Annotated in this window: 49 protein-coding genes, 1 tRNA gene, 1 pseudogene and 1 riboswitch (2 of these 52 only partly in view); of the genes and pseudogenes, 20 read left to right on the forward strand and 31 right to left on the reverse strand. The window is 72.5% G+C overall.

Features of this window, described 5'->3' with window-relative positions; translation table 11 throughout:
• On the reverse strand, positions 1–2,023 hold the 5' portion of the coding sequence (locus ACQXVK_RS00805; protein WP_430852364.1) for an ArnT family glycosyltransferase. The gene continues 410 nt to the left of window position 1, outside the view; 2,023 of the gene's 2,433 nt are visible here — the first part of the coding sequence; the start codon lies at positions 2,021–2,023; the stop codon falls past the left edge of the window.
• A 159-nt stretch (positions 2,024–2,182) separates the two neighbouring features.
• Here ACQXVK_RS00805 and ACQXVK_RS00810 point away from each other — a divergent pair, with 159 nt between their 5' ends.
• From ACQXVK_RS00810 to ACQXVK_RS00820, 3 genes are read left to right on the forward strand one after another with little or no spacing between them, the layout of a single operon-like run.
• A complete protein-coding gene (locus ACQXVK_RS00810) occupies positions 2,183–2,962 on the forward strand; it encodes a cytidylyltransferase domain-containing protein (RefSeq protein WP_430852365.1) in 780 nt (259 codons plus the stop codon).
• Positions 2,959–3,831, forward strand: coding sequence for an N-acetylneuraminate synthase family protein (locus ACQXVK_RS00815; protein ID WP_022907440.1), 873 nt, complete (start codon positions 2,959–2,961; stop codon positions 3,829–3,831). The genes ACQXVK_RS00810 and ACQXVK_RS00815 overlap by 4 nt, the downstream gene beginning before the upstream one ends.
• Positions 3,828–5,327 (forward strand): DUF6716 putative glycosyltransferase, encoded by a 1,500-nt coding sequence (locus tag ACQXVK_RS00820; RefSeq protein WP_430852366.1) that lies wholly within the window; start codon positions 3,828–3,830, stop codon positions 5,325–5,327. The genes ACQXVK_RS00815 and ACQXVK_RS00820 overlap by 4 nt, the downstream gene beginning before the upstream one ends.
• Here the strand turns inward: ACQXVK_RS00820 and ACQXVK_RS00825 are convergent.
• A complete protein-coding gene (locus ACQXVK_RS00825; protein WP_022907438.1) occupies positions 5,271–5,531 on the reverse strand; it encodes a thioredoxin family protein in 261 nt (86 codons plus the stop codon). The two genes, ACQXVK_RS00820 and ACQXVK_RS00825, sit on opposite strands and share 57 nt — an antisense overlap.
• A gap of 96 nt (positions 5,532–5,627) precedes the next feature.
• The gene (locus ACQXVK_RS00830; protein WP_071295918.1) at positions 5,628–5,918 is read right to left on the reverse strand and encodes a hypothetical protein; all 291 of its coding nucleotides are present in this window, start codon (positions 5,916–5,918) and stop codon (positions 5,628–5,630) included.
• Positions 5,919–5,979: 61 nt separating this feature from the next.
• On the opposite strand from ACQXVK_RS00830, the gene ACQXVK_RS00835 reads away from it, so the two are divergent.
• The 5 genes from ACQXVK_RS00835 (at position 5,980) to ACQXVK_RS00855 (ending at position 9,833) form a co-directional block, all read left to right on the forward strand.
• On the forward strand, positions 5,980–6,426 hold the full coding sequence (locus ACQXVK_RS00835) for a MarR family winged helix-turn-helix transcriptional regulator (RefSeq protein ID WP_022907436.1): 447 nt from the start codon (positions 5,980–5,982) through the stop codon (positions 6,424–6,426).
• Entirely contained in the window at positions 6,423–7,664 is a 1,242-nt protein-coding gene (locus ACQXVK_RS00840; protein ID WP_430852367.1) for an MFS transporter, read from the forward strand. Before ACQXVK_RS00835 ends, ACQXVK_RS00840 begins: the two co-directional genes overlap by 4 nt.
• 768 nt (positions 7,665–8,432) lie before the next feature.
• On the forward strand, positions 8,433–9,059 hold the full coding sequence (gene orn, locus ACQXVK_RS00845) for an oligoribonuclease (RefSeq protein ID WP_430852368.1): 627 nt from the start codon (positions 8,433–8,435) through the stop codon (positions 9,057–9,059).
• A 111-nt stretch (positions 9,060–9,170) separates the two neighbouring features.
• Positions 9,171–9,246: transfer RNA gene (locus ACQXVK_RS00850), tRNA-His, on the forward strand.
• A 242-nt stretch (positions 9,247–9,488) separates the two neighbouring features.
• The gene (locus ACQXVK_RS00855) at positions 9,489–9,833 is read left to right on the forward strand and encodes a metallopeptidase family protein (protein WP_416396075.1); all 345 of its coding nucleotides are present in this window, start codon (positions 9,489–9,491) and stop codon (positions 9,831–9,833) included.
• A gap of 275 nt (positions 9,834–10,108) precedes the next feature.
• On the opposite strand, the gene ACQXVK_RS00860 is transcribed toward ACQXVK_RS00855, so the two are convergent.
• Positions 10,109–11,629, reverse strand: coding sequence for a SulP family inorganic anion transporter (locus tag ACQXVK_RS00860; protein ID WP_430852369.1), 1,521 nt, complete (start codon positions 11,627–11,629; stop codon positions 10,109–10,111).
• Between the two features lie 236 nt (positions 11,630–11,865).
• On the opposite strand from ACQXVK_RS00860, the gene ACQXVK_RS00865 reads away from it, so the two are divergent.
• Together ACQXVK_RS00865 and ACQXVK_RS00870 are read left to right on the forward strand one after the other, a co-directional pair.
• Positions 11,866–12,255: a MerR family transcriptional regulator gene (locus ACQXVK_RS00865; protein WP_430852370.1), complete on the forward strand. Its 390-nt coding sequence runs from the start codon at positions 11,866–11,868 to the stop codon at positions 12,253–12,255.
• Positions 12,256–12,431: 176 nt separating this feature from the next.
• Positions 12,432–13,415, forward strand: a complete 984-nt coding sequence (locus tag ACQXVK_RS00870) for a carboxypeptidase-like regulatory domain-containing protein (protein WP_430852371.1) — start codon at positions 12,432–12,434, stop codon at positions 13,413–13,415.
• Positions 13,416–13,731: 316 nt separating this feature from the next.
• Here ACQXVK_RS00870 and ACQXVK_RS00875 read toward each other — a convergent pair whose 3' ends face one another.
• From ACQXVK_RS00875 to ACQXVK_RS00895, 5 genes are all read right to left on the reverse strand, one after another.
• The gene (locus ACQXVK_RS00875) at positions 13,732–14,400 is read right to left on the reverse strand and encodes an ATP-binding protein (protein ID WP_430852372.1); all 669 of its coding nucleotides are present in this window, start codon (positions 14,398–14,400) and stop codon (positions 13,732–13,734) included.
• Positions 14,393–15,214, reverse strand: a complete 822-nt coding sequence (locus tag ACQXVK_RS00880; protein WP_430852373.1) for an energy-coupling factor transporter transmembrane component T family protein — start codon at positions 15,212–15,214, stop codon at positions 14,393–14,395. The genes ACQXVK_RS00875 and ACQXVK_RS00880 overlap by 8 nt, the downstream gene beginning before the upstream one ends.
• Entirely contained in the window at positions 15,211–16,854 is a 1,644-nt protein-coding gene (locus tag ACQXVK_RS00885; RefSeq protein ID WP_430852374.1) for an ABC transporter ATP-binding protein, read from the reverse strand. The genes ACQXVK_RS00880 and ACQXVK_RS00885 overlap by 4 nt, the downstream gene beginning before the upstream one ends.
• Complete coding sequence (locus tag ACQXVK_RS00890; RefSeq protein ID WP_148286967.1) at positions 16,851–17,489, reverse strand: ECF transporter S component; 639 nt, start codon at positions 17,487–17,489, stop codon at positions 16,851–16,853. Before ACQXVK_RS00890 ends, ACQXVK_RS00885 begins: the two co-directional genes overlap by 4 nt.
• A riboswitch (TPP riboswitch) is annotated at positions 17,487–17,596 on the reverse strand. (Overlaps the previous gene by 3 nt.)
• Positions 17,597–17,696: 100 nt before the next feature.
• Positions 17,697–18,020 carry a hypothetical protein gene (locus ACQXVK_RS00895; RefSeq protein ID WP_022907375.1) on the reverse strand — a complete coding sequence of 108 codons (324 nt, stop codon included), beginning with the start codon at positions 18,018–18,020 and terminating at the stop codon, positions 17,697–17,699.
• Between the two features lie 129 nt (positions 18,021–18,149).
• Here ACQXVK_RS00895 and glgX point away from each other — a divergent pair, with 129 nt between their 5' ends.
• From glgX to treZ, 3 genes are read left to right on the forward strand one after another with little or no spacing between them, the layout of a single operon-like run.
• Positions 18,150–20,387 (forward strand): glycogen debranching protein GlgX, encoded by a 2,238-nt coding sequence (gene glgX, locus ACQXVK_RS00900; protein WP_430852375.1) that lies wholly within the window; start codon positions 18,150–18,152, stop codon positions 20,385–20,387.
• Entirely contained in the window at positions 20,384–22,921 is a 2,538-nt protein-coding gene (gene treY / locus ACQXVK_RS00905) for a malto-oligosyltrehalose synthase (protein ID WP_430852376.1), read from the forward strand. Before glgX ends, treY begins: the two co-directional genes overlap by 4 nt.
• The gene (treZ, locus tag ACQXVK_RS00910; RefSeq protein WP_430852377.1) at positions 22,918–24,672 is read left to right on the forward strand and encodes a malto-oligosyltrehalose trehalohydrolase; all 1,755 of its coding nucleotides are present in this window, start codon (positions 22,918–22,920) and stop codon (positions 24,670–24,672) included. Before treY ends, treZ begins: the two co-directional genes overlap by 4 nt.
• A gap of 265 nt (positions 24,673–24,937) precedes the next feature.
• Here the strand turns inward: treZ and ACQXVK_RS00915 are convergent, their stop codons facing one another.
• The 8 genes from ACQXVK_RS00915 to ACQXVK_RS00950 all read right to left on the reverse strand — a co-directional run bounded on the left by ACQXVK_RS00915 (position 24,938) and on the right by ACQXVK_RS00950 (position 33,838).
• Positions 24,938–25,732, reverse strand: a complete 795-nt coding sequence (locus ACQXVK_RS00915; protein ID WP_416396233.1) for a polyprenol monophosphomannose synthase — start codon at positions 25,730–25,732, stop codon at positions 24,938–24,940.
• Positions 25,733–25,777: 45 nt separating this feature from the next.
• Positions 25,778–26,512, reverse strand: a complete 735-nt coding sequence (locus ACQXVK_RS00920; protein ID WP_430852378.1) for a class F sortase — start codon at positions 26,510–26,512, stop codon at positions 25,778–25,780.
• Entirely contained in the window at positions 26,509–27,660 is a 1,152-nt protein-coding gene (locus ACQXVK_RS00925; RefSeq protein WP_430852379.1) for a glycosyl hydrolase family 8, read from the reverse strand. The genes ACQXVK_RS00920 and ACQXVK_RS00925 overlap by 4 nt, the downstream gene beginning before the upstream one ends.
• 94 nt (positions 27,661–27,754) lie before the next feature.
• Positions 27,755–28,585 carry a DUF4397 domain-containing protein gene (locus ACQXVK_RS00930; RefSeq protein WP_402264281.1) on the reverse strand — a complete coding sequence of 277 codons (831 nt, stop codon included), beginning with the start codon at positions 28,583–28,585 and terminating at the stop codon, positions 27,755–27,757.
• Positions 28,586–28,644: 59 nt separating this feature from the next.
• Positions 28,645–30,633, reverse strand: coding sequence for an ArnT family glycosyltransferase (locus ACQXVK_RS00935; RefSeq protein WP_430852380.1), 1,989 nt, complete (start codon positions 30,631–30,633; stop codon positions 28,645–28,647).
• Entirely contained in the window at positions 30,630–32,138 is a 1,509-nt protein-coding gene (locus ACQXVK_RS00940) for a glycosyltransferase (protein WP_402264287.1), read from the reverse strand. The genes ACQXVK_RS00935 and ACQXVK_RS00940 overlap by 4 nt, the downstream gene beginning before the upstream one ends.
• Positions 32,135–32,659: a GtrA family protein gene (locus tag ACQXVK_RS00945; RefSeq protein ID WP_416396222.1), complete on the reverse strand. Its 525-nt coding sequence runs from the start codon at positions 32,657–32,659 to the stop codon at positions 32,135–32,137. The genes ACQXVK_RS00940 and ACQXVK_RS00945 overlap by 4 nt, the downstream gene beginning before the upstream one ends.
• Before the next feature lie 174 nt (positions 32,660–32,833).
• Positions 32,834–33,838, reverse strand: a complete 1,005-nt coding sequence (locus ACQXVK_RS00950) for an aldo/keto reductase family protein (RefSeq protein WP_430852381.1) — start codon at positions 33,836–33,838, stop codon at positions 32,834–32,836.
• A gap of 400 nt (positions 33,839–34,238) precedes the next feature.
• On the opposite strand from ACQXVK_RS00950, the gene ACQXVK_RS00955 reads away from it, so the two are divergent.
• From ACQXVK_RS00955 to ACQXVK_RS00965, 3 genes are all read left to right on the forward strand, one after another.
• Positions 34,239–34,709: a hypothetical protein gene (locus ACQXVK_RS00955; protein ID WP_430852382.1), complete on the forward strand. Its 471-nt coding sequence runs from the start codon at positions 34,239–34,241 to the stop codon at positions 34,707–34,709.
• A gap of 603 nt (positions 34,710–35,312) precedes the next feature.
• Positions 35,313–35,873: a YceI family protein gene (locus ACQXVK_RS00960; protein WP_022908461.1), complete on the forward strand. Its 561-nt coding sequence runs from the start codon at positions 35,313–35,315 to the stop codon at positions 35,871–35,873.
• A gap of 951 nt (positions 35,874–36,824) precedes the next feature.
• Entirely contained in the window at positions 36,825–37,391 is a 567-nt protein-coding gene (locus ACQXVK_RS00965) for a TIGR03086 family metal-binding protein (RefSeq protein WP_430852383.1), read from the forward strand.
• On the opposite strand, the gene ACQXVK_RS00970 is transcribed toward ACQXVK_RS00965, so the two are convergent.
• Positions 37,360–37,719, reverse strand: a complete 360-nt coding sequence (locus ACQXVK_RS00970) for a hypothetical protein (protein ID WP_430852384.1) — start codon at positions 37,717–37,719, stop codon at positions 37,360–37,362. The genes ACQXVK_RS00965 and ACQXVK_RS00970 overlap by 32 nt on opposite strands.
• On the opposite strand from ACQXVK_RS00970, the gene ACQXVK_RS00975 reads away from it, so the two are divergent.
• Positions 37,718–38,644 carry an aldo/keto reductase gene (locus ACQXVK_RS00975; RefSeq protein ID WP_430852745.1) on the forward strand — a complete coding sequence of 309 codons (927 nt, stop codon included), beginning with the start codon at positions 37,718–37,720 and terminating at the stop codon, positions 38,642–38,644. The two genes, ACQXVK_RS00970 and ACQXVK_RS00975, sit on opposite strands and share 2 nt — an antisense overlap.
• A 57-nt stretch (positions 38,645–38,701) precedes the next feature.
• Here the strand turns inward: ACQXVK_RS00975 and ACQXVK_RS00980 are convergent, their stop codons facing one another.
• Complete coding sequence (locus tag ACQXVK_RS00980; RefSeq protein WP_430852385.1) at positions 38,702–39,634, reverse strand: oxygenase MpaB family protein; 933 nt, start codon at positions 39,632–39,634, stop codon at positions 38,702–38,704.
• A 169-nt stretch (positions 39,635–39,803) separates the two neighbouring features.
• Between ACQXVK_RS00980 and ACQXVK_RS00985 the strand changes: the two are divergent.
• Positions 39,804–41,491: pseudogene (locus ACQXVK_RS00985) on the forward strand (long-chain-fatty-acid--CoA ligase).
• Between the two features lie 183 nt (positions 41,492–41,674).
• On the opposite strand, the gene ACQXVK_RS00990 reads toward ACQXVK_RS00985, so the two are convergent.
• The 11 genes from ACQXVK_RS00990 to ACQXVK_RS01040 form a co-directional block, all read right to left on the reverse strand.
• Positions 41,675–42,661: a DMT family transporter gene (locus ACQXVK_RS00990; protein ID WP_430852386.1), complete on the reverse strand. Its 987-nt coding sequence runs from the start codon at positions 42,659–42,661 to the stop codon at positions 41,675–41,677.
• Positions 42,658–44,559: an amino acid transporter gene (locus tag ACQXVK_RS00995; protein WP_430852746.1), complete on the reverse strand. Its 1,902-nt coding sequence runs from the start codon at positions 44,557–44,559 to the stop codon at positions 42,658–42,660. The genes ACQXVK_RS00990 and ACQXVK_RS00995 overlap by 4 nt, the downstream gene beginning before the upstream one ends.
• 156 nt (positions 44,560–44,715) lie before the next feature.
• Positions 44,716–45,570 (reverse strand): ABC transporter permease, encoded by an 855-nt coding sequence (locus ACQXVK_RS01000; protein WP_402264309.1) that lies wholly within the window; start codon positions 45,568–45,570, stop codon positions 44,716–44,718.
• Positions 45,567–46,568 carry an ATP-binding cassette domain-containing protein gene (locus tag ACQXVK_RS01005; RefSeq protein WP_430852387.1) on the reverse strand — a complete coding sequence of 334 codons (1,002 nt, stop codon included), beginning with the start codon at positions 46,566–46,568 and terminating at the stop codon, positions 45,567–45,569. Before ACQXVK_RS01005 ends, ACQXVK_RS01000 begins: the two co-directional genes overlap by 4 nt.
• 56 nt (positions 46,569–46,624) lie before the next feature.
• Complete coding sequence (locus ACQXVK_RS01010; RefSeq protein ID WP_402264315.1) at positions 46,625–47,422, reverse strand: hypothetical protein; 798 nt, start codon at positions 47,420–47,422, stop codon at positions 46,625–46,627.
• Between the two features lie 238 nt (positions 47,423–47,660).
• The gene (locus ACQXVK_RS01015) at positions 47,661–49,244 is read right to left on the reverse strand and encodes an inositol monophosphatase family protein (RefSeq protein WP_416395899.1); all 1,584 of its coding nucleotides are present in this window, start codon (positions 49,242–49,244) and stop codon (positions 47,661–47,663) included.
• On the reverse strand, positions 49,241–50,326 hold the full coding sequence (locus tag ACQXVK_RS01020) for an ABC transporter ATP-binding protein (RefSeq protein WP_430852388.1): 1,086 nt from the start codon (positions 50,324–50,326) through the stop codon (positions 49,241–49,243). Before ACQXVK_RS01020 ends, ACQXVK_RS01015 begins: the two co-directional genes overlap by 4 nt.
• 26 nt (positions 50,327–50,352) lie before the next feature.
• On the reverse strand, positions 50,353–51,165 hold the full coding sequence (locus ACQXVK_RS01025; RefSeq protein WP_022905612.1) for an ABC transporter permease: 813 nt from the start codon (positions 51,163–51,165) through the stop codon (positions 50,353–50,355).
• On the reverse strand, positions 51,162–52,181 hold the full coding sequence (locus tag ACQXVK_RS01030) for an ABC transporter permease (RefSeq protein ID WP_430852389.1): 1,020 nt from the start codon (positions 52,179–52,181) through the stop codon (positions 51,162–51,164). Before ACQXVK_RS01030 ends, ACQXVK_RS01025 begins: the two co-directional genes overlap by 4 nt.
• On the reverse strand, positions 52,178–53,335 hold the full coding sequence (locus tag ACQXVK_RS01035; RefSeq protein WP_430852390.1) for an extracellular solute-binding protein: 1,158 nt from the start codon (positions 53,333–53,335) through the stop codon (positions 52,178–52,180). The genes ACQXVK_RS01030 and ACQXVK_RS01035 overlap by 4 nt, the downstream gene beginning before the upstream one ends.
• Before the next feature lie 557 nt (positions 53,336–53,892).
• Entirely contained in the window at positions 53,893–54,843 is a 951-nt protein-coding gene (locus ACQXVK_RS01040; RefSeq protein WP_430852391.1) for a hypothetical protein, read from the reverse strand.
• A 124-nt stretch (positions 54,844–54,967) separates the two neighbouring features.
• Between ACQXVK_RS01040 and ACQXVK_RS01045 the strand changes: the two genes are divergently transcribed.
• Both ACQXVK_RS01045 and ACQXVK_RS01050 read left to right on the forward strand, forming a co-directional pair.
• Complete coding sequence (locus ACQXVK_RS01045) at positions 54,968–55,390, forward strand: DUF3054 domain-containing protein (protein WP_430852392.1); 423 nt, start codon at positions 54,968–54,970, stop codon at positions 55,388–55,390.
• On the forward strand, positions 55,387–56,400 hold the full coding sequence (locus tag ACQXVK_RS01050; protein WP_022905607.1) for a LacI family DNA-binding transcriptional regulator: 1,014 nt from the start codon (positions 55,387–55,389) through the stop codon (positions 56,398–56,400). Before ACQXVK_RS01045 ends, ACQXVK_RS01050 begins: the two co-directional genes overlap by 4 nt.
• A 314-nt stretch (positions 56,401–56,714) precedes the next feature.
• On the opposite strand, the gene ACQXVK_RS01055 is transcribed toward ACQXVK_RS01050, so the two are convergent.
• Positions 56,715–57,207, reverse strand: partial view of a spermidine/putrescine ABC transporter substrate-binding protein gene (locus tag ACQXVK_RS01055; RefSeq protein ID WP_430852393.1) — the 3' portion only. It continues 161 nt past the right edge of the window; the window shows 493 of its 654 coding nt (coding positions 162–654); its start codon lies beyond the right edge, outside the window — the gene reads right to left on this strand; its stop codon occupies positions 56,715–56,717.

Raw genomic sequence — 57,207 nt, forward strand, 5'->3', positions numbered from 1 at the left:
TCCCGGTGCCGCCACCCGGCGCGGTGCCGGTCCCGGTGCCGCCACCCGTCCCGGTGCCGGTCCCGCCGGGCGCACCCGCCCCACCGGGTCCACCGGTGCCGCCAGCGCCACCCGCGCCTCCCGGAACACCACCGTTGGTCCCGGTCCCACCACCGGCGGTCCCGCCACCGGCGGTCCCGCCACCGGCGGTCCCGCCACCGGCGGTCCCGCCACCACCGAACGCGCCACGTCCGCCACCGAACGCGCCGCGTCCGCCACCGCCGAAGCCGGCGCCCGCGACCGTCGGCCCGGCCGACGGCAGCGAACCGGTGTGCGCGGTCGTCACCGTGTCGATCGAGTACGCCGTCGGTCCGAGGAGCGCCGTGACGACCGCACCGACCACCACGATGCTGCCGACCGGTCGGGACCACCTCGCGGACAGCCCACGACCCGCGGGGGCAGGGGTGACGTCGGACCCGGGCTCGCCGATCACCCGCGGCACACGCTCCCACCCGTCGACAGCAGCCGAGGCCCCGGCACCAGCCACGGCCGGCCCCGCCGCCGGGCCCGCGCCTGCCGCCGGCCCCGCACCGGCCGCCGGCCCCACACCGGCCGCCAGCCCCACACCGGAAGCCACCGCACCCGCACCCGCCGCCGGCCCCGCGCCGTCCGCGGCAGCACCCGCACCGGCCGCCTCCGCACCCGCGCCGTGAGCCGAGGCGGCGGCGCCCGACCGCACCGGCACGAGCACCGCCACCGCCGTCACCACCCCGGCCACGAGCACCACCCACCGGATCCACGGCTGCCACCCCGCCGCCGCCGTCAGCAGGTGCCACTGCCACACCACGGTCACCACCACGGCGAGCGCAGCCGTCCCGCGCCACCACCACGACGAGCGCCGCTCCCACAGCACCCCGGCGCCGATGCCCACGAGTCCGGCGATGTACGGGGCGAGCGCCACCGTGTAGTACGGGTGGAAGATCCCGCCCATGAAGCTGAAGACCAGCCCGGTCAGGAGCAGCGCACCGCCGAGCGCGAGGACGGTCGCCAGCCGCGCCGAGGTCCGCTGCCGGAAGCCGATCGCGACGAGGGCGGCGACGAGCAGGACGAGCGCGGTGGGCAGCAGCCAGGTGATCTGTCCCGCGAACTCCGAGCCGAACAGCCGGAGGATCCCGGTGGCACCCCAGGAGCCGGCGCCGGCGGTCCCGCCACCGCCGGTCACGCTGCCGGTCTCGTCGCCGGTGACCCGACCGAGGCCGTTGTAGCCGAAGGTGAGCTCGAGGAACGAGTTCGTCTGCGATCCCCCGACGTACGGGCGGGACGAGGAGGGCACGAGTTCCACGACGGCGACCCACCAGCCGCCGGCGACGACCACGGCGAGGGCGGCCCAGAGCAGGTGCACGACCCGCTTCACGAACGGCAGCGACGAGCAGTACAGGTACACGCCGACGAGGACGGGCAGGATCAGGAAGCCCTGCAGCTGCTTCGTGAGGAAGGCGAACCCGACGGCGACGCCCGCCCAGACCACGTACCGCAGCTTCCCGGTGTCGACACCGCGCAGGACGAGCCAGAGCGACAGCACCATGAGCAGGGTGAGGAGCGCGTCCGGGTTGTTGAAGCGGAACATCAGGGTGGCGACGGGGGTCGTGGCGAGTGCGGCTCCGGCGGTGAGCGCCGCCCCGGCGGAGAAGCGTCGCCGGACGATCGCGTACAGCAGCGCGACGGTGGCGACCCCCATCAGCGCCTCGGGGACGAGGATCGCCCACGAGTTCAGGCCGAACAGCCGGACCGACAGCTCCATCACCCAGAGGAACGCCGGCGGCTTGTCGACGGTGATCGAGTTGCCGGCGTCCGAGGACCCGTAGAAGAAGGCCTCCCAGCTCTGGCTCCCGGCCTGGACGGCGGCCGAGTAGAACGCGTTCGCGTACCCGTTGACGCCGAGGTTCACCAGGTACAGCACGCCCGTGGCGAGGAGCAGCCCGAAGAAGGCGGGACGTTCCCAGCGTGCTCGCTGGACGGCGGGTGTGCGGGAGGTGCGACTCATGGGTCCAGGGTCACCGGACCGGCTTTCGGCATCCGTTGCTGCCGCTGTGGAAGAGCCGGGAGGCGCGACTGGCGTCCGCCGGTCGGGTTCCGGAACCCTTCGGCGCGCGTCTGCCTGCCGTTCGCCTGTGCGACACCGCAGCTTCGTAGCGTCCCGGGCATGCGCTCCACCGGTTCCGTCGTCGCGGTCGTCCCGGCCCGTGCGGGTTCGAAGGGCATCCCGGGCAAGAACCTCCGCCAGGTCGGCGGGCGGTCGCTGGTGCGCCGCGCCGTCGAGGCCGCGCTCGCGAGTCCGACGATCGACGCAGTCGTGATCTCGACCGACGGTGACGCCATCGCGGCCGAGGCCGTGTCCGCCGGCGCCCGGGTGGTCCGCCGCCCGCCGGAGCTGGCCGGTGACGAGGCCTCGTCGGAGTCGGCGGTGCTGCACGTCCTCGACGTACTCGCGGCCGCGGGCGAGGAGCCCGAGGTCGTCGTGTTCGTGCAGGCGACCTCGCCGTTCATCGACCCGGCCGACCTCGACGCTGCCGTCACCCGGGTCCGGGACGGGCACGCCGACGCGGTGTTCGCCGCCGCGCCCTCGCACGCCTTCCTCTGGCGCGTCGACGACGACGGCACCGCCCGCGCCGTGAACCACGAGCAGGCGGTCCGGCCCCGCCGGCAGGACCGCGCCCCGGAGTTCCGTGAGACGGGCGCCTTCTACGTCTTCCGCGCGACCGGCTTCCGCGAGCACCGGCACCGGTTCCACGGCCGGGTCGAACTCGTCGTCGTGGACGGCGCGGGCGCGATCGACGTCGACGAGCCGGCGGACCTCGCCCTCGCGTCCGCCCTCGCGGCCCGGCTGGACCGTCCGACGATCGCGAGTCGCTCCACCGAGCACGCACCCGACCCCCGTCCGGCGACCGCGCCGCACGTTCCCGCACCGAACGGAGCACCATGACCGTCACCATCGGCACGTCCACGATCGGCGCGGGCCACCCCGCGTACCTCATCGGCGAGATCGGCCTGAACCACAACGGCGACGTCGACATCGCCAAGCGGCTCATCGACGTCGCGGCCGACGCCGGGCTGCAGGCGGTGAAGTTCCAGAAGCGCACGCCGGAGATCGCGACGCCGGAGCACATGAAGCAGACGCCCCGCAGCACGCCGTGGGGCGAGATGACGTACCTCGAGTACCGGTACCGCGTCGAGTTCGACCGCGACCAGTACATCGAGATCGGGGACCACGCGACGCTCCGGGGGCTCGACTGGTTCGCCTCGCCGTGGGACGAGCCGTCGGTCGCGTTCCTCGAGGACCTCAACGTGGTCGCGTACAAGATCGCCTCGGCGTCGGTGACGGACCTCGGTCTCCTCGCCGAGGTCGCCGCGACCGGCAAGCCCGTGATCCTGTCGACCGGCATGTCGACGCTCGAGCAGATCGACCGCGCCGTCGACGCCCTCGGCACCGAGCGCCTCGTGCTCATGCACGCGACGTCGACGTACCCGCTCCCCGCCGAGGAGGCGAACCTGCGGATGATCGACACCCTCGCGACCCGGTACGCGGGGGTCCCGGTCGGGTACTCCGGGCACGAGCCGGGCCTGCAGATCTCCATCGCCGCCGTCGCCCTCGGCGCCACGGCCCTCGAGCGCCACATCACGCTCGACCGGACGATGTGGGGCTCGGACCACGCTGCCTCGCTCGAGCCGCACGGGCTGCAGACCCTGGCGCGCGACGTCCGCATCATCGAGACCGCACTCGGCGACGGGGTCAAGCGGGTCATGCCGGGCGAGCGGGCACCGCTCGCGAAGCTGCGCCGCGTCGGAGCGTGACCGGCAACGCCCTGGACGCGACCGGCGACGGACGCGGGGCGACGGGCGGACGGGAGGCGCGCCTCCCGTCCGCCGGATCGCCGCGCGTCCGTCGGGTGGTCGGCCTGGTCGACACCGACTCGTTCGCGAAGTGGGGCGCCCACCTGCTCGCCGCCGCACCCGCGCACTGGGTGCTGGAACTCGTCACGGTGGCGACGCCGCGATCCGCGAGTCCGGCGCAGCTGCGGTCCGCGTTCCGGGGGCTCGACGGCCGGCTGGCGCACCTGGCGGCGACACCGCCGGAGCCGCTCGACGTCGACGCGATCGTCGAGCGACTCCGCACCGACCCGCCGGACGCGGTCCTGGTGTCCCTGATCGGACCGGTCGCCGAACTCGTCATCGAGGAGGTCCACCGTCGGGTGCCGCGGCGGCCCGTCCTCGTGACGGGGCTGCCGGGCATCTCGTACCCGGCGAAGTGGAAGGGCGTGTTCTTCCGAGCGCGCGCCGACCTGTTCGTGCTGCACAGCCACCGCGAGGTCCGGGCGTACGAGGAGCTCGCGGCCGAGGGCGGCGTCGAGCCGCACTTCGCGCTCGCGACGCTGCCGTTCGCGCGGCCGGCGGCGCCGGACGCGGGATCGACCGTCGGGTCGCCGACCCGCGACGCCGTCGTCTTCGCTGCGCAGCCGAGCGTCCCCGCCGAGCGTGCCGACCGCGAGCGAGTCGTCGGGTGGCTCGCCGAGACCGCGCGCCGGCATCCGGAGTGGCGGGTGGTGATCAAGGTCCGGGCCGGCGCCGGCGAACACCAGACGCACCGTGAGCAGGACCCGTACCCGGACCTCGTGCCCGCGGACGCCCCGGCGAACCTCGTGGTCGAGAGCGGGCCGATGTCGGTCCACCTCGACCGCGCGGTGGCCCTCGTGACGATCAGCTCGACGGCCGTGCTCGAGGCGGCGGCCCGGGGCATCCCCGCCCTCACCCTGACCGACTTCGGCATCGGCCGGCACCTCATCAACGAGGTGTTCGTGGGCAGCGGCCTCGAGGGCGACGCGATCGACCTCGTGGACGGCCGGTTCGGGACGGTCCGGCCCGCGTGGATGCACGACAACCACTTCCACCCGGAGTCCGAGAACGACTGGGCGGAGCGGGCCGAGCGGCTCATGGCGTCACGCGACGCCGGGGTGCTGCGCGATCGGCCGGCCGCGCGCCGGAGCCGGGGCGGTGTGCTCCGCCGGGCCTGGGAGCGCAAGAACGCCCTCGGGCCGGACGACCGCAGTGTGCTCGGAGCCGTCGCCCTGGCGATCGGGGCGCCGGTGCGTGCGCTGAAGCGGGTGCTGCGGCAGGGACGCCGACTGCTGCGTCCGGCGGAGCCGCCGGTGCTGCTGGCGCCGACGAGCCAGCGCGGGGAGGTGCCGGATCGACTCGGAGACCGGCCGCCCGGAGCTGCGTCGCGCGTGGGCGGGTCAGATCGCCTTGGCGATCGCGAGGAGCAGCTGGTCCCGGGTCGGGACGCCGGGTGAACGGAAGACCTCGGCTCCGTCGTCCCGCCGCACGATGATCGTGGGGGTCGACCGGATGCCGAGGTCCTCTGCCTGGTCGGGGTGGTTCGCCACGTCCCGCTCCGTGACGTGCAGCCCGGGGACGAGCTCGGACGCCTCGGCCGACACCCGGCGGGCGGCGGCGCACGGGGCGCAGAACGAGGAGGTCCAGAGGTCGAGCTGCATGGAGTCCTGCAACGCGGGCGGGCGGGGTTCTACTCCCGCCGCGTGGAGCGGGGTGCCGCGGTGCGCGATGTCCGCCGCGCGCCGCGGCGCCGTCGGTTACTCGCGGTCGAACTCGCCGCTGCGGTCCCCGCGGTCGGCGAGGTCGTCGACCGGGTCGGACTCGCCCGGCACGTACTCGAACTCGGCCGAGGTCTGGTCGAGCACCTGGCGCGACTTCGTCATGCGGTAGGTGAACGCGGTCTGGAGGCCCTCGACGTCGGCGAACACCGTGACCTCGTCGTCCAGCGCGTCGCTCGTGGCCGTGCGGGTGTCGGTCGTGCCGTCGAAGGGTCCGCCGTGGAAGATCGCGGTGTACTCGTCGCCTTCGTGGATGGTGATGTCGCTCATGCATCCCTTCTACCAGGGGCCGCCTGTTGACGACTTCATAGCTTCGCTATATAGTTTTGCTATGGAATCACCGCGCGAGCAGACGATCGAGACGCTCCTCGTCTCCGTCAACCGCCTGATCCGCACCGCAGCGCAGGCGACGGGGAACACCACCTCCTCCGCCGTCTGGCGCACGCTCGGCATCCTCGAGACCGACCAGCCGCTCCGCCTCGGCGAGCTCGCTGCCGCCTCCCGCGTCGCGCAGCCGACGATGACGAGGCTCGTCGCCGGCATGCTCGCCGACGGCCTCGTGACCCGCACCGTCGACCCGGACGACTCCCGCGGGCAGCTCATCGAGCTCACCGAGGCCGGCCACGAACGGCTGGTGTCCTGGCGGGTCACCCTCACCCGGACGGTCGGTCCGCTCTTCGCCGACCTGACCGAGGACGAGTGGGACACCCTGCACGACGCCGTCGAGATCATCGCCTCCCGCACCTCCACCGCCACCAGAACGGAGACCCACGCGTGAACGCCCACGCACCCGCCGGACAGTCCGGCAGCATCCTCAAGCAGTCGTCAGCGGTCTGGGCGATCGCCTTCGCCTGCGTCGTCGCCTTCATGGGCATCGGGCTCGTCGACCCGATCCTCCCCGCGATCGCCTCGTCGCTGCGGGCCACCGCCGCCCAGACCGAGCTGCTCTTCACGAGCTACCTCGCCGTCACCGGTGTCGCGATGTTCTTCACCAGCTGGGTCTCCAGCCGCATCGGTGCGAAGAACACCCTGCTCATCGGCCTCGCGCTCATCGTGCTGTTCTCGGTGCTCGCGGCGACGTCGAACAGCGTGTGGACGATCATCGACTTCCGCGCCGGATGGGGCCTCGGGAACGCGCTCTTCATCTCCACGGCCCTCGCGACGATCGTCGGTGCGGCCTCGGGCGGCACCGCGTCCGCGATCATCCTGTACGAGGCGGCGCTCGGCCTCGGCATCGCGGTCGGCCCGCTCGTCGGCGGCCTGCTCGGCTCGGTGAGCTGGCGCGGCCCGTTCTTCGGTGTCACTACCCTCATGGCCATCGCGTTCATCGCCATCGTCACGCTCCTGAAGTCCTCGGGCCTCGAGAAGCCCACCCCGACGAAGCTCTCCGCACCGTTCCGCGCGCTCGGTCGTCCGGCACTCGCCGCCCTCGCCGTCACCGCGCTCTTCTACAACATCGGCTTCTTCGTCCTGCTGGCGTACACGCCCTTCCCGCTCGGCTTCGGCGCGCTCGGCATCGGCTTCACGTTCTTCGGCTGGGGCGTGGGCCTCGCGATCACCTCGGTCTGGGTCGCCCCGATGCTCACCGCCCGACTCCGCCGCACCACCGTGCTGAAGATCGCGCTCCCGCTGCTCGCGCTCGACCTGTTCGCCGCCGCCGTGGTCGTGCACTCGCAGGTCGACCTGGTCATCTCGGTCATCGTCGGCGGTCTGGTGCTCGGTGTCCTCAACACCGTCCTCACCGAGTGCGTCATGGAGGCCACCGACCTCCCCCGCTCCGTCGCGTCGAGCGCCTACTCGGCCGTGCGCTTCATCGGCGGCGCGATCGCCCCGCCCGTGGCCACGCTGCTCGCCGACCGCTTCGCCCCGTCCGCCGCGTACGTCTTCGCGGGGCTGTCCGTCGCCGTCGCGTTCGTCGTGGTCGTGTGCACCACGCGCGTGCTGCGCCGGGTGGACGACGGCGCCGAGCCGGAGCGCGTCGAGGCCGAGGCCATCGGCGCCGGCGAGATGGCCTAGCCCGGGGCGCGCTCGTCCCCTTCCGCCCGCTCGCGCTTCCCCCGCGCGAGCGGGCGAAACACGTCCCGCTCACGCCCCGCACCCACCACATCCCGCCCGCTCGCGCTTCCCCCGCGCGAGCGGGCGAAACACGTCCCGCTCACGCCCCGCACCCGCCACATCCCGCCCGCGCGCGCCACCGCCGCGCGAGCGGGCGAAACACGTCCCGCTCACGCCCCGCACACACCACATCCCGCCCGCTCGCGCCACCGCCGCGCGAGCGGGCGGAAGTCGTCGTGGCGACCGCGGGCACGCGACCGGATTCGCCCGTTGGCCAGCTGCGCCCGTCCGCAGGGTGACCGCCTGGAGGCGCGACACGGTCCCGAGGGGCCGGCCCGCGCCTCCAGGCAGTCGCCCTCAACCCACCGGAGGGCGCGATCGGGCGGAACACGTTCGGCGTGCGCCCCTCGCGCTGCACCAATCGCCCGCTCGCGCGGAGCGCGCGACGAGCGGGCGGAACACGTTGCGCGCCCGCCGAGAGCGCCGCACAATCCGCCCGCTCAGCGCTCCTCGCCCGCCCGCCCGGGCAGCCCACCCGGCGAGCGGGCGAAACACGTCCCGGTCGCGCCGCGAGCGTTGCAGACATCGCCCGCTCGCGAGCGCGCCACCCAGCATGCGATCGCCCGAGCGGGCACCCGAGCACCCGAGCGAGCACCCCAGCACCCGAGCGCCAGCCCCTACTCCCACCCGGCACCGGGCCCCGCGCCACCGCGGAATAGGATCGACACCATGGCAACTGCGAACGACCGCCTCGTCTGGATCGACTGCGAGATGACGGGCCTCGACCTCGAGGTCGACGAACTCGTCGAGGTGGCCGTCGTCGTCACCGACTTCGACCTCGTCCCCGTGCACCCCGGCTTCGACATCGTGATCAAGCCCGACCAGTCGGCGCTCGACAACATGAACGAGTTCGTCACGAACATGCACACCACCTCGGGGCTGCTCGAGGAGATCCCGAACGGTGTGAGCCTCGCGGACGCCGAGTACCAGGTGCTCGAGTACATCCTCGAGCACGTCCCCGCCGAGGGTTCCGCTCCCCTCGCGGGCAACACGATCGGCACCGACCGCTCGTTCCTGTCGAAGTACATGCCCCGCGTCGACGGCCACCTGCACTACCGCAGCGTCGACGTCTCGAGCATCAAGGAGCTCTGCCGCCGCTGGTTCCCGCGCGTGTACTTCAACGCCCCCGAGAAGCACGGCGGGCACCGAGCGCTCGCGGACATCCTCGAGTCCATCCGCGAGCTCGAGTACTACCGCCGCGCCGGCTTCGTCGCCGAGCCCGGCCCCTCCTCGGAGGACGTCAAGGCGGTCGCGAACGAGGTCGTCGCCAAGTGGGAGCCACGGCTCGCGCAGTAGGACACGCCGCCTCCGGCGCGTCCAGGAGGCGCGGCTCGCCCCACGTGGTCCGACCCGCCTCCGGCATGTACTACTATTGAGTGGTCGCGCCGGTCGCCCGGTGTGCACATGGTGGATATAGCTCAGTTGGTAGAGCGCCTGGTTGTGGTCTAGGAGGTCGCGGGTTCGAGACCCGTTATTCACCCCAGTCGAGGGAGAGTCCTGTTGCGTCTGACGCAACCGGGGCTCTCCCTCAGTGTTTGTCTGGGCGCCTCCGGCGCCGTACGGCTTCACCGCGGGTGGTCAGCGCGCCGATCGGCTTCGCCGCGGGCGGGCAGCACGGCCCGGGTGCGGACGGGCACGTCGCCACCCGGCCTGGCCGCGGGCGGTCAGCGCGCTGGACGGCTTCGCCGCGGACGGCCAGCACGCCGTGAGACGATCGGCAGCGTGATGGAGATGTCCGCCGATGCCTTCGAGCAGCTCGTGACCGACGAGCTCGACCTGCTCCCCGACGAGATGGTCGACGGCCTCGACAACGTGGTGTTCGTCGTCGAGGACGAACCGGAGGACGGCGAAGAGCTCTTCGGCGTGTACGACGGCGTCGCGGCGACCGAGCGCGGGCAGTACGGCTTCGGCGAGCTGCCCGACCGGATCGTGGTGTTCCGGAAGCAGCACCTCGCCGAGTGCGACACGCTCGAGGAACTCAAGGACGAGGTGCACACCACGCTCGTGCACGAGATCGGGCACTTCTACGGCATCGACGACGAGCGCCTGCACGAGCTCGGCTGGGCGTAGCCGCCGCTCCCGCGCCCGAGTCTCGGCCCCGCGGACACGTTCGCGGCGCGGCGGCCGCGAAACCGTCCGCCGAGCCGAGTCTCGGGGCTGCGGGGCCCGCCCCGCGCGGCACGACGGGCGCAGCCCGCCCCGCGCGACACGACGGGCGGGTGCGGGCACCGTCGCGGTTCGATGCGACGGTGCCCGCTGCGAGGTCGGGGAATCAGGTCCCGGCCTCACGGCTCCGCCCGTTCACTCGGTGCCCCGTCGGGGCCGGGCGGAGGTCGAGGTGGTCGTCAGTGACCGGATCCGAGGGTGCCGGCGAGGCGGCCGTGGAACGCCCGGCTGGCGTCGTTCATCCCGCGGATCTCGACGCGCTTGCCGTGCTGGTGGTACTTCGTCTCGATCGCGTCGAGGGCGGCGACGGTGGAGGCGTCCCACACATGCGACCTCGTCATGTCGATCACCACGAGCTCCGGGTCGTCGGTGTAGTCGAACTGGGTGGTGAGGTCGTTCGAGGAGGCGAAGAACAGCTCACCCTCGACCGCGTACAGGGCATGCTGCGCGCCGTCCGGCAGCGTCTCGATGCTCCGCGACACGTTCGTGAAGTGGGAGACGCGGCGGGCGAAGACGACCATCGCGGCGACGACGCCGATGATGACGCCGATCGCGAGGTTGTCGGTGGCGACCACGACCACGACGGTGAGCACCATGACGATGGTCTCGCCGACGGGCATCCGCTTCAGGGTGGCAGGCCTGATGCTGTGCCAGTCGAAGGTGCCGACCGAGACCATCACCATGACGGCGACGAGGGCGGCCATCGGGATGATCGCGACGACGTCGCCGAGACCGACCACCAGCACGAGCAGGAAAACTCCGGACAGGAACGTCGAGATGCGCGTGCGGGCACCGGAGGCCTTCACGTTGATCATGGTCTGCCCGATCATCGCGCACCCGCCCATGCCACCGAACAGTCCGGAGGCGATGTTCGCGACGCCCTGGCCGAGGGCCTCTCGGGTCTTCCGGGAGCCGGTGTCGGTGACCTCGTCGACGAGCTTCGCCGTCATCAGCGACTCGAGGAGCCCGACCAAGGCCATCGCGAGTGCGTACGGGGCGATGATCGTGAGCGTCTCGAGGGTCAGCGGCACGTTCGGGATGAACAGGGTCGGCAGGCTGTCGGGGAGCCTGCCCTCGTCCCCGACGGTCGGGATCGCGATCGACGCGAACACGGTCACCAGGGTCAGGACGACGATCGCGACGAGCGGCGCGGGGATCGCCGTGGTGAACCGGGGCAGCAGGACGATGATCGCGATGCCGGCGGCGGCGATCGGCCACACCAGCCACGAGACGCCGATGATGTTCGGCAGCTGCGCGGTGAAGATCAGGATGGCGAGCGCGTTGACGAACCCGACCATCACCGACCGGGGCACGAACCGCATCAGCTTCGCCGCTCCCAGCCCGCTGAGGATCAGCTGGAAGACCCCGCCGAGCAGGACGGTGGCGATGAGGTAGTCGAGGCCGTGCTCCTTGACGACCGGGGCGACGACGAGGGCGATCGCGCCGGTCGCGCCGGTGATCATCGCGGCTCGGCCACCGACGAACGAGATGACGACGGCCATCACGAACGCCGAGAACAGGCCGACACGGGGGTCGACGCCGGCGATGATCGAGAACGAGATCGCCTCGGGGATCAGGGCGAGGGCGACGACGAGGCCGGCGAGGACCTCGCGGAGCAGGACCTTCGGGTTCCGCAGGGCGGACAGGACGGTGGGACTGGGGTGCGCCTGGACGGGCACGGACTGCGTGACGATCGTCACGGTTCTCCTTCGGATGGTGGGGTGCGGGCGCTGCGCCCGCGAGAGCTGTTCGTGGGGCGCGTCATCGCGCACGGCCGGCGACGTCGAGGCGTCCGGCACATCTCAACTCTTCCGTCGCGGGAGAGTTGCTGTGGTTCGACTCTAACGCAACGGAAGGGTTGGTGCGCAAGGGCGGGACTGCTGATCGCGCGGCGATACGCTCGCCAGGACACGACGACGGCACGGAGGCGCCTGGCATGACGGACGACGCGGCACCGACCACGATGCACATCGGCGACCTCGCCGAACGCACCGGCCTGTCCCACCGCACCATCCGCCACTACGACGAGGTCGGTCTGCTCCGCCCGTCCGGTCGCTCCGAGGGCGGGTTCCGGCTGTACACCGACACGGACCTCGCTCGACTGCTCGTCATCCGCCGCATGAAGCCCCTCGGGTTCAGTCTCGAGCAGATGGCCGAGCTCCTGGCCGTCGTCGACGCCCTCGACCAGACCGACGACGACGCCGAACGAGCCCGCCTCCGTGGCGAGCTCGACGCGTACGTCCGCGACACCGAGCTGCGCCGCGCGAAGCTGGAACAGCAGCTCGGCATGGCCGACGAGTTCCTCGGGATCCTCCGCAGTCGGTAGCCGCGGCCCGACCGCCCGAGCGGTGACCGGCCAGGAGGCGCGACGTGCGTCCGCAGGGCGGGTCGCGCCTCCTGGCCGGTGCGTCCGCACGCACCGCACGGTGGGGTCGCGCGCGCAGGCGCGACGACGCGTACGATCCCACGCAACGCACGAGCGGCGAGCGATCGGGGAACGCGATGCGACTCATCACCGGGACGACACTCGTCGTGACACTGGCGGCGGCAGCGCTGGTCGGCGTGGCGCCACCGGCGACCGCGGTCGGCTCCGGGGCGATCACCGTGCAGCTCGCCTCGCCGGACGGCACCCCGATCCGCCTGGCGGACGTCGAGCTCGCGGCGATCGGCGTCGACGTCGTCGTCGGGAACGCCACCACCGACGACGACGGCACCGCGACGTTCACGGGCATCCCCGCACCGGACACCGTCACGGTGACGACACGGCAGCTGCCGCCGCACGGAGCAGACACGTACGCGCCCGGCCTCCGCGCGGGCATCGCGGTGCGCGGTGGTTCGACGGTCGCGGTCACCGTGCCGCTGGTGGTCGGCGCCACCGTGCAGGGCGGGGTGGTCGGACCCGACGGCCCGGCCGCCGGACGCCTGATGTACGCGTGGAACGAGGACACCTCGCAGGTGTTCCGCACGACCTCGGACGGCGCGGGCGAGTACCGGTTCGTCGGCCTGAGCACCGGGCTGTACCGCATCGAGGCGTACGCGAACGGGTTGGCCTCGCCCGCCGTCTGGAAGACCCGGGTGTACCAGCAGCGAGGGACGCTGCCGGCTTCCCAGGTGACGTTGTCACGGCACTACGCGCACAGCGACTACGACCTGCTCGTCTTCGCGACGTCCGGCACCTCGTCGGCACAGCTCAGTGGCGCGCGCGTCACGGTGACCGACGTGGCGACCGGTGCGTCCTTCTCGACCCGGTTCTCGACGGTGCTCGACAGTGAGCAGACCGCGCAGTTCCAGATCCCCTCGGGCCAGTACGTGGTGGAGCTCCGGACGGCGGCGACGAGTGCGACGCCGGCGCGGACGCTGTGGCTCGGCCGTCCGGGCGGCGGGTACCGGTACGTGACCGACCGCGCGCTGGCCGTACCCGTCCGGGTCGTGTTCGGCGGGTTCAACGGGTGGGGCGGGGCCGTCCCGGACGCCGCAGTGCGCTGAGCATCCGCGCCGAGGATTCGCGCTGGGCGACACCTCACGCGCGCGTCCGGGCGCGAGGTGTCGGCCAACCCGTGACGTTCGCTCGCGGGACGGCCGGCGGCGCCGGCGGGCGGCGCAGGGCACGGCACGGCACGGCACGGCACGGCACGGAGCATCCGCGCCGAGGTTTCGCGCTGGGCGACACCTCACGGGCGTGTCCAAGCGTGAGGTGTCGCCCAGCCCGTGAAGTCGTCGCGCGGCGGGCGGCGCGGGGCGGGGCGGGCGGGCGGCGCGGCGGCGCAGCGCAGGGCAGGGCACGGCACGGAGGCGCGGCGCGCTACGTCCGCAGCACCACGTCCGCGAGCTCCGCGGGCCGCTCGGCCGCGATGAACGCCGACTCCTGGGCTGCCCAGCGCTCCCACTCCCGGGCGAACACGTCGCCGTCGCGGCCGATCGCCCGGTCCCACCGGGTGCCGTCGTCGGCCTCGAGCCACACCCGGAGCGACGCCAGCGGCGCCGAACCGCGCGAGAGCGCACCACACCCCTCGACGACGATCGGGCGCTCGGGGTCGACGGGTGCCCACTCCGCCGGCGAGGACGTCGCCCAGTCCCACCGCCGGTACCCCGACGGCTCCCCCAGGACGTCGGTCACCACGGCCCGAGCGGCGGCGGCCAGTCCGTCCCACCCCGGGTAGACGTCGTCGAGGTGCACGACCTCGGCGCCGAGCCGGTCGCCGAGCACGGTGCCGAGCGTCGTCTTCCCGGTGCCGGACCGCCCGTCGACGAGCACGACGAGCCGGGTGCCCGACGCGGTCGCGACCCCGGCTGCCGCGGCGGCGAGGCCCTCGACGAGCGAGTCCGCCGGACCGGCAGCGCCGGCAGCGCCGACAGCACCGGCCGCGTCCACGGCACCGGCCGCGCCGACAGCGCCGACAGCACCGGCCGCGTCCACGGCGCCGGCCGCGCCGACAGCGCCGGAAGCGCCGACGGCGCCGGACTCAGGCACGCCAGGTCCCCGCCGCCACGGCGACCACGATCGACACGACCCCGATGCCGACGAGCACGCCGACCATCGCCCACTCCGGCCCCGCGAACCGAGCGGTCCGTGCCCACGTCCGCCGCCCGGGAGCGCCGAACCCGCGCGACTCCATCGCCACCGCCAGCGTCGTCGCCCGCCGCAGCGCGAGCACGAGCAGCGCGAACGCCATCGACGCGCCTCGCCGCAGTCGGCCGGTGTCCGCGACGCCCCGGGCACGACGGGCCATGCCGAGCTGTCGCCAGTCGTCTCCGAGGAGGGTCGTCATCCGGATCGCCGCCAGCGCCCCGAGCACGAACCGTGCGGGCAGCCGCAGCAGCTGCGCCAGCCCGTCCGCGAGGTCCGTCGGGTCCACCCGGACGAACAACGCCACCGCCGGCAGGCCGACCGCGAGCACACGCAACGCCGTCGCGAGCGCGAGCTCGAGGGACCCGTCGGTCACGTGGGCGAAGCCGAGGTCGAACCACTCGCGACCGGAGGCCCGCCCGTACAACGCGATGCTCAGCGCGGTCAGGGGGACCGCGACGAGGACCGGCGACGTGCGCAGCAACAGGGTGCGCGGCGGGATCCGGAGCAGCGGCAGGAGCAGGAGTTCCAGGCCGAGCGCGACGGTCGCGGACACGACGTCGAGGCTCAGCACCAGACAGATCCCGAGCGCGAGGACGCCCAGCAGCGAGGCGACCGGCTGGACCCCGCGGACGCCACGGGCGCGCGTGGTGCCGTCGGGTGGGCCGGGAGGCGCGGCTCGTCCGGGCAGACCGGCTGCGGTGGGGTGCGTGGTCACCGGGACACCCCCGTGGCCGGCCCGAGCCCGCCGGGGACCGGCGCGGCGGGTGCTCCGCTCGCCGCCGTCACCCCGGTCGCGCCGAGCACGACCTCGTCGGCGTCGAGCGCGCGGACGAGATCCTGGTCGTGGGTCACGGCGACGATCGCGGTGCCGGCGTCGGCCAGTCCGCCGAGGCGTTCGACCACGGTCTGCCACGTCGCCCGGTCCTGCCCGGACGTCGGCTCGTCGAGCACGATGACGGTCGGCCGCGAGGCGACGACCGTGCCGATCGCCAGCCGCCGCTGCTCGCCGCCGGACAGCGTGAACGGGTTGGCGTCCGCGAGGTGCGCGAGACCGAACGCGTCGAGCAGCTCGTCGACCCGCTCGTCGACGTCCGGTGCGCCGAGTGCCCGGGGGCCGACGGCGAGTTCCTCGCGGACGGTGCGGGCGACGAACTGGTGCTCGGGGTCCTGGAAGACCGTGCCGATCCGACCGGCCAGCTGCGTGCTCGTCCAGGCGGCGGGCGCGTCGCCGATCCCGTCGGCGAGGGCCGTGCCCGCGCGGAGGGAGCCGGCGGCCGGGCGCAGGAGTCCGGCGAGCGTCAGGCCGAGCGTCGACTTGCCGACACCGTTCGGCCCGGTGACGGCGAGCACGCGTCCGGCCCGGACGTCGAGGTCGATCCCGCTCCCGACCGGCTGCCGCCGACCCCGGGCGGTCCCGAGCCCACGCGCCGCGAGCAGGACGGCGTCGCCCACGGGTGCGTCCGTGCCGCCGTCCGCTCCCGCCTCGTCGAACGGGCGGGATCTGCTCGGTCCCCCGGTGACGACCGCGCCCGTTCCGCCCGTTCGCGGCGGCCTGCGGGTGCTCCGACGAGCCGAACCGCGCGCGGGCTCCGATCCCGGCACCCAGACGCCGGCGGCGGTGAGCGTCGGGCCGTGGGCGGCGAGGACATCCGCCGGCGCACCGTCGGCGACGACACCGCCGGCCGGTTCGAGCAGCACGAGCCGGTCGACCAGGTCCAGCCAGGTGCCGATCCGGTGTTCGACGACGAGCAGGGTCGCCCCGGTCTCGTCGAGGAGCGCCCGGACGGCGTCGTGGACCTGCACGACCCCGGCGGGGTCGAGGTTCGCGCACGGCTCGTCGAGCACGAGGGCTCCCGGGCGCATGGCGAGCACACCGGCGAGGGCGAGCCGCTGCCGCTGCCCACCGGACAGCATCGTGGTGGACCGGTCGAGCGGCAGGTCGAGGCCGACGACCTCGAGCGCGTGCCGGACGCGCTGCCAGGTCTCGTCGCGCGGGACCCCGGCGTTCTCGCATCCGAACGCCACGTCGTCGCCGACGCGGGACATCACGGTGTGCGCCTCGGGGTCCTGCATGACGAGGCCGACGCGCCCGCGGACCGCACGGGGTTCGGCACCGTCGACGAGGACCGTTCCCCGGACCGAGGCGGCGGTGTCGTCGGTGGCGTCCGGTTCGTCCGGGAGCACGCCCGCGACGGCCCGCAGGAGCGTCGACTTGCCGGCGCCGGACGGGCCGACGACCGCGACCCGCTCCCCCGGTTCCACCCGGAGGTCGACGCCTCGGACGGCCCAGGCGTCACGTTCCGCGTACCGCCAGCCCCAGTCCTCGAAGGTGATCCGCGCGGCGGTGCTGGTCACGCGACGACGCGCGGACGGCGCCTGGCGTGCTCGCGACCGGCGGCGAAGGACGACAGGACGCCCGTCGCGGCGAGGGCGCGGACGAGGAACCACGAGCCGACGCCCGCGATGAGCGCACCCGAGACGATCGCCGAGACGACGTAGACGACCTTGAACGCGAGGTCGAGCCCGGGGTACCAGAGCACCGTGTCGTTGATGCCCAGGGCGAGGCCGGCCGCGGCCCCGGCGAGCACGACGACCGGCAGACGGTAGACGCGGTACAGGAAGAGGGCGAGCACCAGTTCGGCGCCGAGCCCCTGCACGAGGCCGGCCTCGAGCGTGAGGAACCCCCACTGCGTGCCGAGGAGCGCCTCGACCGAGGCGGCGACCACCTCGGCGTAGAGCGCGGCGCCCGGCTTCCGGACGATGATCGCGACGACGGGGCCGGCGAGCAGCCAGACGCCGCCGAACAGCGCCTGCGTGCCGGGCAGCACGAGCGCCATCACGGCGCTGATCGGCTCGTAGCCGAACTCCCAGAGCTTGAAGACGACACCGATCGCGACGGCGAGCACGCTCGCGACGACGATGTCGACGACGCGCCACCGCAATGAACGGGTGACGGTGGACGGTACTGCTGACGACGTGCCGATGGGCATCATTCGAGAACTCCTCCCTGCGCCGGCATGACCCGGATCAGGTTCGACGGTCGGAGCGCCACTCGCTCCCTCTCAGCCCGGCGGTCCCGGACTCCCGTGTGTGTCCCACCATCATAAACGCGTGCGCGACCGGGTGACGGATCGCGACCGCACGACGGACAGGAGGCGCGGTGCGGGCCCGCACCGCGCCTCCTGTCCGTCAGGACGTCACTTCTTGAGGACGCGGACCAGCTTGCGGAGGACCGTCCCGGTGACCCAGATGACCGGGACGCTCACCGCGAGGAGGGAGATCAGGTTCGGCTCGAACTCGAGGTCCTTGCCCGGTCGGCGGACGTACGCGCCGATCGGGATCGAGACGGCACCGCCGCCCCCGCCGCCGCTCTCGTCGCCGTCCCCGCCGCCACCGAAGCCGAACCAGCCGAGGGACACCGGGATGAGGGTCTGGTCACCGACCTCGACCGGCTCCCCGTAGTTCGTGGTGACGCCGGCGGGGCGCACCTTCTCTGCGATCTGCGTCACGATGTTGGCCATGGCCCGGAGGCTACTCGCCGGTTCCTCCACAGGCTGCGGTCCGAGCGGATCCGTCCACCGTGAGGGCTTGTCTGCGGACGTGGAGGACCCGCGCCGATATGTTGGCGTGACCCACCACTGGAGGACCGTTTGCACACCTGGCCCGGCAACCCGTACCCGCTCGGGGCGACCTACGACGGGAGCGGCACGAACTTCGCCCTCTTCAGCGAGGTCGCCGAACGCGTGGAACTCTGTCTCTTCGACGACGACGGGAACGAACAGTGCATCGACCTCGTCGAGGTCGACGCGTACGTCTGGCACGCGTACCTCCCGAACGTCGGACCGGGCCAGCAGTACGGCTTCCGCGTCCACGGCGAGTACGCCCCCGACAAGGGCCTCCGCGCAAACCCGAAGAAGCTCCTGCTCGACCCGTACGCCAAGGCGACCAGCGGCGACATCGACTGGGACCAGGCACTCTTCTCGTACACGTTCGGCGACCCGGACTCGACGAACGACGACGACTCGGCGGCCCACATGATGAAGGGCGTCGTCATCAACCCGTTCTTCGACTGGCAGGGCGACCGGGCGCCGCGCATCCCCTACGGCGAGACCGTCATCTACGAGGCGCACGTCAAGGGCCTCACCGAGACGCACCCCGACGTGCCCGAGGAGCAGCGCGGCACCTACGCCGGCGTCGCACACCCGGCGGTCATCGCGCACCTGCAGCGGCTCGGCGTCACCACGCTCGAACTCATGCCCGTGCACCAGTTCGTGAACGACTCGACGCTGCAGGAGAACGGGCTGTCGAACTACTGGGGCTACAACACCATCGGGTTCTTCGCGCCGCACTCGCACTACTCGTCGTCGGGTGACCACGGCCAGCAGGTGCAGGAGTTCAAGGCGATGGTCCGCGAGCTGCACCGGGCCGGCATCGAGGTCGTCCTCGACGTCGTCTACAACCACACGGCCGAGGGGAACCACCTCGGCCCGACGCTGTCCTTCCGCGGCATCGACAACGCGGCGTACTACCGCCTCGTCGACGACGACAAGCGGTACTACATGGACACCACCGGCACGGGCAACTCGCTCAACGTCGGCCACCCGCACTCGCTGCAGCTGATCATGGACTCGCTGCGCTACTGGGTGACCGAGATGCACGTCGACGGCTTCCGCTTCGACCTCGCCGCGGCCCTCGCCCGTGAGTTCTACGAGGTCGACCGGCTGGCGGCCTTCTTCGAACTCGTCCAGCAGGACCCGATCGTGTCGCAGGTGAAGCTCATCGCCGAGCCGTGGGACGTCGGTCCCGGCGGCTACCAGGTCGGCAACTTCCCGCCGCAGTGGTCCGAGTGGAACGGCAAGTACCGCGACACGGTGCGCGACTTCTGGCGGGGCGAGCCCTCGACGCTCGGTGAGTTCGCCTCGCGCATCTCCGGCTCCGCTGACCTCTACGAGCACGACGGCCGAACGCCCAAGGCGAGCATCAACTTCATCACCGCGCACGACGGCTTCACGCTGTACGACCTCGTCGCCTACAACGAGAAGCACAACGACGCCAACGGCGAGGACAACAACGACGGCGAGAGCCACAACCGCTCCTGGAACTCCGGCGTCGAGGGCCCGACCGACGACCCGGACGTGAACGCCCTGCGGCTGCAGCGCCGCCGGAACTTCCTGGCGACCCTGCTGCTCAGCCAGGGCGTGCCGATGATCGCGCACGGCGACGAGCTCGGACGCACGCAGTCCGGCAACAACAACGTCTACGCGCAGGACTCCGCGATCAGCTGGATCGACTGGGAGGCCGCCGACGACGACCTCGTCCAGTTCACGGCCGACGTCGTGAAGCTCCGGCACGACCACCCGACGTTCCGCCGCACGCGGTACTTCAACGGGCGTCCGGTCCGCCGCGGGCAGGACGAACCGCTGCCGGACGTCGTGTGGCTCACACCCTCCGGTGACGCGATGGAACCCGAGGACTGGGACTCCGGCTTCGGCAAGAGCGTCGGCATGTACCTGAACGGCAACGGGATCCGCGGGCGCGACTCCCGCGGCGAGCGCGTCACCGACGTCGGGTTCATCACCTACTTCAACGCGCACGACGACACCGTGACGTTCACCCTCCCTCCCGAGGAGTACTCACCGGGCTGGACGGTCCGGATCGACACGGCCGAGCCCGGTGCGCGCGACGACGTCCTCGACGCCGGCACCCCGCTCGACGTCCCCGCGCGCTCGATGATCGTGCTGCGCGCCGAGCCGGACCACGAGGTCACGGTGACCCCGGTGGACACCGACGCACGCCGACCGGCCACGGCGGCACCGCAGGACGCCGTCACTCCGATCAACCCCGCCGGTGCCACGGCTCCCTCCGCCACGAGCGGCGGCCAGCAGTGACCGCGCGTCGGGTCCCCACGTCGACGTACCGGCTGCAGGTCACGCCGGACTTCGACCTGGGCGCCGCACGGGACGTCGTCGACTACGTGCGCGACCTCGGTGCCGACTGGCTCTACCTGTCGCCCGTGCTCCAGGCCGAGCCGGGCTCGCAGCACGGGTACGACGTCGTCGACCACACCCGGGTCGACGCCGGACGCGGCGGGGACGAAGCGCTCCGTGCACTCGCCGAGGCCGCGCACGCCGTCGGGCTCGGTGTCCTCGTCGACGTCGTGCCGAACCACGTCGGTGTGGCCACGCCCGCGTCGAACCCGTGGTGGTGGTCCGTGCTCGAACAGGGCCAGGGCTCCCCCGTCGCGTGGGCGTTCGACGTCGACTGGGACGCCGGCGACGGCAAGCTGCGCGTCCCGGTGCTCGACGACCGGCTGCTCGACGCGGTCGAGCTCCGCGACGGCCGGCTGTACCTCGGCGACACCGCGTACCCGACCGCACCCGGGACGGTGCACGACGGCGACTCGGTGGCGGACGTCCACGCGCGACAGCACTACGAGTTCGTGCACTGGAAGCGCGCCGACCACGAGCTGAACTACCGACGCTTCTTCGCGGTGAACACGCTCGCGGCGATCCGGGTCGAGGAGCCCGAGGTGTTCGCGGCGTCCCACAGCACGATCGGGGCGTGGTTCCGCGACGGCCTCGTGGACGGGCTCCGCATCGACCACCCCGACGGCCTGTACGACCCGGCCGGGTACCTGCAGGACCTCGCGGCGCTCACCGACGGCGCGTACACGCTCGTCGAGAAGATCCTCGAGCCGGGCGAGGAACTGCCGTCCAGCTGGCCGGTCGACGGCACCACCGGCTACGACGCCCTCGGGGTGCTCGACCGCGTGTTCGTCGACCCGGCGGGCGAGGCGTCCCTGACCGCGGCGTCCGGGGCCGAACCGACCGACTGGCAGCGGCTGACGCACGACACCCGTCGTGGCATCGCGGACGGCATCCTCGGCAGCGAGGTCGAGCGGCTCGCCCGGCTGCTCGGCCCGGGTACCGGCGGCGCCGCGTCCGCACCGCTCCCCCACGAGCGGATCGTCGACGCGGTCGCCGAGATCGTCGCGTCGTTCGACGTGTACCGCACCTACCTGCCCGAGGGCGCCCACCACCTCATCGCCGCGCTCGAGCGTGCCGCTGCGGCACGGCCGGACCTCGGCGACGTGATCGACCGGATCGCGCCCGCGCTCATCGACCCGACGAACGCGGCGGCGATCCGTCTGCAGCAGACGAGCGGCATGGTGATGGCGAAGGGCGTCGAGGACACCGCGTTCTACCGGACGTCCCGTCTGACGTCCCTGAGCGAGGTCGGCGGCGACCCGAGCGTGTTCTCGGTCTCGGTCGACGACTTCCACCAGGCGCAGCGTGACCGCCTCGGCAGCTGGCCGCACACCATGACGACCCTCACCACGCACGACACCAAGCGCAGCGAGGACACCCGTGCGCGGATCGCCGTGCTGGCCGAGCTCGGGCCGGAGTGGGCGAGCACGCTCGCGCGGCTGCAGTCACTCGCGCCGCTCGACGACGCCGTCTTCGCCGACCTGCTCTGGCAGGCGATCGTGGGCGCCCGTCCGGCCAGCCGGGAACGGCTGCACGCCTACGCCGAGAAGGCGTCGCGCGAGGCCGGCGACAGCACCACGTGGACGGCGCCGGACGAGGACTTCGAACGCCGGATGCACGCACTCGTCGACGCCGCGTTCGACGACCCGGCCGTCGTCGCCGTCCTCGACGCCCTCGACGAACGGATCGACGCCGCGGGGTGGTCGAACGGCCTCGGGCAGAAGCTCGTGCAGCTCACCGCACCGGGCGTCCCGGACGTCTACCAGGGCACCGAGTCCTGGGACCGGTCCCTCGTCGACCCGGACAACCGCCGGCCGGTGGACTACACCGAGCGTCGGCACGTCCTGGCCGAGCTCGACGGGCCGGACGACGACGGGCCGGAACAGCTGCCCGCCGTCGGGCTGGACGGCCGGGCGAAGCTCCTCGTGACGAGTCGTGCGCTCCGCGTGCGGCGCGACCACCCGGAGCTCTTCACCCGCTACCTCGCGCTCGAGGCGACCGGCAGCGCGGCGGACCACGTGCTCGCCTTCGACCGCGGGGGTGCGATCACGATCGCGACGCGCCTGCCGATCGGCCTCGAGCGCGTCGGCGGATGGGGGGACACCCTCGTGCACGCCGTGCCGACGGACCGCGTCGACCTTCTCACCGGCCGCCGGGTCCCCGCCGACCGGGGCATCGCCCTCGCCGACCTGCTCACCGACTACCCGGTGGCGTTGCTCGTGCCGGCTCACGTGGCCGAGGCGACCGACCACGGCACCGAGGCGAACGCCCACGGCACCGCGGCGGGCGACGGCACCGCAGCGACCCACGGCACCGGTGTCGCCGCCGGCACCGGTCCCGACACCACTGACGCGCCTGCCGCTGCCGCTGCCGCTGCCGCTGCCGACGAATCCGACGCGCAGGCCGAGATCGACATCCTGGAGGGTCACGCATGACCGCACCCGACCGCTACGCCGTCTGGGCGCCCACACCGGAGCGCGTGCGCCTCGTGGTCGACGACACGGAGTACCCGCTGACCCGCGGCGACGACGACTGGTGGACGACCGACCGGATCGCCCCCGTCGTGGGTGCCCGCTACGGCTTCCGCATCGGGGACGACGACGCCGTGCGACCCGACCCGCGCAGCCGGTTCCAGCCCGAAGGGGTGCACGGGCCGTCCGAGGTCGTCGACCCGGCGCGGTTCTCGTGGACGGACGACGCCTGGACCGGGCGTCCGGCCCGCGGCGGCGTCATCTACGAGATGCACGTCGGCACCTACACGCCCGAGGGCACGCTGGACGCCGCCGCGGCGAAGCTCGACCACCTCGTCGAGCTCGGCGTCGAGTTCGTCGAACTCCTGCCCGTCAACGCGGTGAACGGCGAGTGGAACTGGGGCTACGACGGCGTCGGCTGGTTCGCGGTGCACGCGCCGTACGGCGGACCGGACGCGTACGACCGCTTCGTCGACCGCGCGCACGCCCTCGGGCTCGGCGTCATCCAGGACGTCGTCTACAACCACCTCGGACCGAGCGGCAACTACCTGCCGCTGTACGGGCCGTACCTGCTCGCGGGGCTCGGCAACACCTGGGGTGACTCGGTGAACGTCGAGCACCCCGAGGTCCGGCGCTACGTGCTCGACAACGTGCGGATGTGGTTCCGTGACCACCACGTCGACGGGCTCCGGCTCGACGCCGTGCACGCCCTGCGGGACACCACCCGGCCGCACCTGCTGCAGGCGATGGCCTCCGAGACGGACGCGTACTCGGCGTTCGTCGGGCGACCGCTGTCGCTCATCGCGGAGTCCGACCTCAACGACCCGATCATGTTCCGCTCGCAGGACGCCGCGGGCTACGGACTCGCCGGGCAGTGGTCGGACGACTTCCACCACGCCGTGCACGTCGCCCTGACCGGTGAGACGAACGGGTACTACGGCGACTTCGCTCCCCTCTCGGCACTGGCGAAGGTGCTCGAGCACGGCTTCTTCCACGACGGCACGTGGTCGTCGTTCCGGCGGAAGCGGCACGGACGGCCCATCGACCGCGGGACCTCGCCGGCCACGGCGCTCGTCGTGGCGAACCAGAACCACGACCAGATCGGCAACCGCGCGACCGGCGACCGGCTCGCCGCGAGCCTGACCGACGAGGGCCTCGTGATCGCCGCCGCGCTGACGCTGCTCGGCCCCTTCACGCCGATGCTCTTCATGGGCGAGGAGTTCGCTGCCTCGACCCCGTGGCAGTTCTTCACGTCGCACCCCGAACCGGAGCTCGGCAAGGCCACCGCCGAGGGGCGCATCACGGAGTTCGCGGAGCACGGCTGGGACGAGTCCGCCGTGCCGGACCCGCAGGACCCGACGACGTTCACGAACTCGAAGCTCGACTGGTCGGACGTCGAGTCCGAGCGGGGGGCGGCGATCCTCCGGGCCTACCGGGTGCTCGTCGCGCTGCGGCGGACCGACGAGGCCTTCGTCGACCAGCGCTACGAAGCGAACGCCGTGCGGTTCAGCGAGGACCGCCGGTGGCTCGTCCTGACCCGCGGGCTGCTCGGACCCGACGCCCGCCCGGTGCACGTCGTGGTGAACTTCCTCGACGACGCGGCCGAGGTGCCCGTGCCGGGCGCCACGGGCGAGGAGCTCTACCGCTTCGGCGAGGCGGACGTCGAGACGGACTGCGTCCGCTTCGCGGGGCGCGGTGTGGTCGTGCTGCGCTGACCGCTGCCGATGCGTGACCGGACGGCCCGTGGCGACACCGCCGCGGGCCGTCCGTCTGCGTGCGAAGCACCGCGGGCCGTCCGTCTGCGTGCGACGCCCCGCTGACACGACGACGACGCCCCGCGGACGCGACGACACGGCCGCGGGACTCGTCGCGGTGACGGACAGTCGCGATGACGGACAGGAGGCGCGGTGCCAGCTGGCACCGCGCCTCCTGTCCGTCGACGGTCGATCCCCGGCCGCGACGCGACCCGGGTTCGGTTCGTCAGGCCGCGTGGTCGGCGACCGCGTGCGCGTTCGCCCGGACCGACGGCAGTCGGCGGTGGTCCTTGACGAGGGAACGGGCCTCGCGGATGCGCCGGTCGATGCCCCACTTCGTGACGAGGGTGAGGCTCTCGCGGACGATGTTGCCGCTCATCTTCGACACACCGAACTCGCGTTCGGTGAACGTGATCGGGGTCTCGACGACGCGGAGGCCGGCTTCGAGCGCGCGCCAGCAGAGGTCCACCTGGAAGCAGTAGCCCTTCGAGGCGACGCCGGCGAGGTCGATCCGCTCGAACGCCCGCGAGGTGAACACGCGGAAGCCGCCGGTCGCGTCGCGCACGGCGATGCCGAGGGCGAGGCGCGTGTAGAGGTTGCCGCCGCGGGAGAGCAGTTCCCGGTACCAGGGCCAGTTCTCGACCGTGCCGCCCTTGATCCAGCGCGACCCGAGGACGAGGTCGTTCGTGTCGGCGAGCTCGATCATCCACGGCAGGTACTCGGGGTGGTGCGAGCCGTCCGCGTCCATCTCGACAAGCTTGTCGTAGCCGTGGTCGAGGCCCCAGGCGAACCCGGCGAGGTACGCGCCGCCGAGGCCGTCCTTCACGGTGCGGTGCATCACGTGCACGCGGTCGGTCTCGCGGGCGATCTCGTCGGCGATGTCGCCGGTACCGTCCGGGGAGTTGTCGTCAACGACGAGCACGTGCACGGTCTCGTCGGTGGCCGCCAGCGTGCGCTCGACGATGGGTCGGACGTTCTCCGCCTCGTCGTAGGTCGGGATGATGACCAGTGTCGTGCTCATGGTGCTCCTTGCGCTTCTCATCGAAGATATCGGCCGGTCGCTGCGTCAGTCCGACGAGAGCTCTGCGAACACGATCAGATTGTCCGTGTAGTGCCCTGTGGCCGTGTCAAACGTGCCGTCGCACGTGATGAGGCGCAGCTGCGGTGTGGGTGCGGTGCCGTAGACGTCGCTCGTCGGGAACGCCGACTTCGCGGCACGCTCGGACCGCTCCACCGTGAAGGTCCGGGTGGAGCCGTCCGACATGGCGACGTGGATGGCGTCGCCGGGGACCAGTTCGTCGAGCCGGAAGAACACGGCCGCGGCGGTGGGGCTGTCGACGTGCCCGGCGATGACGGCGGGGCCGACCTCGCCCGGGACGATGCCGTCGCTGAACCAGCCGGCACTGTCCCAGTCCTTCGGCGGGTCGAGCTCGCCGGCGGCTCCCCGGTGGAGGTCCTCGAGCGACGAGGACACCCCGATGGCGGGGATCGTCACGCGGACCGGGGTCGCGTCGGAGCGGGCGGCGGGGGCTGCCGGGTCCTGGAAGCCCGCGGCGCCGTTCCGACCGGCGGTGGACGACCCGGTGGACGACCCGGCCGAGGACGAGGGAGCAGCGGACGCTGACGAGGACGCAGCTGCGTCCGTCGCACCGCCGGTGCCGTTCGTCGCCGCGACCGCGACCCCGGCGACCCCGCCCACCACGAGCACCCCCGCGACGACGGCGCCGACGATCACGCCCCGACGCCGCGGTCCGCCGAGCCCGAGTGTCGGCTTGCCGGACGCCCGGCGCCGCCCGCTCACGAGGCACCCCCGGCCGCCGTGGCGCACCCGCCGAGCACGTCCGACGTGAGCATCGTCGCGCCGAGCGCCGCCCACGCGTCCCCGTAGTAGGTCGGTGTCGTCGCAGCCGTCCGGTCGGCCCGACGCAGGTCCGCGGTGGCCGCTGCCGACTGCCCGGAGGCCTGCTCCGCCGCCGCCCGCGCCACGTACGCGAGGGCGTTCGTGTCACCGGTCACGGCCGTGCCGCCCAGGTCGAGCTGCGCCGCCAACTGCGTCTGCCGGCGGAGCGTCGGGGCGATCGAGCCGGCGAGCGAGCGGTCACCGGTGGAGCACGCCTCGGCGTACCGGAGCGGCAGGCGCATCGCGTCGTACCCGTAGAGCACGCGGTCGTCACCACCCGTGGCGGGCATCGGGTCGACGCTGCCGTCGGCGTGCACCTGCGACCAGTCGCTCGGCAGGTCCGACTGCTCGAGCACGGCCGCGGTGACGGCGCGGGAACCGGTGGCGAGGGCGTCCCAGCGGTCGTCGCCGGTCGCCTTCGCCAGCACCTGGTAGGCCACCGGCGACGCGTACGAGGCGTCGTACCGGTACGGCTCCGAGTCGGCCCACGGCCCTGGGAGCAGGATCGTGCCGAGGTCGGTCGTGGCGGTCTCGTGCTCGAGGATCGCCGATGCCATGGTCTTCCCCGCTGCCGTGTACCGGGACTCGTCCCACGAGGACCCGGCGAGCACGAGTGCCCTGGCGGCGTCGAGGTCGGCGTCGCTCGCGGACTGGCCGTCCGCGACGCCGCCGTCCGGCGTCCACCGCCACGCGAGCAGGTGGTCGTCGGTGAGCAGGTGCCGCTTCGTCCACGACCAGATCTCGCCGAAGCGCCGACGGTCGCCGTTCGCGTAGGCGATGAGCAGGCCGTACGCCTGCCCCTCGCTGACGGTGTCGCCGCCCTGGTCGGTGCGGACGACGCGGCCGTCACGGACGTACCGGTCGAGGAAGTCGGTCCGGAGCTGCTCGGGCGAGCGCGCTGCGTCCGGCGCCGCCGAGGACGTCGGGGTCGACGCGCCTCCGGCGTCCGGCTGCGAGGCGCCCCACGGGCGCACCGCGACGAGCGCGATGCCGAGCGCGACGATGACCGCGGCTGCGGCGGTCACGGGGATCCAGGTCCTGCGGGTCATGCGGCCTGCCTTCCTGAGTGGGTGCGGGGTGGGCCCGGAGGCGCGGATCACGCGGGCGGACCCGCCGGGGTGATCCGCGCCTCCTGTCCCGCGATCAGCGGAACAGCGACCGGAGCGTCGCGATCAGCTCGTGCGTGGCCTGCTCGACCGGGTCGGCGGCTGCGCCGCCGCCCCCGGTCTGGACCCCGCCGGACGGCGTGGACGCCGTCGCTGCCGCGTCGGTGACGGGCACGACGGTCAGGTCGCCCTTGCTGTCGTCGAGCACGAACAGCGTCGAGACGGTGTTGCCCGCGAGGTCGACCTTCGCCGTCCCCCGCTGCCCGCTGCCCGAGACGTCGAGCGTCCACTTGCCGGCGTCGACGGTCGCGTACTTCGTGGCGGTGCCGAACGCGGCGTCCTCGGCGACGGCGGTGCCCTCGGAGGTGCTCACGTCGACCGACTTCGCGGTGGTCGCGGCCTGCACGAGCCGGAGCTTCGCCTTGCCGTCACCGGGCTGCTGGAGGTCGTCCGTGAAGGCGGTCGTCCGGAGTTTCGCGTTCGTGCCGTAGGCGACGACCGTGCTCGCGTCGCCCTCGTCCACCGTGACGTCGGTGGAGATCACGGGCGTGGAGTCCGGGGCGTCCGCGGCGCGCATCGACAGGACGTAGGTGCCGACCGGCAGCTCCTGGTACGGGCTGACCTGGCCGTAGGTGACGTCGTCGAGTTCGAAGACCTTCTTGCCGCCGGACAGGCTCGACAGTTCGACGTCGACGCCCTTCGTGTCCGGGGAGAGGTGGCCGACGCGGAGCCAGCCCTCGCCGGAGCTGCCCGCGGCGGGTGCGGCGGTGGTCGCGGCGGTGGCGGCCTGCGGGGCGAGGCCGACGGCTGCGGCGACGAGGCTCGTGGCGAGGGCGCCGACGAGGAGGGTGCGACGAGGTGCGGGCATGGTGGTGCTCCTTCTGGTCGTGGTTCGGGTCTGGTGCGTGGGTGCGGCGGGCGCGCGGGTCACGTGGCGCTCGTGGCGGTCGTGGTCGGGTCGGCCGGGGTGTAGACCACCGTCAGGCGGGCCCCGTCACGCTCGACCGATGCGGGCCGGAAGTCGTTCGCCATCGCGTCGAGGGTGGCCGCGATGCGGGTGGCCTCGGCGCTCCCCGAGGCCTGCAGCACCACCCGACGGAAGGGCTGTCCGGTCTCGCCGGTCATCGGTGTGAACCGCTCGACCTCGACGGGCCGGTCGGCGAGGACCTGCCCGAGCGCGATCATCGCCCGCGAGTCCACCTGGCCGGCACGGAACTGCGACTTCGTCCCGGAGTCGGCCCGGAGCGCCGGGTTCGCCGCGAGCTCGGTGCCCATGGTCTTCCGGACGTCGGAGGCCCGGGTGATCGCGGCCTCGGCGGCCGTCGACCCCTCGGAGTGGATGCGCCGGACGTCGACCCGCTGGTTGCCGGTGCCGAACGCGGCCACGGACGTCGAGTTCTCGATCGCCTGTCGGACGTCCGTCGACGAGTTGCCACCCGTGCGCATGGAGTCCGTCGTGATGACGTAGTCCGAGTCCTTCCAGCCGTTCGGCGACTGGCGTTCGACCGCGGCGTCGGTGTCGAGCTTGTAGTACCAGATGACGTTGTTCCGGGCGAAGCCGTCCTGCACGAGGTCGACCCACATGGCGTCGTCGACGAGGAGCCTCGAGGACTTCGGGACGTTGTCGCCCACCCACTGCTCGGCCTGCTGCATCGGCAGGTCGAGGTTGCCGAGCACGAACCCACGGAGCTGCGCGCCCCACAGCGGGAGCGCCACAAGGAGCGCCGCGGACGTGACGACGGCCCACGAGGTGCCGAGACCACGTCGGACGATCGCACGGCCCGAGGTCCCGGAGGTGCCGCGCAGGCGACCGAGGACGGTGAGGACGGCGCGCTCGGCCGTGTACGCGATCAGGAGCGCGGCGAACGGGATGAGCATGATCACGTACGGCACGGGCAGGTACCCGTTCGGGCGGAACATCATGAGGAGCAGGAACACGAGCATCGCCGCGATCGGGCGGACCCGGCGGAGGAACAGCCCCACGACGGCGGCCGCCGAGCCGAGCACGATGAACACCGGGTCGAGCGCCCACCACTGCGACGCGGCCTCGTTCGCGAGGCTGCCCGCGTCGAACACCGAGCCGCTGGCCGCTCGGGAACCGAGCTGGTACGTGATGCCCTGGAGGAGGCTCACCCGTCCGGCACCGGGCAGCAGCTCGCCCTTCACCGCCGCGAGCAGCAGGTAGCCGCCACCGATGACGATGAGGACGGCTCCGGCAACGCTCAGGGTGTAGCGACGGGTGCTCCGGTCGGCCCGACGCACCGCGATCCAGATGAGGAACGGCAGCGCGAGCAGGTAGGTCTCCTTCGAGAGCACGGCGATGCCGAGGCAGGCGGCCGCGCCGGCGAACCCGGCGAGCTGCTGCCGACGGCTGAGCACGAGGACGAACGCGGCGAGGAGCCACGGCGTCGCGACGTTGTCGATGTAGACCGTGCGGTGGTACTGCAGGGCCAGCGGCGACAGCGCGAACACGAGTCCGGCGGCCGCGGCGGTGGCCCGGCCGCTCCCGAGTCGACGGGCGAGGACGAAGAGCAGGATGCTCGAGACGGCGGCGAAGAAGACCATCGCCTCGCGCCCGGCCTCGACGGCGAACGGGTAGCGCGCGAAGGCGCCGGTGAGCGAGGTGTACCCCGCGATCTGGATCCACCCGAGCGGCGGGTGGTCGTACCAGTACGTGTAGTGGGTGATCTCGCCGAGGTGCGTGATCGCCCACGCCTGGGCCGTGTACGTGCCCTCGTCGTCGATGCGCTGCGGGGTGCCGGACATGTTCCACGCCTGCACCACGACGGTGACGGCGAGGACGGGCAGCAGCCAGCCGAGGCTCGCGGCGTGCCGACGGAACCACGCGCCGATGCCGGACCCGGCGACGGCGCCGCGGATCGGGATGCCGGTGGTGTTCGTGATGCTGGCGCTCATCGGTTCCCTCCGGTGGTCGAGGTGGCGAGCTCGCGGTCGTCCGCGTGGTCGGGTGACGCAGGCACACGCGTGGTGACCGCGTTCGCGAACCCGACGACCTCGGCCGGCTGCCCAGCGGTGCGGTGCTGCCCCGTGTGCTCGGTCTTCTCCCACCCGTTCTGGCCCTTGGCGTGCCGGACCACGGCCCGGACCGCCGCCGCGGCGAGGAAGATCTGGTACGGCACGAGGCCGAGGACGAGCTTCACGTAGTCACGGAAGCGGACCTTCTCCTGGTAGAGCCGACCGAACTCGTTGAGGCCGACGATCTCGACCGCGAGCAGCATGAGCGTCGGCGCGACGGGGATGAAGGACACGAGGGCGATCGCCGTCGGCACCTTCACGAACAGGATCATCAGGACGCTGAGCGGGATGAGGAGCCCGGTGGCCGCCTGGATGAACGGCATCGTGAGCATGTACCGGGCGAAGAACCGCTGCCGGAACGACGGGAGCTTCTTCCACTCGCCCTTGCCGAGGACCTGCAGGAAGCCCTGGTTCCACCGGGTCCGCTGCTTGAGGAGCGACGCGAAGGTGGGCGGGGTCTCCTCACGGGTGACGGCCTCGGGGCTGTACGCGACGACGACCTTGGCGCCGTCGGCGGACAGGCGGACGCCGAGCTCGCAGTCCTCGGCGAGGCAGTGCGCGTCCCAGCCGTTCGACCAGTCCAGGCGCTCCTTGGTCACGAAGACGGTGTTGCCGCCGAGCGGGATGAACTTCGACCCGGCGTGGAAGTGCAGGCGCGAGCGGAACCAGAAGTAGTACTCGAGCACGTTCCGGAGCGACCACCAGCTCGACTTGAAGTTCATCAGCTGCACGCCGCCCTGCACCACGTCGGCGCCGGTCTCCTGGAAGCGCGAGTCGACGAGCGACAGCAGCCGCGGGTAGACCTCGTCCTCGGCGTCGAACACGCCGACGATGTCGCCCGTCGCGTACTGCAGCGCGAGGTTCATCGCCTTCGGCTTGTTCTTCGGCAGGGTGTCGTCGACGACGACCCGGATGAGTTCCGGGTGCCGGGCCGCGGCGGCGCGCACGACGGCGTCCGTCTCGGGGTCGTCCTCGCCGACGATCGCGATGATCTCGAAGTCCGGGTGGTCCTGCTTCGCGAGCATGTCGAGGGTCTCCCCCATGACGTCCTGCTCGTGGCGGCCGGGGACCAGCAGCGTGAACCGGTGCGCGGCCGGACGCGGGGTCTGGCTGAAGCTCGTCGACTTGAGCGCGTCGCGCGAGCGCCAGGCGTGCAGCATCCACCACAGCGTGGTGAGCGCGATGATCGTGAGCAGCACGGAGATCGCGATGAGGGCCGAGTACCCGACCCACTCGCCCACCGACCAGGCGGCCTGCGGGACCTGACCCGAGCCTCCCGTCGGCACGTCGGTCGTACCGCGGTTCGGGACGCTCGACGGAGCGGTCCCCTCGTTCGGCTGGAGCAACGGCCCGGCGGCCGTCAGCAGCATGGCGGAGATGGTCATTCGGCGAGCTCCTTCGCGTGAGCGTCGGTGGAACGGAAGACGAGGGCCTTGTACGCGGCGAACCGGAACGCGGTACCGAGCACGAGACCCACCCCGTTGCCGGCGACGTTGTCGGCGAGGGTGGAGGTGAATCCGAGGACGTAGTGGGAGACGAACAGGCACGCCGCGGCGATGCCCAGCCCGATGAGGTTCGTGACGGCGAAGAGCAACCCCTCGCGGACGGTCTCGCGTCGGCCGGTCTGCCGTTCGGCGCGGAAGGTGATGAACCGGTTGCCGATCCAGGCGACGGCCGTGGACACGACGGCGGAGACGATCTTCGCGGCGATGGGACCGTCGGGCATCACGGTCGCGCGGAGGAGGTTGTAGACGCCGAGGTCGATGACGAAGCACACGGCGCCGATGCTCCCGAAGGAGACGAGCTGGCGGGCCAGGGTGAGCAGTCGCGCGAGGGGCACGCGCGACGGGACGGGCACCGCTCCGGTGGCGCGTGGCACCACAACGGGGGTATCGGTTCGGGTCATGCCCCCGATTCGGGGGGCTTCGCGAGGTGGTTTGGGTGGGGTACAGCCATCCGGAGGCTTCTGCCAGTTTCGCGACACCTGCTGTTCACATGCGGGTCGCGGACGCGCCCACGCAACGGACGGGAGGCGCGGTGCCAGCCGGCACCGCGCCTCCCGTCCGGCAGGTGGCCGCGTCTACGCGGGGCGCGACGCCGGGCTGACGGTCTTCGACGCGTCGCGCTCCGGGATGTCCCCCAGGGCCTGGTCGATCGCCGCGAGGGCGTCGGCGTCGAGCCGCACACCCGCGGCCTTGACGTTGTCGGTGACCTGCTCCGGACGGGAGGCGCCGACGATCGCGCTCGCGACGTTCTCGTTCTGGAGCGTCCACGCGATGGCGAGCTGCGCGAGGGTCAGACCGGCCTGGTCGGCGACGGGCTGTAGGCGCTGCACGGCCTCGAGGACCTCGTCGCGCATGAACCGCTTGATCATGTCCGCGCCGCCCTTCTCGTCCGTGGCACGCGAGCCCTCGGGCAGCGGCTGACCCGGCTTGTACTTGCCGGTGAGGACACCCTGCGCGATCGGCGACCACACGATCTGCGACAGGCCGAGCTGCTTCGACGCGGGCACGACCTCGCCCTCGATGACCCGCCACAGCATCGAGTACTGCGGCTGGTTCGAGATGAGCTGGAACCCGAGCTCCTTCGCGAGGGCGGCGCCGGCGCGGATCTGCTCGGCGTTCCACTCGCTGACGCCGATGTACAGCGCCTTGCCCTGGCGGACGACGTCGGCGAAGGCCTGCATCGTCTCCTCGAGCGGGGTCTCGTGGTCGTAGCGGTGCGCCTGGTAGAGGTCGACGTAGTCGGTCTGCAGGCGGGAGAGCGAGCCGTCGATCGACTCCATGATGTGCTTGCGGCTGAGCCCGACGTCGTTGTGCCCCTTCGGTCCGGTGGGCCAGTAGACCTTCGTGAAGATCTCCAGCGACTGGCGGCGCTCGGCCTTGAGCGCCTCACCGAGGACCTGCTCGGCTGCCGTGTTGGCGTACGTGTCGGCGGTGTCGAACGTGGTGATGCCGGCGTCGAGCGCTGCCCGCACGCACTGCGTGGCGACGTCGTTCTCGACCTGCGAGCCGTGCGTCAGCCAGTTGCCGTAGGTGATCTCGGAGATCTTGAGTCCGGAGTTGCCCAGGTACCTGAATTCCATGCTGCCGACGCTAGCGGGCTTCCCCGTGCCGTGAGGGGCCGTGCGAGTACCTGGGTGCGGGGGTCCCGTGCGGGGCGGGCGCGGGCGGGGGTCCGGCGCGGGGCGGGCGCGAGCGGGCGGAACGCGCGGGGCGGGGTGCGAGCGGGCGGAACGCGCGAGGCGGGCGCGAGCGGGCGGAACGCGCGGGGCGGGCGCGAGCGGGCGGAACCCGCGGGGCAGGCGCGAGCGGGCGGAACCCGCACCCGACCCCGCTCCGAACGCACCCGTTCCGCCCGCTCGCGCCGCGCCTCCCGGCCCGCCCGCGTGCCGACCATCCGTCCACATGCGGCCATTGGCGCTCACCGTCCACAGATCGCGCCGATCCCCGCTGCGAGGCGGGGGCAGCGGCCACGCTGACCAGATGCACGTCGACGCGACCTTCCCGATGGCCCTCCGCGGCCGCCCCTTCCGCGTCCGCGAGGCCCTGCGTCGCGGCGTCAGCGCCGGCCGTCTTCGTTCCCGCGCGTTCCTCCGGCCGTTCCACGGCATCCGCGCCTGGGCCGAACCGCAGACCCACGACGAGCGCGCACGAGCCGTGCAGCCACGGCTGCGCCCCGACCAGGCGTTCAGTCACACGACCGCCGCGGTGATCCTCGGCTTCCCGCTCCCCCGACGCCTCGAACGCGACCACCGCGTGCACGTGACGACGATCGGGACCGACCAGGCACTCCGCGTCCGCGGCACGATCGGCCACCGTGCACGACGAGGCAGACTGCAGGTCGTCCACTCGGGCACCGCCGCACTGACGCATCCCGCCGACACCTTCGTGGCGCTGGCGACACTCCTGAGCCGCGACGAACTCATCGTCGTCGGCGACGCGCTCATCGGATAGCTCGGCTGGTGCGACCACGCCGAACTCGTCGCGGCGGCCCGCCGCTTCCGCGGAGCGCGCGGCATCCGTCGGGTCCGAGCGGCGCTCGCGGAGATCCGCCCCGGCTCACGCTCCCCCGGCGAGACCCGACTCCGGCTCGCCCTGACGAGGCGCGGACTCCCACAGCCCGCGCTGAACCACGACGTCGTGGTCGACGGTCGTTGGATCGCATGCGTCGACCTGGCCTACCCGGACGCTCGCGTCGCGATCGAGTACGAGAGCGATCTGCACCGCACCGACGAACGCTCGTTCCGGAAGGACCTGACTCGCGGGGAACACCTCAAGGACGCCGGTTGGTGGCTGCTGCGCGCCACCTCGGACGACGTGGGCCCGGGGATCGACGCACTCGTCCGGCGCGTGCGTCGCCTGCTCGACGGTGTGTCAGCCGGGAGGCACGACCCACGTCCGACACGCCGTCCTGCGTCATCGAGATGAACATTGGTTGACGCTTCAACCAAACCCGTGCACAATGGGCTAGCATCAACTTCGATGCAGGCGCATGGAATCGCGGTTCCGCCCGACGCCTGCTCGGGAACGCAGTCCACACGCTTCGAAGGAGTCACCATGACGCTCACCGCCTCGACCATCCCCGGCTACCAGACCGGTACCTGGAAGATCGACCCCACGCACTCCGAGGTCACGTTCTCGGTCCGCCACCTCGCGATCAGCAAGGTCAAGGGCAAGTTCGAGACCTTCGACGCCACCGTCGTCACCGCCGAGAACCCGCTCGAGTCGACCGTCGAGGCGAACATCGACGTCGCGTCGATCAACACCGGCCAGGAGCAGCGCGACCAGCACCTCAAGACGAGCGACTTCTTCCTCACCGAAGAGCACCCGCAGCTCACCTTCCGCTCGACGAGCATCGAGGCCAAGGGCGACGACCTGCACATCGCCGGCGAGCTGACCCTGCGCGGCGTGACCAAGCCGGTCGTCCTGAAGGCCGAGCTCGGTGGCTTCACGACCGACGGCTACGGGCAGGTCAAGTTCGGCGCGGAGGCCTCGACCAAGATCGACCGCACCGAGTTCGGCGTGAACTGGAACGCGGCGCTCGAGGCCGGTGGCTTCACGCTCGGCAACGACGTGACGATCAACCTCGACGTGCAGTTCGTCCTCCAGGCGGCCTGACACCTCGCACCTCCTGACCCGCGGGTCACCGCGTTGCGCGTGACCTGAGGGACACCGAACAGCAGGACTCTGCAGCACCCGAGACGAACGGCCCGGCTCCTCCCCCACGGAGCCGGGCCGTTCGTCGTTCCCGGGGCGGGGTCGGGGGCGAGTCGCTTGGACGTCGCCGGTCGCCCATCGCCGGCCGCTCGTCGCTCGTCGCTCGTCGCTCGTCGCGCGTCGCTCGTCGCTCGTCACGGTCCTGGTCCGGAGCGCTCCGTGCTCTCGTCTCCGTGCCCCGTCTCCGCGCCCCCGTCGATCGGGCGAAGTACGTCATGTTCACCAACGGAAGCTGGTCGATCTCACCCGCTCACACGTCCTGCGCGTGGGAACGCAGTCGTCGTTCAGCGCAGCGTCGGGCCGGTCGTGCCCCCGGGAGCCCGTCGCCATCGAGCGGACGAAGCCTGTCCGGTCCGGAGTCTCGACCGCGCCCATTCCGCCCGCTCGGCCCCGCGCCCGCCGGTGCGAGCTGCGGAGCTCGAGTCTCGGGGCACGCAGACGATTTTGTCGCGGTGGCACGTGACCGGGGCCGGCGCTCGACGTGTCGAGCGGGCGAATCCGGCCCAGGCGGCGACCGCACCAGGCCACATTCCGCCCGCTCGCCGATCGGCACCGCCCACCAGTCGACGGGAACCGCCCGCTCGCGGCCGCACCGCATCTGCCCGCTCGCGGCCGGCCGCACGCCACCAGCGCGGCACCGTGCGCAGTAGCGTGAGGCTGCGGCGCCCGACACCGGACCACTCCGGTCGCCGGGAATCGGAACCCGTACAGCACGGTTGCAGGCGAACACGGAACACCACGAGCCCGCGCGGAACGCACGAGACCGTGATCGCCCGCTCGACTCGAGAGAGCACGAAGCACCCCGCACGCAGCACCCCGCACCCCGCAGGACCCACGAACAGGAGCACCACCATGGTCACCGACTGGATCGCGCTGCAGGCCCTCGCGGCAGCCGAGTTCGGCCGCCGCGTCGCCGCCGTCACGGACTGGGACGCCTCGACCCCCGACTCCGAATGGACCACCAGAGACCTCGTGCGACACGTCGTCGAGGAACAGCGGTGGATCCCGAAGCTCCTGACGGGGTGCGACTACGCGCAGGCCGAAGCGGACCTCGAGGCGGTCGGCCCCGACCTCGCCGCCGAGTGGGCGAAGTTCGCCGCCGAAGCCATCGAGGCATGGCAGCGAACGCCCGCTGACACGCCGGTGCACCTCGCCACGGACGTCGTCCCCGCCGGCCAGTACCTCACCGAGCAGACCAGCGACATCACGATCCACACGTGGGACCTCGCTCGGGCGACCGGCAGCGACGAGACCCTCCCGGACGAACTGGTGCGGGCCGTGTGGGAACACTTCGAGCCGCAGATCGAGGACCTCGCCGCGACGGGCCTCTACGCCGCCCCGGTCGACGTCGACGATGATGCGCCGCTGCAGGTCCGCCTCCTCGCGGTCACAGGGCGCGATGCCAGGGTGGCAGCATGACAGAATCCGCCCGCTCGGCGAGCCCCGAATCCGCCCGCTCGGGAACGAACGCGGCCGACGCCGCAGCAGAATCCGCCCGCTCGGCAAGCCCCGAAACCGCCCACTCGGCAGCCCCGGAAACCGCCCGCTCGGCAACCCCCGGAACCGAAACCGCCCGCTCGGCAACCCCCGGAACCGAAACCGCCCGCTCGGCGCCGGACGGCGGCAACGCGCCCGACGCGAACACGCGCAACACCAACGCGCCCATCGCCGACGCGCCCGCGCCCCGCCCGGACACCGTCCGCCTCGGCGCCTCCGGCCTCCAGATCAGCTCCGTGATCCTCGGCATGATGTCCTACGGCGACCCCGACAAGGGCGCCCACGAGTGGAGCGTCGGCATCGACGAGGCCCGCCCCTTCGTCCGCCGCGCCTACGAGGCCGGCATCACGACGTTCGACACCGCGAACGTGTACTCCGCCGGCAGCAGCGAGGAGATCACCGGCACGCTCCTCAAGGAACTCGCCCCGCGCGAGGAGGTGCAGGTCTTCACGAAGGTCTTCAACCGCATGCGCCCCGGCCCGAACGGCGCCGGGCTCTCACGGGCGGCGATCATGCACGAGATCGACGCCTCGCTGACCCGCCTCGGCACCGACTACGTCGACCTGTACCAGATCCACCGCTTCGACCCGCACACCCCGGTCGAGGAGACGATGCAGGCGCTGCACGACGTCGTCAAGGCCGGCAAGGCGCGGTACATCGGCGCGAGCAGCATGTGGGCGTGGCAGTTCGCCGAGATGCAGCACGTCGCCGAGCTGCACGGCTGGACGCCCTTCGTGAGCATGCAGGACCAGTACAACCTCCTCGAACGCGAGGAGGAGCGCGAGATGCACCCCTTCTGCGCCCACACCGGCGTCGGCGTGATCCCGTGGAGCCCCCTCGCACGCGGCAAGCTCACGCGCCCGTGGGACGCGCAGGGCTCGGGGAGCCGGGCGGACACGGACGAGTTCGGCAAGACGCTCTACCGCCAGGACGAGGACGCGAACCGCGCGATCGTCGACGCGGTGCAGCAGGTCGCCGAGGCACACGACGTGAGCATGGCCCAGATCGCCCTCGCGTGGGTGGCCGGGAAGGACGCGGTCTCCGCGCCCATCGTCGGCGCGACGAAGGAGCACCACATCGACGACGCCGTGGCCGCGAGCCGGATCACGCTCACCGACGACGAGGTCACGCGACTCGAATCCGCGTACACACCCCGGGTGCCGTCCGGTTTCTGACACACCCACCTGTGGGACGGGAGGCGCGGTGCCGGCTGGCACCGCGCCTCCCGTCCGTCACACGGTCGCGTCCGGAGCCGATCGCGCGCCGTCCAGCCGCGCGATGCGGACGAGCGCTGCGCGCTCCGTCCCGGGCTGGTGGCCGAGCACGGCACCGATGCCGTCGAGCACGGCGCCGGCCGTCCGGCGGACCGGGAACTCGATCGGCCCGACGGACGGCGTCCGCAGCCCGAGCATCGAGCGGTGTCGTGGGTCGAGCGAGACGACCGCGCCGTCGAAGAGCGCGCGGTACCCGGGGCGCAGCAGGCGTGCGAGCGGCGGGTCCTTGATGAACCGGACGACGTCGAGTGTGCGCGCGGTCGCCGTGAGCTCGCCGCGGTCGAGGTACCCGTTCATCTGAGCGCGGAGCTCGGCATCGGACTCGGGAGCGTCCTCGACGCCCATCAGCCGGCCGGCGATCGCCCACTCGCGGACGTAGGCGTCGGCGCCGCCGGGGATGGGGTCGCCCCACAGCTGCGCGCTGCGGAGGAAGGCGTCCGTGAACGCGAGGTGCACCCACCGGGCGAGGTCCGGGTCGTTGGCGGCGTAGGGCGTCGTGACCCCGTGCCCGTCGACGTACTCGCCACGGACGCGTTCGTGCAGCTGCCGGACCCAGGCGCTCGCGGACCGCGCCGCCGTGGTGTCACCGTGCGAGACCGTGTAGATCCAGCGGATGGTGCCGGCGAGGCGGCCGAACGGGTCCTCGCGGTAGCGGGAGTGGTCGGCGACGCCCGCGAGCGCGCCGGGGTGCAGGGCCTGCACGAGGAGCGCCCGGACGCCCGCGAGGATCGTCTGCTTCCCGCCGTGCACCGACCAGGTCGCGGAGCCGGGTCCGAAGAACCCGGCGTCGGTGCCCTGCTCGAGCTCGTCGATCCACGCCGGGCGCTCCGTGGCACCACCGGTGAACGTGTCGTTGAGGCGGGATCGGAAGGCGTCGGCGACAGAGGGCATGAGGCCATCGTCCGTCCTGCCCCTGACAACGCGCCCGGCATCGCGCGAACAGCGCGTGCGCCGGCGTCGACGCACGCGTCGACGAGCGGGCGGGCGGGTGCATGCGGGCGGGGCGCGTGCGTGCGATGCCTCCCAGCCGTCGCCCGGGTGGCCCGCTAGGTTGGTCGGCGTGAGCATCGACACGCCTCGTCCCTGGCTTGCCTCGTACGCCCCGGGGGTCCCGCACGACATCGACGAGCCGACGGGCTCGCTGTACGACATCGTGGAGCAGTCCTCCAGGCGCTTCCCGAAGAAGGTCGCGCTCGAGTTCTTCGGCAGGACGACGACGTACGCCGAACTCGAGGAGCAGATCCTCCGCGCGGCGAACGGTCTGCGCAAGCTCGGGGTGACCGCCGGCGACCGGGTGGCGATCGTCCTGCCGAACTGCCCGCAGCACATCGTCGCCTTCTACGCGGTGCTCCGCCTCGGCGCGGTCGTCGTCGAGCACAACCCGCTGTACACGCCTCGGGAGCTCCGGCACCAGTTCGAGGACCACGGCGCCACGGTCGCCATCGCCTGGGACAAGTCGGTGGCGTCGCTGCAGGACTTCCCCTCGGACGTGCGGCTCGACGCGATCGTCTCGGTGGACCTCACCCGGGCGATGCCGCGCAGCACCCGGATCGCGCTGTCGCTGCCGGTGGCGAAGGCCCGGGAGTCCCGGGCGAAGCTGACCACGAAGGTCCGCGGCACGACGAAGTGGGACGACCTCGTGTCGAACCGGAAGCTGTCGAAGCGCCATGCGCGCCCCGGCACCGACGACGTCGCGCTCATCCAGTACACCTCCGGCACGACCGGCGTTCCGAAGGGCGCGGTGCTCTCGCACGGGAACCTCATCGCCAACGCCGCGCAGGCGCGGGCGTGGGTGCCGCAGATCCAGCCGGGAGACGGCAGCGTGGTCTACGCGGTGCTCCCGATGTTCCACGCGTACGGCCTGACGCTCTGCCTGACCTTCGCGATGAGCATGGCCTCGCGACTCGTGCTCTTCCCGGCGTTCGACCCGGCCCTCGTGCTCAAGGCGATGAAGCACCACCCGCCGACCTTCCTGCCGGCGGTGCCCCCGATCTACGCCCGGCTGCAGCACGCGGCCGACTCGGCGAAGGTGTCGCTCCAGGGGATCCAGATCGGCATCTCGGGGGCCATGGCGCTCTCGAAGGAGGTCGTCGAACCCTGGGAGGCCCGCACCGGCGGCTACCTCGTCGAGGGCTACGGCCTGTCGGAGTGCTCCCCGTGCTGCTCGCCAACCCGGTGTCCCCGGCTCGTCGGCTCGGGTCGATCGGCCTGCCGCTGTCGTCGACCGAGGCGCGGGTGGCGGACCCGGACGACCCGACGAAGGTCCTCGGGACGGACGAACCGGGCGAACTCCAGGTGCGCGGGCCGCAGGTCTTCCGCGGGTACTGGGGCAAGGCCGAGGCGACCGACGAGGTCTTCACGCCGGACGGCTGGTTCCGGACCGGCGACATCGTGGCGATCGGCGAGGACGGCTTCGTCAGGATCGTGGACCGCCTCAAGGAGCTCATCATCACGGGCGGGTTCAACGTCTCCCCGACCGAGGTCGAGGACGCACTGCTCAAGCACCCCAGCGTCCGCGAGGTGGCGGTCGTCGGCATCACCCAGGCGGGCAACGAGCAGGTCGTCGCCGCGGTCGTACCGAAGGACCCGGCGTCGTTCGACCCGGATGCCCTGCGTGCGTGGTCGCGCGAGCACCTGGCCGCCTACAAGGTGCCCCGCCGGATCGTCGTCGTCGAGGACCTGCCGCGGTCGATGATCGGCAAGGTGCTGCGGCGGAAGGTGCGGGACCGGATCCTCGGCGAGGACTGACCCCGCCCGCGCGGCGCGCCGGCTCGAGAGCGGTCCGCCCCAACCGCCCGCGCCGGTCCGGGAGCGGTCCGCCCCGCCCGCACGGCGCCCCGGTCCGAGAGCGGTCCGCCCCCAGCCCGCAGGGCGCGCCGGCCCGTCAGACTGCGACGGCGGTTTCACACCCCTGGCCGCGTCCCCACACCGTCAGGCGCGCGTCCGCTCCGGCATCGCGAGCACCGCCAGGCCGACCACGACGAGCGCGATCCCGACCCAGCCGCCGACGCCGAGGTGCTCCCCCACCACGAGCACGGCGAGGACCGCCGCCACGACGGGCTCGAACAACGACAGCAGCGTCGCGACCGAGGCACGCACGGACCGCAGCCCGAGGGCGTACAGCGAGTGGCCGAGCACCGTCGGCACGAGCGCCAGGTACAGGAACACCGGCCAGTTCGACGCGACCCCGAGCGACGCGTGCCCGGCCACGACGGCGAGCACGACGAGCGGGAGGGCCGCCAGTCCGAAGACCGCCCCGACGAGGCCGCGCTCGCCCGACCGCGCCCGGACGACGATCTCGGCCCCCGGACCGCCGGGCAACGACACGCCACCCGGCAGCGCCCCGCGAGCGGACACCCCGCGCATGCCCCGCGCGACCGCCCACGAGTACGACGCGTAGGTCAGTCCGGCCAACAGCGCCGCCCCGAGTCCGAGCACGAGCGATCCACCCGCGCCGGAGCCCTCCGACCGCGCGAGCGTCACGACGACCATGCCGACCACGCTCACCAGGGTGGCGACGACCCACCGACGCGTGACGCGCCTGCCGTCGGCGACCCGCTCGACGAGCCCCGCGAAGACGGGTGACGACCCGATGGCCACCGTCGTGCCGAGCGCGACGCCCGCGTCGGCGAGGGCCGCGTAGAACGCGACGGCGTAGACGACGAGCGACACCGCGCCGACCAGCACCCACCGCCGGCTGGCGGGGTCCCGGATCGCACCCAGGGTTCCGCGACGGGCGCCGGCGGCGAGGACGAGTCCGCCCAGGCCGAACGTCACGGCACCGAACACGAACGCCGGGACGCCCGGCGCGAAGTGCGTCGCGGTGCCGGTGGTGCCCCACACGGCGGCGGCGACGAGGACGGCCGCGAGTCCGCCGGCTGGCCGGGAGGCGCGGCTCGCCGCCGTCCCGCCGGTCACGACACGTGGACGCTCGGTCGGCGGTTCACGTCGGGTTCGGCCTCGCGCAGGACCTCGCGCGTCACCGGGGCGACGTCGCCGACGCCGGTGAACACGAAGCGGATGGCGTTGCGGATGGGGCTGCCCTCGTTCCACTCGAAGTAGATGCTCGGCACCACCCCGGCGATGTCGCGGATCGCCAGCAGCGTCGACGCGATGGTGTTCGGCACGTTGCCGGAGCGCACCTTCAGCACGCGGTGGCCGTGGATGACGTGCCCCTCGACGACCAGGTCTTCCTCGAAGTCGGAGGAGTCGGCCGGCAGCACCTCGAGGAACATCGTCGGCACACGTGCCGGGATGCCCGAGTCGCGGCGCTCTTCGCGGCCCTTCGACCGGTACGCCTCGGCGGTGCCGGCACCGGGTTCGTTCGCGATGATGCAGACCGAGCTGAACTGGTCGGCGTCGGCCTCGACGAACTGGCGAGCGGTGGCGTCCAGCTCGATCGACGACGCCCGGAGCTCGAACGACCGACGGACGCGGGAGATGAGCGACACGACGACGATCGCGATGATGAAGATCGCGGCGATCCGCACACCGTCCGGGCGCTCGATGACGTTCGCGACGGTCGTGTACACGAAGACCACGGCGATGATGCCGAACCCGATCGTCCGCTTCTTCTGCTGCTTGCGCCGGGCCGACAGCGTCACGGCGACCGCGGCGCTCGTGATGAGGACGAGCACGCCGGTCGCGTAGGCACCGCCCTGCGCGTCGACGTTGGCCTGGAAGATGATCGTGATCACGAAGGCGATCAGCGTGAAGATGATGACGAGCGGCCGGGTCGCCCGCGCCCACTGCGGCGCCATGCCGTAGCGGGGCAGGAACCGGGGCACGAGGTTGAGCAGGCCTGCCATCGCGCTCGCACCCGCGAACCACAGGATCGCGACCGTCGAGAAGTCGTACACCGAGCCGAACACCCCGCCGAGGTACTCGTGCGCCAGGTACGCCAGGGCACGACCGTTCGCCCCGCCACCTGGCTGGAACTCCTGCTGCGGGATGAGGAAGGTCGTGACGATCGACGAGGTGATGAGGAACGAGCTCATGATCACGGCGGCGACGGTGAGCAGGCGCTTCGTCCCGCGGATGCGTCCCTCGGGCCGGGGTCCGGCGCCGTCGGTGGCGTCGCCCCGGACCTGGGGCATCACCGCGACGCCGGTCTCGAAGCCGGACAGGCCGAGGGCGAGCTTCGGGAACACCACGAGCGCGATGCCGATCATCACCAGCGGGTTGCTGTGCTGGGCGGTCAGGCCGCTCCACCAGTCGCTCGCCACCATCGGGTGCTCGAACACGTGCCACAGGGACACCCCGACGACGACCGCGTTGAGGACGAGGTACACCGCGACGAGCCCCACGGCGATGCCGATGGCCTCCTTGAAGCCGCGGAGGAACACCACCCCGAGCAGGAGCAGGAGCGCGAGGGTGAGCGGCACGGGGATCTCGGTGAACCAGTGCGGCGTGAAGGGATTCTCGGCGATGTGCGCCGTCGCGTCCGCCGCGGACAGCGTCATCGTGATCATGAAGTCCGTCACGGCGAACCCGAGCAGCACGAGCACGAAGAGCTTGCCGGCCCACCAGGGCAGGAGCTTCTCGAGCATCATGATCGACCCGGCGCCCCGGAAGCTGTCCTGCGCGACGCGGCGGTACACCGGCAGTGCGCCGAACAGCGTCACGAGCACGAGCACGATCGTCGCGATCGGCGAGAGGAGCCCCGCCGCGAGCGCGGCGATCGCGGGCTGGTACCCCAGGGTGGAGAAGTAGTCGACGCCCGTGAGGCACATGACGCGCCACCACGAGTGGGTCTTCTCGACCTCGACCTGGTGCGGCCCCTGGTGCGAGGCGCCCTGGTCGGCCCCGTGCAGCATCCAGCGACGCACACGGGTGCTGCGGTCGAGGGGAGGTTCGGTCGCGTCGTGGTCCGCGGCCCGCTCGGCGTCTGTCGCGGTCACGGAGACGATGCTAAGCCGTCCTGGGGACCGCACGCGCACATCCGGTCGACACGGTGGAGAACCTGCCCGTGCCTACTTCGAGCTGATCCGCGTGTACTTGTTCACCGACCACGGCACGAACACCACGAGCATGACCGCGATGCCGATCAGGACGGTCACCACCGGGTGCTGCATCGTCCAGATGTCCGGCACGGGCGCCGAGCCGACGTTGCCGAACAGTTCCCGCGCGGCCTGCACGAGGGACGACACTGGGTTCCACTCCGCGAACACCCGCAGCACGAGCGGCAGCGTGTCGCTCGGGACGAACGCGTTCGAGATGAAGGTCAGCGGGAAGAGGATCATGAACGAGGCGTTGTTGATCACCTCGGGCGTCTTGACGCTCATGCCGAGCAGCGCCATCACCCAGCTGAACGCGTAGCTGAACAGCAGGAGCAGACCGATGCCGGCGAGGAACTCGAGCGGCGACGAGTTCACCCGCCACCCGACCGCGAGCCCGGTGAGCATCATGATCGCCATCGAGATCCCGTTGAGCACGAGGTCGGAGTTCGTGCGGCCGACGAGCACCGCGGACGCCGACATCGGCAGCGTGCGGAACCGGTCGATGAGCCCTTCCTTGAGGTCCTGCGCCATCGCCGAGCCCGAGAACGTGGCGCCGAACACGACGGTCTGCGCGAAGATGCCCGCCATCAGGAACTGCGTGTAGTCGGTCCCCTGCACCTGGATCGCGCCGCCGTAGACCTGGCTGAAGAGCAGGACGAACATGATCGGCTGCAGCACGGCGAACACGAGCATGTCCGGCGACCGCTTGATCTTGATGAGGTTCCGCTTCGTGACCGTCCAGCCGTCCTCGAGCCAGACGGCGGCGGGCGAGGTGACGACGACGGGCAGCTGGCGTCCGAGTGCCGTGGGGGTCGTGGTGGCGGTCATCGTGCCGCCTCCTTCTGCTTGGTGGCCGCGGGTTCGACGGCATCGTCGTCCGTCGCGGCGTGGCCGGTGAGCCGGAGGAACACGTCGTCGAGGGTGGGGCGACGCATGCCGGCGTCGTGCAGCGCGATGCCGGCGTCGCCGAGGTCCGCGAGCACGCGCTGGAGCGCCGAGGGCCCGGCCTCGACCGCGACGGCGTGGGTGCGGCCGTCACCAGAGGCCTCGACCTCGCCCACGCCGTAGCGGCGGAGGACGGTCGTGGCTGTGTCGGCGTCGGACTCGTCGACCAGGGTCACGACGACGCGGTGGCCGCCGACCTGGGCCTTCAGCTGGTCGGAGGTGCCCTCGGCGATGACGGTCCCGCCGTCGATCACCGCGATGTCGTCGGCGAGCTGGTCCGCCTCTTCCAGGTACTGGGTGGTGAGGAGCACGGTCGTGCCGTCCGCCACGAGCCCCTCGATGATGCCCCAGAGCGCGAGTCGGCTGCGCGGGTCGAGGCCGGTCGTCGGTTCGTCGAGGAACAGCACCCTGGGGTTCATCACGAGGGCGCCGGCGAGGTCGATCCGCCGCCGCATCCCGCCGGAGAAGCCCTTCACGGGGCGGTCCCCCGCCTCGGCGAGGTCGAACACGTCGATGAGCTCACGCGCCCGTTCGCGGGCCGTCCGCCGGCCGAGGTGGTACAGCCGACCGATCATCTCGAGGTTCTCGAACCCGGTGAGGTTCTCGTCGACGGCGGCGTACTGCCCGGACACACCGATCGACCGGCGGGTCGCCTGCGGATCGGCGATGACGTCGATCCCGTCGATGGTCGCCGTGCCGGTGTCGGGCGTGATGAGCGTGGTCAGCACCTTGACCGTCGTCGTCTTGCCGGCGCCGTTCGGCCCGAGCAGGGCCTTGACGGTCCCCTGCGGCACCACCAGGTCGAGCCCGGCGAGTGCGTGCACCGGGCCGGACTTCGATCGGTAGGTCTTGGTCAGCCCGGAGGCTTCGATGATGGCCATGTCGCTCCCTTGTCGAGCATGGAACACGTCGGTGGGTCGGTGCCGCCCGCGACGCGCTACACGTCGAAGTCGCCACCGAAGTCGCTGAAGCCACCGCCGAAGTCGGATCCGCCGTCGCCCCAGCCCGCGTTGTCGAACCCGCCGCCGTCGGACGCGCCTGCGTCGGACGCTCCGCCGTCACCGGGGTCGGCACCAGTGTCCTCCGAACCACCGTCACCCGCAGCATCGGTACCGCCGTCGAACGATCCGGGGTCCGGCAGGAAGGCACTCATGATGGCGGAGCCGATCACGTAGCCGGCGACCGTACCGAGGATCGAGGCGCCGATCATGCTGCCGAACGAGGGTCCGGAGCGCTGCCCGGCACCGCCGAACATCCCGCCGCGACCGTTCCCGACACCACCGAGCGACCGCTCCATGAACCCGGGCTGCCGGATCTCCGAGCGCGTCGCGGCCTGGGCCAGCGACCGCGGGTCGTCGCCTCGCGGGGCCTCGCCGGCGGGGGCGGACCGGGTGAACTCGTCGAAGACCATCCGGCGCTGCTCGTCCGTCAGCTTCGCGAACGCCTCGGCGTGGACCTCCTCGATGCGCTCCGGCGGCGCCGTGCGGAGCAGGTAGCGGTAGCGCTCGACCGCGCGCTCGTCGTCGGTCGACGCCTGGCCACCCGAGGGTGCGCCGCCACCCCACTGCGGCGTGCCGTACCGGTCGCCGGTCGCCGGGGTGCCCGTGGCGGGCTGCTGGTAGGACTGCTGGCCGTAGCGGTACCCCTGCTGCTGCGGCTGCCCCCACTGGTTCTGCTGCGCGGCGCCGTTCTGGTCGCGCTCGGGGCGTCCGAGCAGGCGGTCGAGGAATCCCATGGTCGATGCTCCTTCGGGTGCGCACCGCCAGCGGCGGAGCCGTGCGTCCCGCCGGCGGCGGGACCGTGCGGCCCGCCGTCGAGCGGTGCCGTGGACTGCCACCCTAGGGAGCGCCGACGACCACTGACTGAACGCACGCACAGAGTCCCCCGAGAGCCGGCGGTGCGAGCGCACCGGAGCGTGGGACGGGAGGCGCGGTGCGGGCCTGCACCGCGCCTCCCGTCCCACGACGCGTGCGTCACCCGGCGGCGAGCGCCGCCGTCCACACCGCGTGGAGTTCGTCCGCCGCGCCCGGGTGCGCCACGAGGAACGGCTCCCCCACCGGCGGGAAGCCCTCGACCGCACCCTCCCGGGTCAGCACGACCCCACCGGCCTCGTGGACGAGCAGGACCGCCGCGCCGTGGTCGACCGGGTTGAACGCCGACACGCAGCCGCCGATCCCCCGTCCGGCCGCGACCTGCGCGATCGTGAGCGTGCCGGACCCCTGCACCCGCAGCGTGCACGACCGGTCCGCGAGGGCGTCGAGGAACGCCCCGAACCCGGGCCACGGCCGGTGTCCGTCGAGCTCGGTGCCGACGACGGCGCCGGCGAGTGCCCGTGGTGCGTCGTCGAGGCGCAGCGTCCGGTCGCGGAGGGTGGCCCCGCGTCCGCTCCGGGCCTCGAGCACCTCGCCCCGCCACGGGTCCGCGACGACACCGACGAGCGGCCGGCCGCCACGGGTGAGGCAGAGCGACATCGAGGTCCACGGCACCCCGTTCGCCAGGTTCGTCGTGCCGTCCACCGGGTCGAGGTACCAGCGGTGCCGGTCACCGGGGGCCGCGCCGTACTCCTCGCCGGTGAACCCGTGCGTCGGGAACGCCATCCGCACCCGGGACCGCACGTGCTGCTCGACGAGCCGGTCGACGTCGGTGACGAGGTCGGCCGGGTGCGCCTTGGTGGCGACCTCGCCGACCGGGTGCTCCCGGGTGAACGCGATCACCTCGTGCGCGAGCCGGTGCGCCAGGGCCTGCGCGCGCGACGCGACCTCGGTCTCGGTCGGCTCGCGGTCCGGCTCCGGCCAGCCGTCGCGTTCGGCCCGGGCCAGGGCGGCACGGATCGCGGCGACGTCGTTCGTCGTGATCGAGTCGACGCCGGCCGTGGCTGCCCAGACGGCCGGTTCGGCGTCGTCGAGGGTCCAGACCGAGACGCGCAGTCCGAGGTCGCGGGCGGCACGGACGGTGCGCGGGGTGAGGAACGCGAGGTCGAGGTTCAGCGTCGAGGGAGTGAGGGCGACCAGGTCCGCCGCGGTCGGCGGGTCGAGCGACTCCCACGCGAGCCAGACGTCGGCGTCCGGCAGGACCTCGCGGACCGCGGCCATGGCCGCCGGCGCACCGCACCACGCGACCCCGGTGCCCGCCCGGGACGCGGCGACGGTCCGGGCGGCGACCCGCGCGTCCTCGGGGTCGGTCAGGTCGACCAGCAGCGAGCTCCGGCACCCGTCGAGTCGCTCGAGGACGGCGTCGAGGCGCGGGATGCGGTCGAGTCCGTTCCCGAGCCGGGCGACGTCGCACCAGTCCACCTCGGACACCCGTCGGGCGTCGCCCCACAGCCGGCCGAGGGTCTCGTCGTGGAGCAGGACCGCGACGCCGTCGGCCGTCCGGCGGACGTCGACCTCGATGGTCTCGGCGCCGAGCGCCTCGGCGACCGCGATGGCGGGCAGCGTGTTCTCACGGCGGACGCGCGGTGCGCCGCGGTGCGCGACGAGCAGTGGGACCCGCGGGCCCCGCGACGGCTGCGGGTCGGTCCGCCGGTCCGTCGGGGCCGAGACCTCCTGCGTGGTCACCGTGCGGCCTCGACGAGCACGCCGTCGCGGTGGACGAGCACGTCGCCGATCCGCACGCCGGTCTCGGTGCCGACGACCGGCGGGACGCCGGTGACGTACGCGCGGAGCTCGGCGCCGTCCGCGGCGAGCACCACCTCGGCGAAGTGTCCGCGCACGAGGACCCGCACCACGGTCGCCCGGAGCGGCGCACCGTCGGCGAGCGCCACCTGCTCGGGCCGGACGAGGACCGTGTCGCCGGGGCGCGTCACGACCCCGGTGGCGGCGAGGAAGCGACCCGAGACGACGCTCGTCGACCCGATGAACGACGCCACGAACCCGGTGGCGGGCCGGGCGTACAGCTCGGTGGGCGCCGCGATCTGCTCGATGCGGCCGTCGTGCATCACAGCGATCCGGTCGGAGATGCTGAGCGCCTCGTCCTGGTCGTGCGTGACGACGACGGTCGTGATGCCGAGGCGCTGCTGGATGCGGCGGATCTCGTCGCGGACGCTCACCCGGAGCTTCGCGTCGAGGTTGGACAGCGGCTCGTCGAGGAGCAGGACGTCGGGCTCCTGCACGATCGCCCGGGCGAGGGCGACCCGCTGCTGCTCGCCGCCGGAGATGGCGGTCGGGCGCGAGCCGGCGTGGTGCGCGAGCCCGACGAGCTCGAGGGCGTCCCGGACCCGCTCGGCGACCCGCTGTTTCGGCACGCGACGGGTCCGGAGCGGGAAGGCGACGTTCTGCGTCACGGTCATGTGCGGCCAGAGCGCGTAGTTCTGGAACACCATCGCACTCGGTCGACGCTCCGGTCCGAGGGCCGTGACGTCGCGGTCGCCCATCGTGACGGTCCCGGCGTCGGCGGCGAGGAACCCGGCGACCATGCGGAGCGTCGTGGTCTTGCCGCACCCGGACGGGCCGAGGAGCGAGACGAGCTCGCCCTTCGCCACGTCCAGGTCGATGCCCGCCACGACGTCGCGCCCTCCGAGGGTCTTCCGCAACCCCCTGACGGTCAGGCCGCCGGTGCGGGTGGCGTCCGGCCGGTCAGCCGGGTGGTCGTGGGCCGGGAGGCGCGGTGCGCGTTCCGCGACGAGCGCGTGCTCCGTCATGGGGTCGCCTTTCGAGCTGGTGGTGGTCATCGGATCTGGAACCCGTCCGCGAGCCGGCCGCCCATGATGTGCTTCCGCGCGAGCGTCATCAGCACGATCGACGGGATGCTCAGCGCGATCGCGAACACGGCCGACACCTGGCGCGGCGAGTTCAGGACGAGCGAGTACATCGCGGTTGGCATGGTCATGTAGGTCGGGGCGCCGACGAGGTAGGTGCCCTGGGCCTCGTCGAACGAGGCGAGGAAGCTCATCACCACGGCGACGAGGATGCCGGGCCAGGCGATCGGGAACGTGACGCTCCAGAACGTGCGCCACCGGCTCGCACCGGCGTCGCGGGCGGCCTCCTCGAGGGCGCGCGGCACGGCCGAGAACGCCGCGGCCGGGAGCCAGGTCATGAACACCACGCACCCGAGCACGTGCACGATGAGGATGCCGGTGACGGTGTTCATCAGGTTCAGCGCCGTGAACATCGCCGACATCGTCACGAACAGCCCCATCTTCGGGAAGGCGTTCGTGGCGAACAGCCCGACGAGCACGAGGCGCCGCCCGGGGAACTCGATGCGGCTGATCGCCCACGCGGCCGGCAGGCAGACGACCGCGGCGATCCCGACCGTGAGCGGGGCGAGCACGAGGGAGTTCTGGATCGCGACGCCGAGGGTCGGGTCGTCGAAGACCCGCCCCCACCACTGGAGCGTCCACCCGTCCGGCAGCAGGTTCGGGTAGGTCCACGTCGTCGCGAACGCCCGTGCGGCGAGCCAGAGCAGCGGCCCGGCGATGAAGACCGCCAGGACGACGGCGGTGGCCCAGACGAGGGCGGTCCCGGTCACGCGTGCGATCACGACTGCGCCTCCTTGTTCGTGTCGGCCAGCTCACGGGCGTTCGCCCGCACCGTCGACCGGAGGTAGAACACGCTCGCGGCGGCGGCGAACGCGAACACGATGAACGCCATCGCGGTCGACTGCTGCGGCCGGTTGTAGGCCTGGAAGTACTTCGAGATGTCGACGCCGAGCATCGTCGGCGCGTTCGGGCCGGTGAAGTACGGGACGGTGAACGACCCGAGCACCCCGATCACCGTGAAGGTCGTCGCGATCACCAACGGGGTCTTCGCCATCGGCAGGAGCACCTGCCAGACGACACGCCACGTGCTCGCGCCGGCGTCCTTCGCGGCCTCGACCAGGGCGTCGGGGGTCCCCTGCAGCGCGCCGGCGATCATCAGCACCGCGAACGGCAGGCTCGTCCAGACGCTGCCGAACACGACCGCGACGAGGGTGTACCCCCACACCGGCACGTCGAGTCCGACCTGTGCGCCGAGGCTCCGCAGGAAGCCCTGCGCGTCGGTGAACGTCAGGATCGACCAGCTCGCGATCACCACCGGGACGAAGATCGGGACCACCGCCAGCACGCTCAGGGTCTTGCCGAGGACCCCGCCCCGGAGCCGCAGGATCACGGCGACGACCACGGCGAGCGCGACGGTCAACCCGGTCGACAGCGCCGTGACGCCGAGGGTCGCCACGAGGTCCCGGAGGAACGTCGGGTTGCCGAGCAGCGTGCCGTAGACCGCGAGGGAGAACCCGCGCACGGTGTCGCCGCCGATGTCCGCGAGCGCCTGGTTGAGGCCGCCGGTGAACCCGAGGCTGAAGAGCGCGGCGTTGACGACCGGGACGCCGACGAACAGCACGACGACGAGGACGGGTGCCGCGACGAGCGCGAGGCCGGTCGCCCGTGCGCGACGCGCCTGGCGACTCCGGAGCGCGCGCCGGTCCGTCTGGTGGGGCGCGTCCTGGACCGGTGGCGGGGCGGGCGGGAGGCCCGTGGCGGACGCGCCACGGGCCTCCCGGTCGGCGACCTGGGTCACTGCGGGACCTTCGCGTCCCACGCCGCGTTCATGTCCGCGGCGAAGTCGCTCTGGAAGCCGAGCCGGAGGTTCGACGGGTCGGCGTCGGCGAACTGCTCCGAGACGGACTTCGGGAGCGAGTCCAGCGGGATCACCGGGTAGCCCGAGACGGCACTCGCGACGAGCTGCTGCCCGGACGAGCTGAGGACGAAGTCGGCGAGCTCCTCGGCCGCACGCTTCTGCGCGGTGGGCTCGGTCTTCGGGATGCCGAGGAAGCTCGCGCTGCCCGTGAACGACGGGTCCGCGATCTGCACCGCCTTGATCGTCTTCGGGATGATCCCGGTCTTCTGCGAGGTGATGAACTGGTCACTCCACACCGGCGCCATCGAGATCTGGCCGGACCCGAGCATCTGGACGACCTGGTCGTTGCCGTTCGGGTAGACACCCTTCTGGTACATCGACGGGCCGAGGTCCTTGAGGGCCTGGAACCCCTTGTCCCACTCCGACTCGAGGGACTTGTCGTACGAGGTCTGCATCGTCTCCTGCTCGGAGTCCGACAGGTACTTCGCGAGGACCGTCGCGACGAACGACCCGCCGGAACCGCCCGACGAGGGCGAGTTGTAGGCGAACTGGCCCGGGTTGGCGCGGATCCAGGCGAGGAGGTCGTCGAGGGTCTTCGGCGGGTCCGTCACCTTCTTCGAGTCGTAGGCGAGCAGGACGCTCGAGGCGCGGTACGGGATCGCGCTCGTGCCGCCCTGCTGCTTGGTGGCCTCGGGGACGTTCGCGAGGTTCGGGATGCTCGTGGCACTGACCTTCGTGAGGAGTCCGGCCTTGCCGGCGGTCGAGACGAAGCCCGCGTCGACGAGGTCGTACGCCACGCGCTTGCCCGCCTTGACCGCGGTGGCGAGGTTCGCCTGGGTCTGGGCGTCGTGCTCGCCGTGCAGGTCGATGCTCGTGCTGACGTGGATCGTCGGGTGCTGCTTCTCGAACGCGGGGATGAGCGACTTCTCCCAGAGGTCCTGGACGTTGGTGTCGCCGCTGATGAACACGGTGAGGTCGGTCGTGCCGCTGCTGGGGTCGGCGGCGTTCGAGGCGTTGGCGCTCTGCACGCAGCCGGACAGTGCGACGGTCGCGGCGGCGGCGATCGCGAGGCCGGCGAGGGCTCGGGTCTTCACGGTGGTGGTCTCCCTGGGTCGTGGGGGTGTGCGGGGTGGGACTGGGGTGTGCGGGGTCGCCCGGTGGTGTGCGGGGTGGGACTGGGGTGTGCGTGGTGGGACTGGGGTGTGCGGGGTGGGACTTGGGTGTGCGGGGTCGCGCGGTGGGGTTCGTCCGCGGGGTGGGGCTCGCGCGGTGACCCGGTGCGGGAACGTTCCCGCACCGAGGTCGAGTGTCGCGCTGCCGGGTGAACGCGAGGTACCGCGAGGGTCGCCCCCGGGTGAACTCCGCGCGGCGCGCCCGGCGCTGTGCTCCTTCCACCGCACGGTGCGCCCTCCGTCACTCGGTGCGAGGTTGCCCGCTCCGTGCCCGCCTACAAGCTCGCGCCGAGCGGGCAACCCGCCCGCCGCCCGCGGGCGCCGCACGGTGCGCCCTCCGCCACTCGGTGCGAGGTTGCCCGCTCCGTGACTGCCTACAAGCTCGCGCCGAGCGGGCAACCCGTCCGCCGCCCGCGGGCGCCGCACCGTGCGCCCGCGCCCGACCCCGAACAAGTCCGCACCGTGCGCGGACAGTTCCCTCAGCGCGACATCCGCACGCCGGCTTGGCGGAGCTTCGCCCGCAGGACCCATTCGTTCAGCAGGTCCGACCAGGTCAACCGGAGCATCCTGCGCACCTCCGGGAACGCACGGAGCCGGTCCTCGCGGAGCTTCTCGTCGACCAGCGCCTCCTGCGGTGTCCGCCCGTGCAGGTACTCGCTGCGCTGGTACTTCACGGAGCCGTCGAACTCGACGACCACGCCCGACTCCGGGAACCAGAAGTCCACGACGATGTCCGGCTCGCCCGCCGAGCGGAATCGGTGTTGGAGGACCGGCGCCGGCGTCCCGAACTGGTCGAACCGAGCCCGCGCGTACGACTCCCCCGGCGAGCCCGAGGCCGCGTCGGCGAACTCGACCACGCGGAGCGCACGCCGCCGCCCCTTCTGTCCCCGCCGTGCCACGGCCGCTCGCACCAGTTCCCGTTCGACCGCTCGGCAGAGGAGCGCATCGAGGGCGACGACCGCGTCGGCGAAGGGCAGCGTCAGCGCGAGGTCCGTCGCGAGCCGCTCCAGCCCGCACAGCAGCAGACCGTCCGAGGTCGTCACGACCGGGCGGTTCCACTCGGGATCGAGGTCGGCGTGGACGACGAAGGTGGCGTTCGTCGTCCGTCGGTCCGCGCCGGTCGAGGTCACGTGGACGCGGGTCGGCGGCGGGGTGAGGAGCGGCACGCCGAACACCACGGCCGCGGACACGTGCGACACGAGGTCCCCGTCTTGGATCCGATCCGCGAACGAGCGCACCCGGACGAGGTGCTGCTCGCTGGAGCGGAGAGCCGCCCAGCCCGCGGACTCGGCGTACAGACCACGGGCGACCCGGGTGAGTTCTCCCGCCGCGGCCCGGCGCCGGATGACGTCGGACTCGTCCGGCCGCCGTGCTGACGTTCGGTGGGTGAGGACTTCGGGGACCGGTGCGAGGTTGAGGTTCGTCGACATGCCCCGATGTTCCGGAGTTCCCCGAACGGGCGAGGCGTCGGACCAAAGCCCTGTGGACGGTTCGCCCCGCTGCCCAGGATGTGGAGGGATGAGCCCGGCCGCAGAACGCTGCGAGAATGTGGGAGTGAACACACGCACCTGGGGTTGGCTCGCAGCCGTCATCGACGTCGTCCTCATCGTCGTCTTCGCGCTCATCGGCCGTTCCTCGCACGGTGAGGGCAACAGCGCACTGGGGGTCTGGACGACGGCCTACCCGTTCCTCGCGGGCTGGGCGATCGCCTACGTCACGAGCGGCGCGTGGTCGCGGCCGCTGCGGTTCTGGCCGACCGGCGTCGTCGCCTGGATCCTCACGGTGTTCGTGGGCATGGCGATCCGCGTCGCCACGGGCCAGGGCGACGTCGACGGCAACCCGCTGCCGATCTCCTTCGTCATCGTCGCGACGATCGTGCTCGGTGTGTTCCTGCTCGGCTGGCGCGCCGTCGTCCGCGGGATCCTCCGACTCCGCGCACCCCGCTCCCGGCAGGACGCCGCAGCGACCGACGCGTGAACGGCAGCCGCGGGTCCCAGCCGACCATCCTCGACGTCGCCGCACGGGCGGGTGTCTCGAAGTCGGCGGTGAGCCGCGTCCTCTCCGGCACCGGGCGGTTCTCCGACGAGACACGAGAGCGGGTCGAGCGCGCAGCCGCCGAGCTCGGGTACGTCGCCAACGCGATGGCGCGCGGCCTCGTCAGCGGACGCACGCACACCATCGGGATGCTCGTCCGCGACGCCTCGTCGATGGTGTACGCCGCGCTGCACGCCGTGATGGAACGCCGTGCCTCGGAGCTCGGCTACCGCGTGGTCACCACGACGGGCGTCGGACGGGTCGAGGACGAGAAGAGCGCCCTCGCCGCGCTCGTCTCGATGCGGGTCGACGGCCTCGTGGTCTGCAGCGGGCTCATGCCGGCGACCGACATCGCGGAGTTCGCCCCACGGATCGCCACGGTGGTCGCCGGACGGCCCGAACTGCACCCCGCACTGTCGAGCGTGTACTGCGATGAGGTCGGAGGCGGTGCAGCCATCGCGGACGCCGTCGCCGACGCCGGGCACACGACGGTCGCCGTGCTGACCGTCCCGCTCGGCGACGCGATCACGCAGCACGCGCGTTCGGCGGCGATGCTCGAGCGACTTCGAGCGCGCGGCACGCGGGTCATCGACATCGACGCCAGCTTCGTGCGACCGCCCGGCGACGTCGCGGCCGACATCGTCGGTGCGATGCAGGAGTCGGACGTCAGCGCGGCGATGTGCCCGACGGACCGACTCATGCTCGACGTCTGCGAGGCGCTCGGCCACCGCGGGGTCGAGGTCCCGCGCGACCTGTCCGTCACCGGCTTCGACGGGGTCTACCCGCTGGCGAGCGACTGGATCGGCTTCACGACCCTGCAGCAGCCGATCGAGCGCATCGGCCGCGAGGCGATCGACCTCGTCATCGGCCGCATCGACGACCCCGCGCGTCCTGTCGAGCACCGCTCACTGCGCGGCACGGTGATCGCCGGCCGCACACTCCTCCCGCGCTGAGGGACGAACCACGCACGGTGCGGGCTCCGCGGTCCCGTGCCGGCTTGGCCGAACCCGCACGGTGCGACGTGCGTCGGACGGTGCGCTCTTCGTCGTCCGGTGCAGGGTTCGCCAGACCCGCACCGTGCGAGGTTCGCCAGCCCGTGCAGTGACGACGGCATGGTGCGGCGCCAGAAGGGCGCACGGAGCGAGCAACCTCGCACCGGCCGACCGGATCCGCACCGTGAGAGTCGCGCCTCGGCATCCGCGCGCCGCGCCGCCGCGGGCCCCCGCGCCGCGCCTCGGCAGCCGCGCCGCCGCCGCCGCACCCCGCGTCAGAACAAGCCGGAGCGGGGCGCCTCCTCCGGGCCGTCGAACCCGCGGAACATGTCGGACACGAGCGCCTCGATCTGCGGCTCGACCAGCCGCTCCACGGCCTCGGCGATCCGCGGACGGTGGTCGATCAGCGCCAGGCACACGGCCGTGCCCGTGGCCCTTGCGCACTCGTCGGAGAGCTCGATCTCGTGCCGGAGCGCCGCCTTCGCCTCGTCCGACAGCGGCTCGCGCGGCGCCTGCTCCGCCGCCCCGGTACCGGTCAGCTCGCCGAGCGTGAACAGGAACGGCTCCCCCGGTGAGGGCTCGGGGTCGACGTCGAGCCCCTGGAACTCCGGCTGCAACCCCTCGGTCGGTTGGTACCCGGCGTGCCGCTTCCGCGCGTCCGCCCGCTCGAGCTCACGCTGCAGCAGCGGCAGGTTCTTCGCCGTGTAGTCGTCGACGGCGTCCTCGATGATGGTCGAGATGCGCCCGATCAGCGCGTGCTGGACCGCG

The organism is Curtobacterium sp. AB451, from assembly GCF_050585845.1.
In the GTDB taxonomy this organism is placed as follows: Bacteria; Actinomycetota; Actinomycetes; order Actinomycetales; family Microbacteriaceae; genus Curtobacterium.

Excerpts from the sequence above, each read along its gene's own strand:
- ACQXVK_RS00810 (WP_430852365.1), top strand. The coding sequence starts at position 2,183 with ATGCGCTCCACCGGTTCCGTCGTCGCGGTCGTCCCGGCCCGTGCGGGT.
- ACQXVK_RS00815 (WP_022907440.1), top strand. The coding sequence starts at position 2,959 with ATGACCGTCACCATCGGCACGTCCACGATCGGCGCGGGCCACCCCGCG.
- ACQXVK_RS00825 (WP_022907438.1), bottom strand. The coding sequence starts at position 5,531 with ATGCAGCTCGACCTCTGGACCTCCTCGTTCTGCGCCCCGTGCGCCGCC.
- ACQXVK_RS00830 (WP_071295918.1), bottom strand. The coding sequence starts at position 5,918 with ATGAGCGACATCACCATCCACGAAGGCGACGAGTACACCGCGATCTTC.
- ACQXVK_RS00835 (WP_022907436.1), top strand. The coding sequence starts at position 5,980 with ATGGAATCACCGCGCGAGCAGACGATCGAGACGCTCCTCGTCTCCGTC.
- orn (WP_430852368.1), top strand. The coding sequence starts at position 8,433 with ATGGCAACTGCGAACGACCGCCTCGTCTGGATCGACTGCGAGATGACG.
- ACQXVK_RS00855 (WP_416396075.1), top strand. The coding sequence starts at position 9,489 with ATGGAGATGTCCGCCGATGCCTTCGAGCAGCTCGTGACCGACGAGCTC.
- ACQXVK_RS00865 (WP_430852370.1), top strand. The coding sequence starts at position 11,866 with ATGACGGACGACGCGGCACCGACCACGATGCACATCGGCGACCTCGCC.
- ACQXVK_RS00870 (WP_430852371.1), top strand. The coding sequence starts at position 12,432 with ATGCGACTCATCACCGGGACGACACTCGTCGTGACACTGGCGGCGGCA.
- ACQXVK_RS00890 (WP_148286967.1), bottom strand. The coding sequence starts at position 17,489 with ATGCCCATCGGCACGTCGTCAGCAGTACCGTCCACCGTCACCCGTTCA.
- ACQXVK_RS00895 (WP_022907375.1), bottom strand. The coding sequence starts at position 18,020 with ATGGCCAACATCGTGACGCAGATCGCAGAGAAGGTGCGCCCCGCCGGC.
- treZ (WP_430852377.1), top strand. The coding sequence starts at position 22,918 with ATGACCGCACCCGACCGCTACGCCGTCTGGGCGCCCACACCGGAGCGC.
- ACQXVK_RS00915 (WP_416396233.1), bottom strand. The coding sequence starts at position 25,732 with ATGAGCACGACACTGGTCATCATCCCGACCTACGACGAGGCGGAGAAC.
- ACQXVK_RS00925 (WP_430852379.1), bottom strand. The coding sequence starts at position 27,660 with ATGACCCGCAGGACCTGGATCCCCGTGACCGCCGCAGCCGCGGTCATC.
- ACQXVK_RS00930 (WP_402264281.1), bottom strand. The coding sequence starts at position 28,585 with ATGCCCGCACCTCGTCGCACCCTCCTCGTCGGCGCCCTCGCCACGAGC.
- ACQXVK_RS00935 (WP_430852380.1), bottom strand. The coding sequence starts at position 30,633 with ATGAGCGCCAGCATCACGAACACCACCGGCATCCCGATCCGCGGCGCC.
- ACQXVK_RS00940 (WP_402264287.1), bottom strand. The coding sequence starts at position 32,138 with ATGACCATCTCCGCCATGCTGCTGACGGCCGCCGGGCCGTTGCTCCAG.
- ACQXVK_RS00945 (WP_416396222.1), bottom strand. The coding sequence starts at position 32,659 with ATGACCCGAACCGATACCCCCGTTGTGGTGCCACGCGCCACCGGAGCG.
- ACQXVK_RS00950 (WP_430852381.1), bottom strand. The coding sequence starts at position 33,838 with ATGGAATTCAGGTACCTGGGCAACTCCGGACTCAAGATCTCCGAGATC.
- ACQXVK_RS00955 (WP_430852382.1), top strand. The coding sequence starts at position 34,239 with ATGCACGTCGACGCGACCTTCCCGATGGCCCTCCGCGGCCGCCCCTTC.
- ACQXVK_RS00960 (WP_022908461.1), top strand. The coding sequence starts at position 35,313 with ATGACGCTCACCGCCTCGACCATCCCCGGCTACCAGACCGGTACCTGG.
- ACQXVK_RS00965 (WP_430852383.1), top strand. The coding sequence starts at position 36,825 with ATGGTCACCGACTGGATCGCGCTGCAGGCCCTCGCGGCAGCCGAGTTC.
- ACQXVK_RS00975 (WP_430852745.1), top strand. The coding sequence starts at position 37,718 with ATGATGTCCTACGGCGACCCCGACAAGGGCGCCCACGAGTGGAGCGTC.
- ACQXVK_RS00970 (WP_430852384.1), bottom strand. The coding sequence starts at position 37,719 with ATGCCGAGGATCACGGAGCTGATCTGGAGGCCGGAGGCGCCGAGGCGG.
- ACQXVK_RS00980 (WP_430852385.1), bottom strand. The coding sequence starts at position 39,634 with ATGCCCTCTGTCGCCGACGCCTTCCGATCCCGCCTCAACGACACGTTC.
- ACQXVK_RS00995 (WP_430852746.1), bottom strand. The coding sequence starts at position 44,559 with ATGCTGCACGGGGCCGACCAGGGCGCCTCGCACCAGGGGCCGCACCAG.
- ACQXVK_RS01000 (WP_402264309.1), bottom strand. The coding sequence starts at position 45,570 with ATGACCGCCACCACGACCCCCACGGCACTCGGACGCCAGCTGCCCGTC.
- ACQXVK_RS01005 (WP_430852387.1), bottom strand. The coding sequence starts at position 46,568 with ATGGCCATCATCGAAGCCTCCGGGCTGACCAAGACCTACCGATCGAAG.
- ACQXVK_RS01010 (WP_402264315.1), bottom strand. The coding sequence starts at position 47,422 with ATGGGATTCCTCGACCGCCTGCTCGGACGCCCCGAGCGCGACCAGAAC.
- ACQXVK_RS01020 (WP_430852388.1), bottom strand. The coding sequence starts at position 50,326 with ATGACGGAGCACGCGCTCGTCGCGGAACGCGCACCGCGCCTCCCGGCC.
- ACQXVK_RS01040 (WP_430852391.1), bottom strand. The coding sequence starts at position 54,843 with ATGTCGACGAACCTCAACCTCGCACCGGTCCCCGAAGTCCTCACCCAC.